Below are 56853 nucleotides of genomic sequence, written 5' to 3' on the forward strand. Positions count from 1 at the left end.
CTTAAATGGCTTAATTGGTAGACCTCGAAAAACTGCACAAGTATAAATACTTATCGCAAAAGTGACATGCTCCCAGTTCCCCGTACTACTGCCTGTTGCAGATCGTCTAGGTGTTTGCCCGTCTTAGTGAACACCAAGCCATCGGCCAACCTTAAGAGTTCTTGAACATCCATTTATTGGGTAAATGTAGGAGGTTTTATCTATTGTACCAGACTTTTTCTGACTTTTTCTGACTAAGGATGGCAAAATGTGACTTTGAACGGCTAGCTAATTTTATTAACTCCTGGCAAATTGTGACATTCTCCTACTTTCCAATACATAAAAATTAAATTAAAATTTAATCACGGGCTTTAAAACAATCTTAGGCAACCTAAAAGATTTTAACAATGTAAATCTGACTGGCGCAACTATGCCAGATAGCACCGTCCATCCCTAACGGTTAAAAAAGTTGCTCAAAATGTGGCTGCATCCGCTACTCCAGCGGTTAAAGAAGTTGCTCGCAATTTTGCTGGATCTGTGAGCAATGTCTAGGGGCTTTTCGCCTTGTGAAATGTTCGTAAATATTTTCTAATTTACCATAGGAAAGAAATCATGTCTAGTGCATTATCCCTACCGCAAGCTAATTTAAAAATGGCTCTCTGGCAAGTCGATGCTGATGCAATGAGTAGCAGCGACTTGTATGTCTGGTTAAATGATATGGGCTTGCCGCATGAAGTCTCGATGCGGCTGCATGAACTTGCCACATACACGAAAAAAGCTGCTAACAAAGTTTTACTCATCGGCAAAATTCTCCTGATTAAAATCATAGAGTTTGTCAAAGCGCATCCTAATTTAGTGATAGGCGTTGCTGTTGGTGTCGCTGTAGAAATTTTGGCAAATTCGATACCATTTGTCGGCCCGTTATTAGCACCTTTGGCAACAGCGCTGGGTATCCCAATTGGTGCAATAGCCGGCCACCGACTCGATCGAGACAAAGAGGAGTCTGATGGAATTATTGGAATTGTTCAAGAGATTATTGAGATTGCCAAAGATTTTTTTCAATTACTGATAGACGTTTTCAATACAATTTTCCGCAACGTCATCACTGCTTAACTGCCCAAATTAGCAAAAAGATTGAGGTCTAATATGTCTGCAAATAAAACGCCAACCAAAGAGCAAATTCTTAAGTCAATAGAGCAATTGGAAAAAAACCCACATGATAAATTAGGGATTTTAGCCGATATTGGCATTGGTGTGGTGGGGGCGGCCGGTGCTGGTGCGGCGGTGGCAGCTTTCGGTGGTACATCTGTATTATTTGGGTTAATAGCCGTTGCACCTCCCGTAGGATTAGTTGTTGGCGCAGCAGCTTTAGGTGCTGCTGGTCTTGTAGGGGTAAAACGAATGTTATCGGATGGCACTTTTGACCAGGGAAAACAAGCAGAAATGGTTGAAAATTTAAAAAAACAGGTAACAGATATTGAAGCCAAAGAAAGAGCCTCTAGGCTGGAAGACAGCGATAAAAATAAATTTATTGTTTCCTTGAAAGAACCCGTCAGGCTCGATCTAATTAGCCCGAAAGACGCTCAGGATTTAATTAGGGCCGTAGAAAGCGGTCAAATTGCAATCAAAGAGGCGATTAAAATGGTTGAGGATGTGGTAAAAGCTGCTAAACCATAACTGCCTTCTGACTGCGTAACCTGGGAATGCTAAGTTGTAAGTCTGCGATCGCCCTTACTTAAACCAAGTGCGATCGCTCTTGATAAATAACTACTGATACTCTACTACAGCCACAATCGCCCTCGCAATTTCCTCCATATCAGTAGTCGAAAGTTCTCCTATTTTACGAATGAATCTTTGTACATCCATACCCCGCAATTGCAACACATCTACTGCCGAAACTTTCGTTAAACCATTAGCAATATCTGGCTCAATCTTAACGTGCCAGATATTACCAGCATAATATTCTTTCCAATCTGTGATAGGTGCAGCCAGTTTCACTGGTAACTTACCAACATTATCAGAACTTACCACTACAGCCGGACGAATTTTTTTTATTTCGGCTCCCAGTGTTGGATCAAAATTAGCCAACCAAATATCACCCCGTTTAGGAGAAGGAGAGTTAGTAGTCAATTAAATCTCCTGCTTCTAATTCTTGCCATTCTCTATCTTCCTGGTAATGTTGCAACATTGCCTCAGCTTGTCTTTCTAAAATCCTTCCCCTCTCTTCCAGCGGTAATTTCATAAATTCTCGGCGACTGGGATAATTTGCTACTGTTGGTATTTCCAAAGCTATATCCGTCGGCTGCTTTTGAATCTTACGCTGAGAATTCAATGCTTCTATTCGATCGCCCTCTGCTGCTTCCGCTGCAATGTCAGCATCAATTTCCTCTCGGTTAGCATGGTAATAAGTCAAAGCTGCATAGACTTGAGTGAGAGTTAAATGCCCGATGCGATCGGCAATTTCTTCTGCACTCAAACTTTGCTTGTACCAAATAGCAATGCGCCGGACTGTAACACCCGTTCCGGCAATAATTGGACAGCCACCATGTATGTCAGGCTGACGGCTAATTAGAGTTCCTATATCGGTGATAGTTGACAAGATTTTTTCCTCCCTATTCCGATCGCTCTCTTATCTAGGATAGCACTGTCACAGCAAGAGCGATCGCCTCCTAATTTTCTGGAAAATAACGCTCCAAAAATTCCTTAGCCGTAACAATAGGAATCCCCTCATATTCCTGCAACACTAACAAATCCAGATCGCCCGTAACAATTGCATCAGCACCAGCAGCGATCGCATTTCCTAAAATCATATTGTCATTAGCATCTCGTAACTCAGGCACGTTGATAGTGGAAATCGCATAAATCTCCACTAACTCTCGTGTTCCGCTCATTAAAGCATTAACGGTAAAACTCAAAGACTGTAATCTCGCCTGGAGTTTTTGTTTGTTCAAAGTATTCTCTAATTCTGCTAGTATTGGTTCAGAAGTACAAATTATGAGTTGACGAGTTCGAGCTAATCTGAATAAACGAGCTGGGATACCTCCCCACAGCCAGCCGGATACAAAGATATTAGTATCCACTACAATTTTCATTGGTGCGACTCTATTTCCGAACGTTTCTCCCGACGCACTTCCCGCACAAGTTCGCAAATTTCTTCCATTGTTAACTCATCAGGATCTGGACTCGCTGCTTCTATTCGCCGCTCCCATTCCTCCCAGTCAAAACCTGTTACCTTTGTCATGGGATTAGGATCTAGTGGTAAAGACTCTCTACGCCGCCGCAGTTCCTCCCAGTCGAAACCTGCTACTTTCTGAAAAACAATACTATCCCCTGTCACTGTAACTGCATATCGATCCCCAGGCTTCAGTTGAGCTTCAATCTCAGCGGGAATTTCTAACTTACCGTCAGGGTTGACAGGAACAGTAATATTTGATTTCAGAATGTATTCTCGCAGGTGTTCAACAACTCTATCTTGCAGAGTTTCCGGCAAAGATTCCATAATCTCGACCAAAGTGGCGATCGCCCTTGATGACATAGCTTGATCCTCCATATTTAATTTACAGCAAATCCCGTGTACTGCCGAATATTGGGAGAACGAAATCCCAAAACAATCTGTTCTTTGGGGATTCCCCCCGCTACTAACTCATTGGCAATTCCCTGTTCAGTTCCATCTCTTTGAATCCAAATTTTACCCTCAATAATATCAACATGAACTAAACATCCGTGAACTCTGATATCGTTTTCACGTCCCAAGATTATTAGCAAATAACGGTCTGAATTGCTATCAAAAACCGTCTCGATCTGAATATCTCCATAAGCATAAGGTATTTGAGCATATTCAGTCAGAATTTTTTTGATAATGCGACGATAATTTTCTAAGGTTCCCATTGTACTATCTCCTCATTTTTTTCAGAAAAAACGATTAAACATACTTGATAATCTGCTCTAATAATTTGACCGATTGGTTCAGACAATAGTTCACTAAAAACTGATTGTGTAATAGCTAGATAGAGCTTTCGATCTGGTTCAGTTCTAGCGATAACAGAACGGTAAACTAAATATTGACCCAGCGCATTCTCCAGCTCATTCATGTCTGATGCGCCCACAAAACTTTTGACTTCTACAGCTATCTTTTGTCCAGCCTTCTCAGCACTTAAAATCCGCTCTGCGCCCAAATCGACGTACATATCTTTAATTCCCCATTTTAATCTCAAGGGATCGTGGGTAATTCTCCATCCGTCTTTGATGAGGGCATTTTTGACAACATTGTGATACAGGTCTTTGGATGGCATATTGGAATAAATTAATTTTTAATCATTGATGAGAGCTAATGCTAATTTTTAGCCCTAGATATCCCTGAAAAAATCAAGCAATTTCCTCTGCTAAAAGCCGACCATCGCAGCGCTCATATTCATCTTCCAAAAGCCATGAATGAGCCTCATCATAGGTTGAACTCAGAAACAGAGACTTATAGTTTGTTGATGGGTCATAAATACAAAAACCTCCATTTTTTCCACTTACTAACATCAAAATTCGAGGGGGGAAAACAATCGGATCTACCCACAATTCGATAAATTCCCAATCATTAATTTGTTCGGCGAGGTCTGGTGTGTGCGATAACATGATATTCAGTTTACCAAAACTCCACACAAAAACCGATCGCCCGCCCAACACCACCAATACCTCCAGACTTGCTACTGTAAAGAGAGTTAGATTTAATCAAAATCAGCGCAAGCAATTATGAGCGGTACTGTTACATCCCCCAACAACCTCAACCAGCAGCGGCCACTCTCCACGGCATCCGCTGACACTTCCAGTTCCCTGCTGGGCGACTTCATCCAAGAAACACTCGCCTTAACCAAGCGCCTGTTTATTCAATTGCAGCGCCGCCCCTCGACGCTAGTTGCAGGAATTATTCAGCCGCTGATGTGGTTGGTTTTGTTCGGAGCTCTGTTTGAAAATGCTCCGGCAGGCTTGTTTGGCGAAAGCCAGAATTACGGACAATTTCTCGGCGCTGGTGTAATCGTTTTTACAGCTTTTGCGGGGGCGCTGAATGCTGGTTTGCCGATTATGTTCGATCGCGAGTTCGGATTTCTCAACCGCTTGTTAGTCGCGCCGTTGGCTTCCAGATTTTCGATCGTCCTGGCTTCGGCCATTTTTATCGTCACCCTCAGCTTTATCCAAACCGGCACAATCGTTACAGCGGGGGCGTTTTTGGGCGCCGGATTACCCGGAATTGCCGGACTGGGGGCGATCGCCCTAATTGTGCTGCTGTTAGTTTTGGGCGTCACGGGCTTGAGTCTGGGTTTAGCCTTCGCTCTCCCCGGCCACGTAGAATTAATAGCGGTAATTTTTGTTACTAACTTGCCGCTGTTATTTGCGAGTACAGCCCTCGCGCCGCTGTCATTTATGCCAGAGTGGCTGCAAGTTGTGGTGACTCTCAATCCTCTGAGTTACGCGATCGAACCCATCCGCTACCTGTACCTGCACAGCGATTGGTCGCTAGCCAGTGTAGTGATGCAAGCTCCTTGGGGTACAGTCACCTTTGGAGGAGCGCTATTAGTGCTGCTGGCGTTTGATTTGGTGGCGCTGCTGAGCATTCAACCGCTGCTGAAACGCAGGTTTGCTTAGGGCAGGGCGAGGCGATCGTTTAACCTGCACCGTCAATTCTAGGACACGGCAATGCCCTGGCTCGTGTCAACTTAACTTCAAACCTACTCAGAGACTGCTGTTTGGGGATTAGGCCCAGATCCCCCCTAACCCCCCTTAAAAAGGGGGGGACAAGAAGCGGTCAAAGTCCCCCTTCTTAAGGGGGATTTAGGGGGATCTGGACTCAGGTAAAAACGAGATTTATCAAGGCTTTCAGGCTTAACTTGACACCAATGGGCCTTGCCCTGTCCTGAGCCCCAGCGAAGTAATATAATATTTACTCGCAAGTCAGAATATTGTTTAGATAGAATTGTTTTTTTGAAAGTTCACCTAATAAATTATGAACACCAAAACTTCCAAATCCGGCAAATTGATGATAGGGATTGCTGCAAGCGCGATCGCATCCTGTGCTCTGTTCTGCCCTCAAGCAAGCTTCGCTCAAGCCAGCGGTTTAAATAATGCCCAACCGCTGCAAGACTTTCAAACTCAAGACAATACCGACCCCTTTTCCGGCCGCAGCAGCGGCAGCGGAATATTTGATTTAATTCACAGATCCAAATTGGGAGGCGGCCGCAGCATGGAAGAATTTAATAGCGAACAGCAACAAAATTTGAACGATGCGGCCGCAGAATTTCGCAACAAACAGCGCCTACTACTGGAAAAGCAAGCTGTACCTACACCGGGGGCGATCGCACCAGCAGAAATTACCGCCCCCGTCCCTTAAATTGACAAATTTTGTTCGCAGCAAGGACTTGAGTTTTTATTGACTTAAAACCTCCGACATAGAAAACGGATTTCTTAGTCTAGCCTTGCGCGGGCGAAAGTTTGTCTAGCAGCGATTTCAAGATCCAAATCTTATCTATAGCAACCGCCAAGACGGTTAGGACATTCTTAACCGCTAAAACCATTGCTATTACTGCTTCTTCCTTCTTCCTTCTTCCTTCTGCTATAAAAACCATCGCTTAATCCCGTTCCAACCACGCCCGCATTTTACCCGGATTAAGCAAACCGTAAGGATCGACCAACTCTTTAAACTGCAACTGTTCCACATTAATACTTTTCATCCCTCCATCTTCCAATATATAAGTGTGAGGATTAGCAATCAGTGCGCCTTGCTCTTCGTGATAGCGAATAATTTCATTGAGCCGTGATTCCGTAGTGTAGCGAACTATTTGCAAAGCAGCGGCGATCGCCCTGCCATTCATCCGCAAAAACTCCAAGTGCATCATCACCTCATCCCCATAAAAATTATACAGTTCCTCAATCAATTTCAAACCTTTATCTGGGGGAAAAAGCGTCTGCAAATAAGTCAGAGACGGGTCAACGCTGCGAGCGTGCAGAGTTGTATGATTCCAAGTAAATTCAGCAATAGCCGCACCTTTGCTCGCTGCTTGCGCGTTTTTTTGATAGCAAATTGTGCCGCCATATTCGCGCACCAAATCTTGCAGCGGTTCCAGACAAGATTCAGCTACCATTAACAAAGCGCAGTGCTTACCTTCAGGAATTGCATCGCGGAAAGCAGCAAAATAAGCAGGAATCGGCCAAGCACAAACACAAATTAGTTTTTTGATAATTCCGTCAGCATCGCCCAAAGCTTGACCGAAGTTTGCCGATGTCATAAAATCGTCAAAAGCGACGATGATTTCCGCCCAAGCATAAGCAGGGGCGAGGGGAATTTCTAACTCAGTAATAATCCCATTTGTGCCGTAAGCGTGATTGACTTTTTGCACTTCATCGCCGCGCAATTCGATGACGCGGGGCTCGTCTTCCATTGTAACAACTCGAACGGCATGAAGATTTCCCCGATCGCGCAATTGGCCGTAAGTTATCGAACCAATTCCCCCGCTACCGCCGCCGATAAATCCCCCAATCGTAGCGGTGCGATAGGTTGAGGGAACCATCCGCAATTCCCAACCAGTTTCTCGCGCTTGTTTGTCGAAAACCGACATTTTCACCCCTGGTTCTACACAAGCTAAACCCGGTTTTATCCAGCGGATACTGTGCATTTTGCTGGTATCTAAAATGACGCCGCCCTTGAGGGGAATGCACTGCCCATAATTGCCCGTTCCTGCACCTCTAACAGTTAGCGGAATTTTAAATTTGACGCAGGCTGCAGCAATCCGCAAAACTTCGGCTTCGCTGGCGGGACGAACTACTAAATCTCCTGTTTTATCACTTAAGAGAGGTTGCAAAACTGGACTGAAGTGATAATAGTCTTGAGATAGCTTGACAACTTGCGCGCGATCGCTAATTATTTCAATTCCCGATAGTTCCGACGAGAAAGCATCCCAGTCAATACTTTGAATCGCAGTTGCAGTCATTTTTTTTCCTTTATGCTAGCAGTATTATATCAAATCCGCCCTTCATCGGAATTATTCATCTCTCTGTTCTCTTCCTCTGCGTTCTCTGCGTACTCTGCGGTTTAAGCATTCCAATGCAACCGGAATTCATATTATATATTTTCTCAATCACAACTTAGTAACATAAAATACTAACTGCAATCTTTCTTTAAGTAGTAAAGTGCTTATTCGCGCACCCTACATATAGAAGTTCTGCCTCCAAGAATGTTTTTTTCAATTAACAAATCCCCCAAAAACCGCCATCCCGTAGTATTTCCAAGGCACTGCCACAGTGTCAAATCCAGATGAGACCAGCATTTCCAACTGTGCCGAAAGTGTAGCTAGACGATCGGGATTAGAATACCCGTAAGAGACACTCGTTCCCACATTTGCGCGAATTTGTGCTAAAGTTTCCCCCTGATTTAGCGCCCAATCTTCTCGCGCTGCTTGATAAATATCTTTCATTGCTGCTGATTCTGCTAAAAGAGGATCGGCATTCCAAAAACATCCACCAGCACTTAAACTTCCGCGAATCCGTTGAAACAATTTCAACTTCATCTCGTCCTCAAGATGGTGAATTGCCAGAGATGAAATGCAAGCATTGAATTTATCCCCCAATCCCGAAAAATTTGGATTGTTCGCCCATTCTCCAAAATCCATTTCTATGCCAGTCCACCGGGCTGCGTATCCTGCAGACTCTATTTTGGTGCGGGCAAAATCAAGCATTCGCGGCGAGTAATCGACAGCAACTATTTCCGCAGACGGGTAGCGTTGGAGAACTTTTAAAGTGAGTTCCCCCGTACCGCAGCCGAGTTCCAAAATGCGGTGGTTTGCCTTAGCAATGCAGCCTGCTAATACATCCAACATTTCGTCATATTTAGGTAAAAGTTGCCGAATGCCCGTATCAAAATTGGCAGTATTAACGAAAACTTCTCCCGGAAAAATTTCGTTGCGCGCAGGTGAGACAGTAGAGTCAGAATTCACGATCGCCAACCATAGACTACAATTGCTATCCTAACCGAGATCGAGCAAAAATTCCGCGCGATTGCCGCTATCCCGTAGGGAATCGCCATTATAAACTTATGCGTAGTTTTACGGACAAACGAAACACTGGCGGTAAACAATAATTAACCCTCGGTTGCACTCAGAGAGTCTTGCTTTACCCCGGACGCCAGCAAAACACTCTGAAAAAGCAGTGTTATGTTAGTAGTGCATAAATTCCCATCAAGATTAAACCTCACACTTGAGGATACCATGCGCCAGTTGATTTCTCGAATTCGGGCTGCCATCAGCCAATTAATTTACAAGCGAATTCTGCTTGCGGTGACAATTTTATTTTGTGTAGGTGTAGGAGTAGCGATGGCAAATATGTCTCGTCTTTCCTCCACCCTAATCGAATCGCAAGCCCTCCAAAATGCCACCCTCTATGCCCAAGCTGTTAAAGAAGCCCGCACCCTTTACAGTTCCGATGTTGTCAATCCTCTCAACACCGCTAAAGCGATTAACTTTACCCACGACTACAACCCGACAAAAGTAACAGTTCCCGTACCGGCCACTTTCTTAATAGAACTGGGCAACCAGATCACTAACAAAAATCCCGAAGTATCACTTCGTCTCTACAGCGACTACCCGTTTCCCTGGCGGCGAAAAGAAGGCGGAGCCCGAGACGATTTTGAACGGCAAGCTATTACTTATTTGACAAAAAATCCGACCCAGAAATTTTTTCGCAGTGAGAATTATCGCGGCAAGCCAGCCTTTCGATATGCCGAGGCAGATACTCTAAGTTCTAGCTGCGTTAACTGTCACAATACTCACCGTGACAGTCCTAAAACTGATTGGAAAGTGGGAGATGTGCGGGGGATATTAGAAATTACTCAACCTCTCGATACTATCACTCAAAAAACTCGCGGGGGACTGAAAAATTTGTTTTTACTGTTAGTAGGACTTTCTATTTTAGGGGTGACAGGATTAACTTTATCTATCAGCAGGTTGCGCCAAAATGCTAAACAATTAGAACAGCGCGTCAGGGAACGCACGGCACAATTGCAAGAAACTAATGTAGAATTGGTAAATGAACAGGAAAAGTGCGATCGCCTGCTGCTCAATATTTTACCCGAATCCATTGCTGCCAAGCTAAAAAACGGTCAAAGCAGTATTGCTGACGGCTTCGCAGAAGTCACGATTCTGTTTGCGGATATCGTAGGCTTTACCGTGCTTTCAGCACAAATATCTCCCGAAGAATTGCTCAAGTTTCTCAACGAAATTTTTTCAGCCTTCGATGGTTTAACGGAAAAGTACGGCTTGGAAAAAATCAAAACAATTGGAGATGCTTATATGGTAGTGGGAGGTTTGCCAAATCCCAGCACCAACCACGCCGAAAGCATTGCGGAAATGGCCTTAGATATGCAGGAGGAATTAGCAAAATTTAATGCCAAACATCATGCAGGAATTAACATTCGCATCGGCATCAATACCGGGCCGGCAATTGCGGGGGTTATTGGCACTAAAAAATTCATTTACGACCTCTGGGGCGATGCCGTCAATACAGCAGCCCGCATGGAATCCCACGGGATTGCCGGCGCGATTCAAGTCACAAAAGCAACTTACGATATCTTGCAAAATAAGTATCGTTTTGAAGACAGAGGAATTATCCACATCAAAGGCAAGGGCGATATGAATACTTATCTGCTTGCAGGCAGGCTAGTCAGCGCAGTTTCGGTTTAATTTGTTTATTATATTATTAAGGGGTCTGCTAGTTAGTCGGGAGTCATCAGTCGTTAGTGCTTAGCCAAGAACTAACCGTTAATGGCTGCTGGGTGTTGACTGCTGACAATTTCAGGAATTACACAGGGGATGTGAGAAACGCGGTTTCTACACAGTTGCTTTGTGGACTCACCCAAAATTTATTACCAGAAACCCGGTTTTTTTTCCTATTCCCTAAAGTCGCCATTTGCCAAATAGTAAATTTTATGTTTTTGCGGATTTTATCATTCTTGAGTTTTTTCAAATCTCGGTTGTCTAGGCAAATAGCTTTGTGGGTATTTGCTAGCATTCTTGTCATAGAGGGAATTATTTTAGTTCCCTCTTATTTTCGGCGCGAAAATGAACTTTTAAGTCAACTGGAACAGGTATCTCGCGCGACTGTGGATTCCCTAGAGTTTTTGCTCCAACAAGATATTTCCGATCGCACTTTTTTGCAAGAAGAAGTAAAAAATATTACTAAGGACTCTCAAGTAGTCTTAGGACTATCTATTTACCAAGCTAACGGTGAGCTAATATATACACTTGGCGAACCCCCAGAAATCCGTTTCGATCAACTAAAAAGATCTCGTATAGTTCACAATCACAATTTCGATGGTAAGCGCTACGATATTGCTTGGACGGAGCGACATTTGGGAGGCGATTATATCTTAATTGTGCGCCACGATGCTTCCACAGTTCAGCCGGAACTCTACGCATTTATCGGACGGGTTGCTGTTCTAGTCATCATTATATCAGCCTTTGTCACTTCTGTGACGATGTTCTTTTTAGGCGTGACAGTAATTGCACCTATATTGAGGTTGCGCGATGACTTGATCGCTGCCGGAGACGCTTTGAGCAAAGATCGAGAACAACCTGATTTCTACTCTCTGTCTGTCAAGCGCGATGACGAGTTGGGAGAACTCATGGTCGCCTTCAATCAAATGTTTCACCGAGTATACCAGGAAATTGCACAGCGGAAACAAGCTGAGGCAGTATTGCGCGCCGAACAAGAAAAGTCGGAACGTTTATTACTAAATATATTACCGGTAATGATTGCCGATCGCCTCAAACAAGGTCAGATAAATATTGCGGACGGATTTGCCGAAGTTACGGTTTTGTTTGCTGATATTGTGGGCTTTACCGAAATATCTTCGCGCACATCTCCTGAAGAATTAGTCGAATTACTTAACAAAATTTTTTCATCTTTCGATCGCTTAAGCGAACAATATGGCTTAGAAAAAATTAAGACGATAGGTGACAATTATATGGTAGCAGGCGGTTTGCCGCTTCCCTGTACAAATCACGCCGAATCTATTGCCGAAATGGCCCTGGAAATGCAGCAAGAAATTATGAAATTCCGCGACGAATGCGGTAAACCTCTCAATATCCGCATTGGCATTAATACTGGGCCTGTTGTAGCAGGTGTCATCGGTACTAAAAAGTTTATTTACGATTTGTGGGGAGATGCTGTGAATACAGCAAGCCGCATGGAATCTCAAGGACTTCCGGGTAAAATTCAAGTTAGCAACTCAACTTATGAGTTGCTGTGCGATAAGTATTTGTTGGAAAAGCGCGGTAAAATTAATGTTAAAGGCAAAGGATCTATGACGACTTATTTGCTCAAAGGCAGAAAATTGTAACTGACCAATTTAACCATCGCCGGGGTATACGTGATATGGCGGCAGACGTTGCAGCGCAGCCGCCCTCAACACCAAACTAGATTTTTTTTGAACGAACCACGAAGACGCTAAGGAAACGTTCGGCGAAGGCGTTCCCGTTCCCCGCAGGGGTTCCCGAAGGGTAGGGTAGGAAGAGAACAATAAAGAAGAAAAAATAAAAATTTCATAAGTGAGTAAAACTTGCTATATTAAAAGGCGACTTAATATTAGTTTGATTGGTAAAAATGACTGTGGATCAGGAACATAATTCTTCAAATTCACCGATTTGGCAGCCCTTCACGCAAATGAAAACGGCTGCCCCGCCGCTGAAGGTAATTCGGGGCAAAGGATCGGTGCTGGAATTAGCAGACGGGCGGCAAATTCTCGACTGCATTTCTAGTTGGTGGGTGACTGTTCATGGGCACAGCCATCCGGTTCTGGCTGAGGCTCTTTATGAACAAGCTCAAAAGTTAGAACACGTAATCTTTGCGGGGTTTACTCACGAACCGGCCGAGAAACTTGCAAGTAAATTGCTAACTCATACGCCTGCTTCTTTAACGCGGATTTTCTTTTCGGATAACGGTTCTACTGCTGTTGAAGTTGCTCTGAAAATGGCATTTCAATATTGGCGTAATCTGGGAGAAACTAACCGCACTAGCTTTATTAGTTTTGAGGGAGGTTATCACGGCGATACTGTGGGCGCGATGTCTGCTGGCAGAAGTTCGCTGTGGTGGGAATCTTTTGCACCTTTAATGTTTGCGGGGGATGTTGTTCCTTTTCCGGCGACTTTTGACGGCGATGATGAGGTGGAAAGCAAGGAGGCGGCGAGTTTAGAGAAATTGGAGTTTTTTTTAAAGCAGGGCAGCTATGCGGGAATTTTTATCGAACCTTTGGTGCAAGGTTCTGGGGGGATGCGAATGTGCCGCCCTGAGTTTTTGCAGGCGATCGCACAACTTGCCCGTCAGTTTAATGTATTGTTGATTTACGATGAAGTAATGACGGGTTTTGGTCGCACGGGCGAACTGTTTGCGTCGCTTAAATCTGGAACTTCACCGGATATCCTGTGTTTGTCTAAAGGATTGTCTGGTGGCTGCTTGCCAATTGCTGTCACAATGGCATCGGAGGATATTTATCAAGCTTTCTGGCGAGATGAATGGGACAAAGCTTTTTTTCACGGTCATTCTTACACCGGAAATCCCTTAGCTTGTGCGGTGAGTGTAGCATCCTTGGAGCTTTTGGAGCAAAACCCAAATGTGTATCAAGGGATGGAAAAACTCCACCACAAATATCTGAATCAATGGCTGAGAAATCATCCTAAACTCGAACGGATTCGGACTTGCGGCACCATCGCAGCAATGGATGTGAAAACGGAAAGCGTTTCCGGTTATTTTAATGACATTGCTCCTGTATTGAAAGCCAGATTTCTCGAAGCGGGTTTTTTGCTCCGCCCCTTGGGAAATACGCTTTACTTGATGCCTCCCTACTGCATTTCTCCTGATGAACTAGAATCGATTTATCGGGTAATTCGTCAGGTTTTGGATACTCTGTAAACCCTTTAATTTTAGTAATGAATTTACCCAATTGGAACGATTTGGCTGACGACGCGCTGGCGGGCAAATGTCTCTCTCGCGAGCAATCTTTAGCCGTATTGCGCGCACCGGATGAGGTTTTGCTTGAACAACTAAATGCAGCTTATCGGGTGCGCCGCCACTACTGGGGAAACCGAGTCAGGCTGCACTATTTGTTAAATGCTCAAAGTGGCCTTTGTCCTGAAGATTGCCATTATTGTTCTCAGTCAAAAATTTCGACTGCGGAAATTGAGAAATATCCGCTTTTAGCTAAGGAGAAAATTCTGGATGCCGCCCAACGCGCAGCAGACTTAAAAGCTGGTACGTTTTGTTTGGTGATTTCTGGCCGCCAACCTAGCGCATCTACTTTCGATCGCGTTTTGGATGCTGTTGAGACTGTGAAGGCAAATTATAACCTGAAAATCTGTGCTTGTTTGGGATTGTTGAGCGAGGAACAAACTCATCGTTTAGCTAAAGCTGGAGTCGATCGCGTAAATCACAATCTCAATACTTCCGAATCATATCACTCGGACATTTGCACGACTCACACTTTTGGCGATCGGGTTGAAACAGTCGAACACGTAAAAGCAGCGGGAATCACAACTTGTTCCGGCGGAATTTTGGGGATGGGCGAATCGGATGATGATGCGATCGATTTAGCGCTTTCGCTTCGCAATTTGGGCGTTACTAGCGTGCCGGTTAACTTTTTCATTCCGATTCCCGGCACGCCCTTTGCAGATGTGAATCGGTTAACTCCCCGCCAATGTTTGCGAATTCTCTGTTTGTTCCGATTTTTGCTTCCTAGCCAAGAAATTCGGATTGCTGGGGGACGGGAGGTGCATTTGCGATCGCTGCAACCTCTCGGACTCTACCCTGCTAATTCTATCTTTGTTGGCGATTATCTGACAACTCCCGGACAAGCTGCCCATCAAGATTGGGACATGATTCGAGATGCGGGATTTGCGATCGAATCCCCCGAAGGTTCTCTCTTAGAAGTTGATTCAGCAGTTACCAAATCTGAACAAAAAACCATGGTTGTTTAACTCTTATACCAGTTTTCAATCGGATGAAATAGAGGAGGACACGGCAGTGCCGTGTCCATACCCAATATCTATATTTCACGTTTACGAATGGGGAAGAAAAACCTGGTTTCTGAGGTAGCGAATGCGTAAGCCGTAAGTTCTTAGATTGTAGCCCGAAAGCCTTATTCTACGGTTGACATTCTTCAATCTAAAATCTAAAATCTAAAATCTAAAATAATACAAGAGGGGGAAATTGTGGACAAACGCGAAGAAATTACGATCGCAGAATACCAGCTAACTGCCGAATCTTTTCGAGAAGGAACTTGGCATCACGACGTATCCCAAAATCGATCCGCACTGACCGCTGCTATGCCCCGCAATCCCGGTAAAATTCTCGATATAGGATGCGGCCCAGGACGAGATTTAGTAGCGTTCAAGAGCCAAGGACACACAGTTGTAGGCTTAGATGCAACTCCAGCTTTTGTAGAAATAGCCAAGAAGTTATCGGGATGCGAAGTTTGGCAACAATCTTTTCTGAATCTCGACTTGCCAAAAGCCGAATTTGACGGTATTTTTGCCAATGCTTCCCTGATTCACGTTCCCAGCGACGAAATGGTGAAAGTGCTGCAAGATTTGCACAAAGCCTTAGTTGTTAACGGTGCAATTGTCATGTCAATGTGTCGGGGAAATTGGGAAGGATACGACGAGAGACCAACGGGAAAACGCTATACTGCCGGATGGGAATATCATACTTTAGCACCTTGTTTAGAACAAACAGGATTTGCAATTGTCAATCACTACTATCGCCCCCCCGGCTTACCCCGCGAAGCTCAATCTTGGGTAGTAATGGTAGGCAAAAAAATCTAACGTAAATGGGAAATAGGCAATCGGTAATTGCCCATCATTCCCCTCTCTTCCTCTGCGCCCTCTGCGGTTAAATAAAAAAACTCATTCACCAATAGACAGAAGATTGTTGTATAATTATATCCAGTCAAATAAACCACTTTCTGCACCAATTAAATCCCAATTAATATGACAGACAAATTCCACATTTTTTTAGCGGGTGCTAGTCGAGGAGTCGGCTTAGAAATCGCGAAATGTCTGATAGCACAAAATATGCAAGTAACAGCACTTTTGCGATCGCCCGCAACCACTACCGAATTAGAAACCATGGGCATCGAAGTCGTGACTGGCGATGCTTTGGATGCTGCGGCTGTGGAAGCGGCGATGGCTGGCGGTGAGCCAATTCATGCCGTAATCAGCACAATTGGTGGCTTGCCAAAAGATGGAGAAAGAGCCGATTATTTGGGCAACAAAAACTTGATTGATGCGGCTGTCAAAGCAGGCGTGCAAAAATTTATTTTAGTTTCATCCATCGGCAGCGGTAATAGTGTCGGCGCTTTGCCACCCCAAGCTTTAGAAACTTTGCGCCCGGTTTTAATTGAAAAGGAAAAAGCCGAAAATCATTTGATAGCAAGCGGGATGATTTATACAGTGATTCGTCCCGGCGGACTCAAATCGGAACCTGCAACAGGCAACGGTATTTTAACAGAAGATTGTCGAGTTGCTGGAACCATTCACCGGGCGGATGTAGCGCAGCTAGTTTGTCAGTGTTTAGTTTCTGATGCTGCTAACAATAAAGTTTTGTCGGCGGTAGATAAACAGATGGTTTACGGCAATCCAGAATTTGAGGTATTAACTTTCTAGGGGCGGGTTTAGCGCAAAAATAAGCTGGATCGCATCTAAATTGTATTTTTTGGGCAGGCTAGAACCCCACCCCACAGGAAAATTCAATTCTTGTGGAACAGGCATCTTGCCTGTTCCTAAAAATGCGCCCACCCCACAAGAAAATTGAACTTTTGTGGAACAGGCATCTTGCCTGTTCCTAAAAATGCTGCAAGATTTTACACTCAAGAATCAAAGGGCTTAATCCACGATCGCCCGATCGCCCAATCCAAAACCAAACCCGCGATCGCAAACAACACCACACTCTCGACACCGCGAACCGCAAACGGCAATAAGTCTTGTAGTGCGGGCATCTTGCCCGCCTCAAAAGAAACTCTCGCCTCAAAAGACAATCCAGCATCCAACTGTCCAAAAGCCCGCACCAGTCCAAAAGCCAACACCGCACCAGATTTAAGCTGCGGGTTAACATCTCGGCGAATCGCATAGCGGTAAGTCACGCCGAACAAAAAACCGCCCAAAAGTGCGATCGTCCCTCTCAAGGCAAAATTTAGGTCAATTTCCCTTACCTGCAAACTCGCCAGAGAATCCAACCTATCCGCCAGAATTAAGCTATTACCAAGGGCGATCGCCCCAAAACCCAGCAAACAAGAAAAAGCAGCAACACTCCCTGCCTTCAAAGATTCTACCCGTTCAGCCGCACTAAAATTTGACGAATCCTTCACAGCGCCCTCATTTCAAAAATGGCTCAAATTGACTTATCATAAGGTTTGGAGTCACTTTGTACAGTTTGTTCAATAAATAGCTATGGATATTTTGTCACTCGGTTGGGTTTCGGTGCTAGTTCTGTTCTCCTTCTCAATTTCAATGGTCATTTGGGGACGCAACGGTTTCTAGATTCCAGAATAGCTTGCGGGGCAGGCTTTTTAACGGCCCCGCATTTTTTATAATCCTATTTAACCCAATCAAAATAACAGGAGTTGTCAACATGACAGCCAAAAAAATCTTAATGTTAGTCGGCGACTTTGTAGAAGACTACGAAGTAATGGTTCCCTTCCAAGCACTGCAAATGGTAGGTCATACCGTCCACGCAGTCTGCCCGGACAAAGCAGCAGGCCAAACAATTCGCACCGCAATTCACGACTTTGAAGGCGATCAAACCTACAGCGAAAAACCAGGTCACAACTTCACTTTAAACGCGACTTTTGACGAAATCAACCCGGCCGACTACGACGCTTTGATTATCCCCGGAGGACGCGCCCCAGAATACATCCGCCTCAATGAACAAGTGCTGCAAATTACCCGCTACTTTGCCAACAGCAAAAAGCCGATCGCATCTATTTGTCACGGCTTGCAAGTCCTAACCGCCGCCGGCGTACTCGAAGGCAAACGCTGCACCGCATACCCCGCTTGCAGCCCCGACGTACTCCGGGCCGGCGGCAAATATACAGAAGTTCCCGTTACCGAAGCCGTAGTCGATGGCAATTTAGTCACCGCCCCCGCGTGGCCAGCACACCCTAACTGGCTGGCTGAATTTCTGAAAGTTTTGGGAACGAAGATCGAACATTCAGAGAAAGTCGAAGTATGACTATTTTCACAGTCAAAGTTAAACCGAATTCCAAACAGCAAAGCATCGCAGAACAACCCGACGGCAGCCTCACAATACATCTCAAGTCCCCGCCCGTTGATGGTAAAGCAAACCAAGAATTAATCATGCTGTTAGCGAAAAAGTTTAAAGTGCCGAAATCTGCGATCGGCATTAAATCCGGTTTTTCTTCGAGAAATAAACTTGTGGAAATTCCAATCGAACCTTTAACATAGAAATAACGGTAATAACAAATCTATCTAAAGAGGGATATAGACTCAACTTTAAAAGTATATATTAATAGTTGTAGAGTTAGAATAAAAAATTATGAGCATTGAAAATAGAGTCGAAGCAACAGCGAAGAATATTGAAGGCAAAATCCAAGAAGCTGTTAGCGAAGTTACAGGCAATCAGAAAGATAAATTAGAAGGTCAAGCCAAGCAGGATCAAGCATCAGCAATTCACCTGAAAGAAGACCTCAAAGATAAAGCAAAAGAGATTGTAGACCGAGCTTAGTAACAGTATTCCCTACAAGTTTCCTGCCTACTAAATCCCGCAAACGATATGTTTGCGGGATTTTTTTGTTATGTATGGGCGGGTTTTACCAACCATAATTGCCAAAAACTAACCATCTCATAAACCCGCCCCCACCCAGCCCAAAATTCTGAATTAATTGAATTTAACGGTTGAGCGACGATGCTTAATCGGGGTTCTTTGTTGGGTGGGAATGGGTTTATCAACATTATTGGTGCGTGGCAAAATTCATCGGCGAACTGCCCCTATAGATTCTAGTAATTCATAATGCAAAAGCATTAATTTTGTGGCTGGAATTGTTTCCATTGCATAAGTTGTGCCATCTTGATGAGAAAATTCTACCTCAAAAGCACTGCCATCAAATTCCATCACGACTGTTCCTACTTGTCCTTTATATAATTTAATGATTTGTTTGGTTTCAAAATGGGTTGCTTCTAAATCTTCAGTTAAAGCAACAATATCAAGGTCTTTAATTGTTTTCATTGTTTTTACTTCACTTTTGGACGGGATAACAACTTGTTAATCGGGGGAAACTTTCACCTAAGCGGACGATCCAAGCTGCTATAATCAGAGATTCACCTACTTCGGTTTTCAGCAATAATTTCATGTTATAATGTGTTCCGTATTCATTGTTTTTTTGAATAACAACATCTTCGTTGATAGCAGCTTCTTTTAAAGCCTGTTTGAGCATTTCAGCATTTTCTAGGGTAATGCCTAACTTACTGGCAAACAAAATAGCTTTATTTTTTCCTTCTTGGTGATTCAGATTTAGAGAATATTCTTCTATTTTATTGCCTAAATCTGCTAGATGACCATTGGGCAGTTACACTATTAATAACTTTTTTTGAAGGACAAAATAGAATATTAGTCTGCTACGATAATCGACTTTTACTCAAATGTCAATTATATCGTCTTTGAGCTGGGTGGCTGGTTTATCAACATTATTGATGGGTGGCAAAATGGATCGGTGAATCTGCTCTTCCTTTCAATGCCCAATGCCCAATGCCCAATGCCCAATCCCCGATGCCCAATTCTCAATGCCAATAAAAAAGCCAGGGATGGATATCCCCAGCTCGAAACATAGCACAATTAGTTTTGAGAGTTGGTAGGGCGATGTTTCAGAATCGACCCCACCCACTTTTACCCAAATTAAATCAGGGTAATGTCAGCAGCCGTAATGCCCGGTCTGCCATTCAGAATTGCCAGCGTAACTACTCCGCCAGCAGTACCAACACCGTTAGAGTCATATCCTAGTCGTCCAGTTTCATTTTCATAAAAGACGAACGGCTCTGTCGCGCCCGCCCCGGCTGGACCAAAAGTGCCGTTGTAAGTCCCACTCTCAAGCGGCAAGAACGCCTTCGAAGAAATTCGATTCGTATTATCCAGTACCCTCAAGTTGGGGAAGCCGTTGGAGCCATTGATTTGGAAGATAAACTTGTCTTGGCCACTCGTAAAATCGCCGATTTGGTCTGTGTCAGTACCCACGGCGCCCTCGCCGAAGTTGTTGTAGTAGAAGCTGTCATTACCCGATCCGCCAATCAGCGTGTCAGCACCAGGCCCCCCGCCGAGAGAGTCGTTACCGTCGCCGCCGATCAAATAGTCTTTTCCAAAACCGCCCAGCAAGGTGTCGTTTCCAGCACCGGCATTTAAGGTATCGTCCCCGGCTCCTCCAGCGGCGTCGGTAGCATTGGATGAGTCGCCGAACAGGATGTCATCCCCGTTACCAGTAGTGATCACATCAGTGCCGTTGCCACCAATAATGAAGTTGCTGCCTAAGGTATCGCTAATCAAGTTTGGCGCTGTAAGACCGGTAAAGCTGACGCCGCTAGCGTAGGAGATGAAGTCGTTACCCGCAACGTTGCCAATCACGCGATCGCGATTGCTGCCAAAGATGATGGTGTCACTTCCCTCGCCACCGTTCATGAGGTTGGTGACGGTGAAGCTGCTGCCAGTAGTAGGATTGGTGTAGCCAATTAACAGATCGCCGCCCAGACCGCCTTCGAGAGTAATCAAAGCAGTACCAGTACCAGCAAAAATGGCCTTGGTAGCATCGATAGTATCGTTGCCATCTCCACCGGCTGCGTTAGTAAAGGTACCGCTCAGGCTGTCGTTGCCTTCACCGCCGACCATTGTATCCGTCGCAAAAGCTGCAACGATCGTGTCATTGCCTACTCCGCCGTCGAGCAAGTTGCGACCCGCGAAGCCGGGAAATGAACTCTGGGCGCCTCCGCTCAAAGTTAGATTCGATACCCTGGATGACTCGATGAAGTCGTCGCCTGCACCTCCCAAAGCGGTATCCTGCGTGGCAAAAACCCTGATCGTGTCGTTGCCCTCGCCGCCCTCAAAGAAGTTTCTGCCGGCTTCAAACTCGCCGATCGCCCCGGTGAGAGAATCGTTGCCGCCACCACCAATCAAGGTGGTTCTCTCAATGCCGATCGTAATGACGCTGCCCTGAGCAAACGGGCTTGTCTGGGTACGGTTGGTAATGAATAAGATGTCGTCGTCCAGATCGCCCGACAGGTAGCTGTTGCTGGCCACACCTCTTAGGGTGTCGTTGCCTTTACCGCCAAAGAGACTGTCTCTTACATTGATACCTACAACCAAGTCGTCGCCCAAATCACCCCGCAAGTAGTTGCTGCCTTCATTGCCAGCGAAGCCTCCGGTTAGGGGAAGACCGAGGTTGTTGCCACCCCCTGCGATGAAGAAGCCGATCGAGTCATTGTCCTTACCGCCGTAGAGGGAATCTGCTCTCTGGGCCCCTCCCAGCATCGTATCTGCGCCCTCATTACCAAACATGAGGTTAGCTTCGACAGTACCTTGGATCAAGTCTTCTCCCAAACCGCCGTACAGGCTAGCGCGGGCTTCAGCGATCATGGTGTCATTGCCGGAGTCGCCAAATAGCAAAGCCGGAGTCCGCTGAGATCTGATTGAATCTTCGTCGTCGCCGCCGTATATGGTATCGTTCGGGCCAACTGAAATCAGAGTATCGTTATCGCCTTGGCCAAATATTAAGCTGCCGCCCAGGGTGGAAGTTCTAATGAAATCCGCCCCCTCTCCGGCGAATACTGTATCCGGGCCTAGCCCCGGAAGGTTTAAATCTAGTTGATTAGAATTGTCATCTAACGTTGTCATAAAGCTTCACTCCTCTACTTGTTGGTCATCGCTGGTGCGACTACAGACACTGCCTAGAACACCGAATGTTTGGATTCCGCTGTAGTTTAACCTGTTTGCCAGCCGCAAGTCTAGCCTACTGGCGTTAACCCTGTCTAGACTTTCTCCCTCGCGGATTTTTTGCTTGTAAGCTTTTATTTTCAAAGTCTTCACCCTTTAATAATCCTGGTGCACTGTCTCAGGTGCTCACGCTCAAGAAGACGCGGCTCATATTCTTAATGTTCCATTCTGGATTGGCGGTCGGGGATCGCGTCCGGATGAGGAAATTAAAGATTAAAAAAGGCGGATCTGGGTGATCGGGAAGACAAGGAAAATTGGGAGATTTTTACTTGGTAACAAGGCTTTGTGGCAATTTCCGGTTTTCCAGGCAGGGCCGTCATTTAATAATTCTGGCCCGGATTGAACTCGGTACCGCTCCGGGCTTTAAAAGTCTACGCCCCGCTTTAGTTCTACGCCCCGATCGCCGTAGTGTTTGTGACAGTATACCTCGGAGTGTACGCTTGCCAAGTCAAAGTAAGCGTGGGGTTTGTGGCAGCGCCCGGTGATAATGATTTCTGTATCCCGCGGCTTGCGTAGCAGGGCTTCGACGATCGGCTCTACCGGCAGCAGTTCTAAGTCTACTGTGGGATTGAGTTCGTCGAGAATAATCGTTTTGTACCAGCCGCTGGCGATCGCACATTTGGCGATTTCCCAGCCGCGTTCTGCTTCGATGCAGTCTAGCTCTTGCTGTTGCCCCCGCCAAACTATAGCATCTCGGCCGCACCGCTGGTGGTCTACTAGCTGCGGGTAGCTTTGTCGCAAAGCTGCGATCGCCGCATCTTCTGTATAACCTGTGCCACCTTTCAGCCACTGCACGATTAACACCCGGTGAGATTGGTCTTGACTGATACCCCTACCTATTGCCTGCAAAGCTTTGCCCAAAGCGCTCGTAGACTTGCCTTTCCCCGCTCCAGTGTATATTTCGATACCGGAAATATGATGCTCTGCCGCTGCGGGGTGATAGTGGGGCTTCATTTCTGAGTGTAAGTCGGCAATCTCCAGCAAAGCTTCCGGGGCCGCTCGGCCTGTGGCGATGACTTCTAAATATTCTGGTTTGTTTTTGAGGGTTTGGACTACTTCGTCAACTGGCAGCAAACCCAAGTCCAATACAGGGTTTAGTTCGTCTAGTACCACGACGGAATAGAGCTCGCTGGCGATCGCTCCTTTGGCGATATCCCAGCCTCGCTGAGCTTCGGCGCGATCGAAGCGGGTGATTGCTTCGGCCCCAAAATATTCGGCTCTGCCGGTACGCACTTGGTCGATCAAATGGGGAAATGCCCGTTGCAAGGCTTCTATTGCCCCGTCTTCGTCGTAGGAGCGGCCGGGGCCTTTGAGAAAGCGCAGCAACAAAACTCGCGTGGGCGAGTCAGAATTGATACCCAGCCCGATCGACCGCAACACTACTCCCAAAGCTGCCTGAGACTTGCCTTTACCAGCGCCGTCGTAGACGTGAATCTGACCCGCGGCGCGTTCCGACCGGGATGAGGCTGTCCGAATACCAATGCCATTCCTTACCATAATCAGCAGTTGTTTGAGTCTGTTGCGGGGTGGGTATTCGATCGCGCGCCTTGAATGTTTAATTTTTCCATTCTTTTGGCGGATCTCAACAGATTATACGATAACTTCTAACCCCCAATCTTTTAAGCAGCGATCAAACGCAATCAGGTGCTCAAACCTCCGGTTAAGATTATTCCGTTTGTGCTGTACAATTAAAATTTAACACGGACTGATATACCTAAAGGCTTATGATTGCGAGTGTTTTCCCATTTCGGACTGTTTTGGTGCAAATTTTAATTATGTTTTTGGCGATCGCGATCGAATCGTGGTTTTTGCAAAAACTACTTAAACTCGGCCCCAAAACCAGCATTGAATATACAGCCATCCTCAATCTATCTTGTACTTGCGTAGGCTGGTTAGTTTTCTTCGGCATTGAAAGCGTTCTTAGCAAAGAATTGCGGGAACAGCTTATCGGTTATATTTTATTAGGACGTGGGGATAATGTTTACGCTCCAATAACTATGATAGCACTCTCAGTATTAGCAGTAACGTTTGTAGCTAAATGGCAGGGATTAGAATTCATAGACAACATGGTTTCCGGCAATAAAAAAGCTGCCAAACCTCAGTTTTTAGGGCCACCCACCCTCACCCGCCGTCCTCCCAAAAAAACTTTTCAAGTAACTACCCAGTTTGGGGGAATTTTAATCGCCCACACTGTTAGCAATCTCGTTATTTTAACCGTGTTGTTTTTGCAAAGCGTCTATTGAAATTTATGATGAAGCAATTTTTAGATGTCACTCAGCAACTCACTAAGCTGACGAACAACCTTTGGGAAACCAATAAAAAAATCCAAAAGGCGATGATTCCGCCTAAAGTTGTTCACTGGAAGACTCCTTTACTACTCAGCATCTTTTTAGCTTTGCTGACAGTGGCGGCAGTCACTGACTGGCGGACGAGAACTCTGCTTTTTGATATGAGTTGGTTATTTTTTACACTTTCAATGGGTTTGCTGACCAGCCAGCAACCTTTTGTGATTAAAGGAGTAAGTCTGAGTCCGTGGGTGACAAGCATCTTAATTGGCTTGTGGTTACTGATAAGATTGCCGTCGGATAGGAAGGAAATAGCATGGATAGCTGGCCCACTTATAGCAGTAGTAGTTCTGGCGACAATAGAGATTTGGAATAGCGAGTCAAAACGGGAAGGTATCAGGTCGTTGGTGCGCCCTCAGTTTTTGATGATTACTCTAGTTCACCTGCTGTTTTCCTGTTGGTTTGCTTTTCACTTTTTAATTCAAGGTTGGATACAACAGTATCCGAGCGTTTTATCTCAGGATTTGAGGCAAAGCGATTATGTGGTGACATTTCAACAGCCAACTATTAATCGCTCCCGAGGAGTTGTCATCCTCAATGAAATGGAGCGATACCTGCGAAATGAAGCCCGCACAAAACCGTGGGCGCAAGTAGAGCAAATGTTAATAGATATTGACAACGAGCGATTTTTTCTGCGGAATCAAGCCTTAAAAACAACTGGGGTAGTCGCAGAAGATGCGAGGTGGGATGTCAAAACTTCGATCGTCCAAGGAGATTCCCGCTATCAGTTAGAGATGCAGGCAACTTGGCTGGGGCTGGTTTTTAGACCGGAAATATATTCGTTTACCAAATCTTGCGAGGTGTTCAATATAGGCAATAGGGCGACTGTAACCTGCGATGCGATCAAACGCTCTCAACCCGGACAGAAAAAAGATGGAACGGCGGGGGACAGCCAAGTTTGATTCTGTCTCTGTTAACTAATTGCGATCGGTATAGCGGGAGAGTAGGAGGGTCTAAGAGTGGGAGCTTCTGAGAGGCGGAGATGGAAAAAATCCTCTTTCTTCCCTCTTCCCTCTTCCCTCTTCCCTCTTCCTTAAACTAAAGTATGGCGAAAGTTTCCAGTGGGTTAATAACTAGATGAATTTGAGAAGAATCTTGACAGTCGCGACCAATGTATTTTGGGAAGTAATTCGCGATCGCATCCTTTACTTAATTATTATTTTTGCTCTGTTGATGGGCGCCTCGGTACGGTTGATACCGGAATTGGCGGCGACAACCGAAAAGAAAATTATCTTAGATATCGGTTTAGCTGCTATGAGCATTCTCGGTCTAATTGCCACAGTTTTTGTGGCTACCGGATTGGTCAACAAAGAAATTGAAAAGCGCACTGTTTATCTGTTAGTTGCTAAGCCGATAAGTCGGGCTGAGTTAATTGTGGGCAAGCACTTAGGGCTGTCGGCCGTGCTGGCGGTGCTTGTAGGGGCAATGACGGTTATCTATCTGGCTATTCTGAGTTTGAGCCGCATTCCTTTCCCTTTGGAAAGCATTTTAATCGCTTCGTTGTTTGTCTGGTTTGAGCTGTGTCTGATGGCTGGTGTCGGGATTTTATTTGGAGTTTTTAGCAGTTCGCTGTTGGCAACTTTACTGACATTTGGCGTTTATTTGATGGGACATTCGACGCGGGATTTAGTGGCTTTGGGCAAGTTAACTAAAAATCCTGGCATTGAACAATTGATGATGGGACTTTATCTGGTTTTGCCGGATTTAGCCAGATTCAATTTGAGAAACGATGCTGTTTACGGACAAGTTCCTTACTTGGCAGGTTTGATTACAGATGCTGGCTACGGTTTGCTGTATGTGGTGCTGCTGCTGTCAATTGCGATCGCCATATTTTCCCGCCGGGAATTTTAAAGCGCGCATTCCGCACCTTTAGGGTAATGGTTTGTAGTGAAGACTAAAATCCTCACTACAAACAATTTTATTATCGACTTAAAGCGCTAAGATATAGAGAAGGTTATCGATCGCCAATTTCGACTAAAACTCAAACTTTTATTGGTAAAATGAGGTGACTTATGACTACTATAATTCACAAACCGATATCCCCGCTCAAGATTACTTGGCCACTGCTACCCGATGATTTCATCCTACCAGACGACCCTGTAGACGATATAGACCATCCCTTGCTAGCTAACGGTTTGCGCCAGTCTGTAGTGGATTCCCCGGAACTAATGCAAGACGCACTAATAGTTTCTAATTTTGCTTTGTGTGCTGCTGTGGACGATCGCACTATTTGCAAAGCCCCAGACTGGATGTACGTGCAGCCGGTTCAAAAGAGGCCTCACAACTATCCCCGCCGCAGTTACACGCCTCATACCGAAGGAACAGTTCCTTTTGTAGTGATGGAATTTCTATCAGCTACTTACGGCGACGAATACTCTGTCGAACACACAGAAGAAATCGGCAAGTGGTTTTTTTACGAACAAGTAATCAAAGTTCCTCGCTATGTCATTTTTCGGCCGCATACAGGCCGAATAGAAGTTTATGCGCTGGAATCCGAGCGTTATGAAAATCAAAATCCTGATGAAAACGGCCGTTATTTAATACCTGGATTAAATCTATTTTTGGGAGTGTGGCAGGGAACTCGCGAAGGTAGAACGGGATATTGGCTGCGCTGGTGGACGGAGGGCGGAGAACTGCTTTTGTGGCCGGAAGAAAGGGCAGAAAATGAACGCCAGCGAGCCGATCGCCAACAGCAAGACAAAGAGTTAGTCGAAACGCTGCTGGAACAGGAAAGACAGCGAAATCAAGAGCTTTTGGCTCGATTGGCAGCCCTCGGTCTCGATCCCGAATAGCATTAGAAGTCTGAGGGAAGTCGGAAGAATGAACAGGTTCGAGGGAAGAAGGGAAACCGATCGAAATATGCTGTCTTCATCCTTCTTTCTTGAGTTTACTGTCTTACTTATATGTTGGTAAAACAAGGTGAAATTATGTTAACAGAAAAACTTGAAGAATTAAAAAATATTTTCGCAGAGATGGAACGGGCTTTGATTGCCTACTCCGGCGGAATTGACAGCACTTTGGTAGCAAAAATCGCTTTTGATGTATTGGGCGATCGCGCTTTGGCAGTGACGGCTGTTTCGCCGTCTTTACTGCCCGAGGATTTAGAAGATGCGCGCATTCAAGCAGCAGAAATTGGCATTGCCCATCAGGAAGTAGAAACTCAGGAAATGGCAAATCCCAATTACACTTCTAACCCAGTTAACCGCTGCTATTTCTGCAAAAGCGAACTGCATGATACTTTGAAACCTCTAGCACTAGCAAAGGGTTATCCTTATGTGGTTGATGGGGTTAATGGTGACGATTTAAAGGATTACCGTCCCGGAATTCAGGCTGCGAAGGAACGCGGCGCGCGATCGCCTTTAGCAGAAGTAGGCATGAGTAAATTGGAAGTGCGGCAGTTGGCAAAAGAATTGGGTTTGCCTTGGTGGGACAAACCGGCTCAACCGTGTTTGAGTTCGCGCTTTCCTTACGGCGAAGAAATCACCGTTGGAAAGTTGCAAAGAGTGGGGCGCGCCGAACGGTATTTGCGCCAGTTGGGACTGAAAAATTTGCGAGTGCGATCGGACGGAGATACGGCCCGCATTGAGTTACCAGCAGAGGAGATTAAGCAGTTTGTGTTAAATGCGGATTTGCCTGCATTAGTCGCGGTGTTTCAAGAGTTTGGTTTTGTTTACGCGACTTTGGATTTGGAGGGGTTTCGCAGTGGCAAATTAAATCAGGTTTTGCAGCCGCAGTTGTTGCAGGCAAAAGGTTGATTAATTTTCCCGAATACAAAAAATTTCTCATGATTGATGTAGTTTGGGAAATGGACAAAGGGGAACCATGGCAATCGAACCTTTATAGTGGCGTTGCTTAATCAGGGTATGAAAAAAATAACTTTAAAATCCCAAAGCTTTGTGGATACTCGTTTCTATGACGGTCATATTTAGCGTTTCATACCGTAAATCAGCAACGCCTAGGATGTTTGCCGTAGATTTGGGATGTGCCATGTAATAGCAAATCCGGTTTTAATACCCCCTTTATTTCTTAATCCCCCTTGATATCCTTTCCGGTTACACTCATACATGATGTTGACGGTTGACTGTTGACTGTTGACGCCGTGAACAGTCAACAGTCAACCGTCAACAGTCAACAGTCAACTCGAATTTACTATTCCGATGCTAACGGATTTGATATGACTCGGACTTCGTTTGACAAGCGAATTTCTTGATAGTACAATCCCCCGAATTTATCCGTGGCGTCAATCCAAAATCTAAACTCTAAAATCTAAAATCGAATGACTCTATGCAGCGGTTTCAACCGCCGATTCATAAAGAGGGTGGCTAACTTTCAACGCCCGAGTCTGATCAAGGAGTAGTTGGCTGAATTTGCTGTGGCTGCATTTGCTGCTGCTGATTTTGGAGCAGAAGTTGCTGCTCCTGGATCTCGATTTGCCGATTCTCAAGATCTATTTGCCGCTGTCTGTCTTCGAGTTGCAGTCTTCTGTCTTCAAGTTGCAGTCTTCTATCTTCTTCTTGCCGCAGTCTGTCTTCACGTTGTAGCTCTCTGTCTAGCAGTCTGTCTTGACGTTGCTCTTGTCTGTCTTGACGTTGTTCGCGAAGCTGTCTGAGCTGATTTCGCCGCTCGAAATCTCCTCCCAAAAATAAGTTTTGAAAAGCGTTGATAGTTGCTTGAAACCCAGTAAAAACGCCGCTAACAGCGCTGATCCCATTTGCAACTCCTGTTATTGGCTGCAAAAAACTGTTGATATTGTCTCCTACCCTAGCATAGCCCGATCGCGCTACCAGAATCACATCGTCGTTGCGGAGAGTGGGGTTATTATTAGGATTCAACCCTTGAGCAAAATCCACCTCAATCGTGCGACGAGAAACAGTACCGTTGGGGTTCAAACGCAATAGTTCTACTCTGTCTTTTTTAGCCCGCAATTGATTGAAACTGCCTGCAGTCAGCAAAGCTTGGTGCAGGGATGTACTAGGCCGCACCTGCAAAGCCCCAGGCCTAATTACTTCTCCTACAATATTGATGCTAATCGCGTTCGGCGAAAAACTGCTATTTGCGACTTGAGAAACTTCAGCTAAGTCTACGGTAGCTGCTGTCGGGATAATTACGCTATCTCCTTCTTGCAGCAAAATATCTTGAGTTGCGTCGCCTTTTTGCAGCAAATCCCACAGATTTACCATGATAGTTTGTTCATTGCCACCTCTGACTCGGCGGCGGATTTGCACGCGGCGAATGTCAGCTTCTGTAGTGATACCACCAGCAATTTTCAATGCTCTAGTTATTGTTGGTAAGCCTACAACTGCTCCTTGCTGTTGGTCGATAGCTACAAAACTCAACTCTGTTTGTTGGTTGCTCGATCGCACATCCGAAGCAAATACAGTATAAGGCCCCGGCCGGTTTACTTCCCCGACAATTACCACACCAATTGGTTTAGTAATATCAGCGGAAAAATTAGCACTGGCTCTTTGACGAACTTCTTGAGTATTCAGGGCCCTTGCTGTCGGTACAAAAATTGTATCTCCATCTCGAATCGTGACATCTTGACGCAAATTTCCCGTGTCTAAAAAATCCTGCAAATCAACATTAGTAACTTGCTCCGGCCCGCCTCTGTTGGAACGACGAATTTGGACATTTCGCATATCTCCTGCTGATGTCACCCCTTGTGCAAGTTGCAGCATTTCCATCAAAGTCGGGAATTTTACTCCTCCTCCTTCTCTAGTGGGATTAATCTTGTAGGAACCCGGGCGAGTAACTTCACCCGCAAGGCCTATATTTAGGGGGCGAGCGACGATCACAGTTACGGTAACAACGGGAACATTGATGAAGGGTTCGTATCGCTGGGTAATCACATTAGCGGCTTGTTGCAGCGTCAACCCTTGAATTGAGACGCTGCGAATAATTGGCAAATTGAGCGTCCCATCAACTAACACTTGATATTCTCTGCTGAATTCAGGGACGCCGAAGATATCTAAAGCAATGCGATCGCCCGGGCCTAAAGTATAAGCTGCTTCTGGTGTCAGCGAACCAGAATTGCCGATCGGCGGCAAACTCGAACCCGGAGGTGGCGGCGGTACTCTCGGTTGGTTTGGGTTCCTAGCGGGCGCAGGATTTCTGACGGCAGGTAACTGAGCTCTACTGGGCAGCGAACTCAATAGCACCAGGAGTGCTGACAAACTCAGACTTGTAGCGGTTTGAATGGTATGTTTCATCTTTCTTCCCTGGTTGCAGCCTGCCAATGAACAAGAGCAATTTAGCTAGTGGATTTTAGTTTATTTTCCCTGCTGTCCAGTGTAGCCTCGCTGTGCTGCAAAATCCACAGGTGCAAGCATAAAAATTGTGCGATCGTACTTAACTATTTTGTGCCTTGTTTGTAAAGAAAGTGTAAAGCCCGCCAACTGTTGTCAGGATTAATATCTCGTTTGAGCAAAATTATTCATACATAAGTCCGCATACAAATCAACCCGCCACAGAAAGGAGATAGGAAAAAACCACCCTGATTTGAGGTAAAATATTAGATAATTCTATCTGCAGGACAAAGACAAGTGTCACTAAAATTGGATAAAGTAATTCCCTGGGGGCGCTGCTTGGATGAATACATAGGAATGTTTAGCTTGACCTCAAGTGACCTCAAGCTAGCAATTCTTGATTGTGCGGGCGGCCCGGCGAGTTTCAATGCCGAAATGACTCGCCAAGGTAAAAAGGTAATTTCTTGCGATCCAGTTTATCAGTTTAGTGCGGTGGAAATTGGCGATCGCATCCAAGAAACATATCAAACTGTAATTGACGGTGTTAAAGCCAATTTAGACGGCTACCTGTGGAACAATTTTGAATCGCCGTACCAGCTAGGCGAAGTGCGAATGAAGGCGATGCAGGAATTTTTAGAAGATTTTCCATCAGGCTTACAGCAAGGCCGCTACATAAATGCTGAGCTGCCAGTTTTGCCTTTCGAGAACGGTCAATTCGATTTAGCTTTGTGCAGCCATTTCTTATTTGCTTATTCTCACCTGCTTTCCGAAGAATTTCATCGGTCAGCAATTTCAGAAATGTGTCGGGTTGCGAAAGAAGTCCGAGTCTTCCCTCTATTGCAGAGTTTTAGCGGGGAGGAATCAGATCACTTAAACCCGACGATGGCAGAATTGAAAAAGAGAAGTTTTAGTGTAGAAATTCAAGAGGCTCCTTATGAGTTTCAAAAAGGCGGGAATAAGATGCTGCGAATTAGCAAAAAAAGCTCAGTCTAAAAGTCAGCCTAACTTATTATGCTGTTATCGAAACCAAATAACAGCCATTGATTCGCCAACTATTATCAAACTGTTTTTCCATGAGATAAATGGCTCGGATTGGGATGCCTTCCGAGTCCAGCAACAGCACTGGCTGAGCGGGAATTCCTTCTACGGTGGCGAGGTTTTCAAATAATACCGAGCGCGGACGGTATACAGCTTCATAGGCAATTTTTACCATGTGCATAAAGTTTTCGGCTGTGCGAAACTGCTGCTGAATTCCGGGACTGGCGAAGGCAAAAGCCCCAGCAGCATCGTCTTTTTGAAAGGCTTGTAGTTGCTGTTCTACGACTGAGCGAATGGTAGCGGGATCACTTTCACTGATGAGCATATTTTTAATAATTTGTCAAGAGATGGGAGTGTCGAATAGTTACTATTATAGCGCTCCCACTTAAAGGCGATTTTGTTGCGGGATGGCTGGGAAGCTGTCAGGGCGATCGGGGTTTATTTAAACCCTCAGCGCACTACAGACATTAGTGGTAAAATTGGTTAAAGACTGTAAGAATTGTCAAAATGCTAAGCAGCGCCACATTGAGGAAAACAGGGTCAGGGTGGGAATTTGCAAATGAAGAAGCGTTAGAGGATTTTGTCGAAGTTCACTTGCAAAGTTTGCTTGGTTTGACAGTCATCAAGCGGCAATTCACTGTCAACGAGCAAAGATGCGATATTATAGCGGTGGACGAGAATCAACGGTTAGTTGTGCTGGAGTTGAAAAACGGCGAAGATAGATATGTCGTTCAGCAGTTAACCCGTTATTACGATGCTTTGTTGGAACACAAACCTTTTGGCGATCGCGTGGATTACGCTCAACCCGTTCGCTTAATAGCAATTACGCCAAAATTTCACAGGGATAATTTTACAGACAGGAAGTATCACGGGCTATTTTTTCAGTTTTTGCAATTTGCGATCGTTCCTGACGGAGAAAAATTATATTTACACTTTAAAGATGTAGATACCGAACATATTGCACGAGTAGAGATTACATATCAAGAAAGAGAAAGTACAGAGGACATACCCAGTCCACCCAAAGCACTTTTGAAACTTTTAAGTAATTGCGAGCTTAGTCAACAGCAAGAAATATTAAAAACTAGGCAGAAAGTTCTCTGTTTTGATAAGCGGATGGAAGAAGTTGTGTCTGCTGGCAGTATCAAGTATGGAAATGGAAATAGTAAAAATAGTAAATTCTGCGCTGAGTTGTGTTCGGATAGTAAAGGAAGTATAATCTTATTTCTGTGGTTGCCCTTAAAAGGTCTGACAGGTAAAACTATTGGCCGAGCAAGAATCTGGACAGATTGGGATGGCAATGCTTTGATAGAGGGCTACGTGTCAAGCGGAATTGGTGCTAAAGTTAGCTCTAACAAGAAGGTAATAGCTACTCAAACAGAAAAAGTAAAGCTAAACATAACAAATATCCAACAGTGGCAACAAAATTATAGATATACTTATTTTAATGAAAAAAACTTGATAGAGTATATTAACAGCGCCATTAAAATCATTAAAAACTCTGCAATTTCTAAAATTTTTACTTATGAAGAGATGAAGTATATAGATTTAGCTAAGGATGTAAAAAATGTTTTTATAAAAATGAACATTGCCCAGCGATATCCGAACATCTTAGAAACTATAGACGAGTTAGACAAGCGCGCCTGTAAATTTAGTTCAGCTCAATTAATTGATTTAGCCCTGCAAAAATGGCTGGAAAGACTTTAAGGGGAAAAATCCGATCGCGCCCCATCACCCCTTACCCAATCCATCATCCATCTGCGTCTATCTGCGTGCATCTGCGGTTAAAAAAATCTCATCAATAGCTTCGCAACAAATCAAATCAACAAACTTTGATATAATATTACATCAAGAAGCCAAACTCAAACCAACTCATGCCACAAACAGTCTGGATCGCACGACACGGAAACCGCATCGACTTCGTTAACCCCGACTGGTTTCTTACCGCCGAACGCCGCTACGATCCTCACCTTTCCGAAGACGGTCACGTTCAAGCTAAACAACTAGCCAATCGCCTCAAAGGTGAAGGAATTTCTCATATTTTTGCTTCCCCTTTTCTGCGAACTGTCCAAACAGCAAATCACGCGGCAGAAGCTCTCGATTTGTCAATTAAACTAGAGTGGGGACTGTGTGAATGGCTGAATCCGGAATGGATGACAGAAATGCCGGAAACTGAGTCTGTTGAAGCTTTGTGCAGGCGTTTTCCCCGGATTGATGCTTCCTATAAAGGCGGTATTGCTAATTATCCCGAAACCGTGGAAGCTTGTTTCAAAAGGGCGGGGGAAACTGCTAAACGCCTCGTGGCTGAGTTTCCCGAAGATATGTTATTAGTAGGTCACGGTGCGTCGGTTTTAGGAACTGCGATCGGGCTGGCGGGCGGTGCGGAAACGGAAATTAATGCTTCTCTGTGCTGTTTGGTAAAAGTGGTGCGGGGTGAGGGACAATGGTCGATCGCACTTAATGGCGATACTTCTCACCTGACTGACTCTGAAACCGTGATCCGGTTTAATTAAAGTTGAGATTCGTGCCAAAAATCGCATTTTATGCTATGTGTGTAAGGTGCGCGGCAGAAGAGCACCCTACGTTAATCTGATTAGTCCGAATCTGGGTGTTATTGTTTAATCTCGATCGCACATTTTAAATCGAAAATCTTAAATCGGTATGGCAGGACACAGTAAGTGGGCGAATATTAAACGCCAAAAAGCTAGAGTTGATGCCGTTAAAGGCAAGGTTTTTGCTAGAATATCTCGCGAAATTATTGTCGCGGCCCGCAGCGGAGTTCCCGATCCCGCTGGCAATTTTCAACTGCGGACGGCTATTGAAAAAGCCAAGGCGGCGGATATTCCTAATGAAAACATAGAAAGGGCGATCGCCAAAGGTGCCGGCTTGGCCGGGGGAAGTTCGGAATTAGAAGCTATTCGCTACGAAGGTTACGGCGTTGGCGGGGTTGCTATTCTAATTGAAGCGCTGACAGACAACCGCAACCGCACAGCGGCTGACTTGCGAGAAGCTTTTACTAAAAATGGTGGCAACTTGGGCGAAACTGGTTGTGTGGGCTGGATGTTTGACAACAAAGGAGTTTGTACGGTACGCGGCCCGATTGATGAGGAACAATTGTTTGAAGCGTCGCTAGAGGCGGCTGCGGAATCTTATGATTTGATATTAATTGATGAGGATACTGAAGGTGCAGAGGTATTTACCAGCGTGGCTAATTTGGAACAACTGGCGGATGTTTTGAAACAAAAAAGTTTTGCAGTTTTGCAGTCGGAAAATCGCTGGATTCCGAGCAATACAGTGGAAATAGACAGTCCGGAAAAAGCTCGATCGCTCCTTAAGTTAATGGATGCACTGGAAGATTTGGACGACGTGCAAAGCGTCACGGCGAATTTTGAAATGACAGATGAATTGATGTCTTTGAGTATGGTGTAACGCTCTAAATCACCAGATTTTGGCCATCCGCAAGACAAATCCCGGTAACTCTGGATCGCCGCTGACTGTTTCAGGATTATCTAAGATTTCAGGTTCGCGATCCGGACGGTAGATGTAGACTTTTCTATTTTTGCGATCGAGCAAAAAGCCGAGCGATACACCGTTCTCAATATATTCTTGCATCTTGTTTTGCAATCCCTTGAGAGTGTCACTAGCAGACCGCAATTCAATCACAAAGTCTGGACAAATCGGTGCGAATGAGGCTTTTTCTTCTTCAGTTAAGGTATTCCAGCGCTCTAGTTTAATCCATGAGGCATCGGGAGATCGGGTTGCTCCATTCGGCAAGGTAAAGCCTGCACTCGAGTCAAACGCTTCACCTGTGCCATCTTGTTCTGCCCAGTTCCCCAATTGTAGGGCAATCTTACCGTTTCGATTCCCTGTATCTGAAAAGGCTGGTGACATAATGATAACTTCCCCACTGGCTGTACGCTCAATTCTCAAATCGCGATTAACTATACAGAATTCATAGAACTGTTCAACAGTCATCGATTGGATCGCAGGGAAATTGACCGTCAGTGGGACGCTTTCGGTTTGAATTAGCAGCGTCGTCATGGTTTTTCCTTTTTTTGGTGCAGGGGTGATAAAATGCCTTGAGCTTATCATATCTTAGCTTGGCGATCGCAAGTCTTAGTCGATCGGGGAATCGGAGGCTTGTATCCGTTTTGGGGCGGTGTCAATAATCTTTTTTCCCAGTTAGCAAATAAGTAACCATGTATCCCTTGCCCTTGATTTGGATGGCGCCGCGCTTCTGAAAAGTATATTTATCTTTTAATATCTCGTAGGTTTCGGCGGTGACTTGAATGCAGCCGGTAATCCCGTGGGATTCCATGCGCGAAGCAATATTTACTGTGTCGCCCCAGAGGTCGTAAATAAACTTTTTTAAGCCGATGACGCCGGCAACGACAGGGCCACTGCTAATCCCGATCCGAATGCTGAAAGGTTCCGAATGTTCTAAACTGAGGAGCCGAATTTCGTGCAACATATCGATCGCCATGTTCGCAACCGCCTCGGCGTGATCCTCTCGGGCCGTAGGCAAACCGCCGACAACCATGTAAGCGTCACCAATAGTCTTAATTTTCTCCAAACCGTGGCGATCGGCCAAGTGGTCAAAAGCCGAAAAAATATCGTTGAGCACTTCCACCACCGCCGTCGCTGAAATTCTCGACGAAAGCTCTGTAAACCCCACAATGTCGGCAAACATCACAGTTACTTCCGCAAAACTTTCGGCGATATTGTGTTCATTGTCCTTCAAACGCAGGGCGATCGCTGCGGGCAAAACGTTCAGCAGCAATTGCTCGGATTTAGCTTGTTCGAGTTCCAACTGTAGGTAAGCAGCCTGCAACTGTTCGGCTTGGCGAATTCTTTCTCCGGCTAGCTTTTCGATTTGGGCGGTGCGACTCAAAGATGTCAGCATATATGTCACCGGAATCAGAGTCCACAGCATCCCCATCGTCAGAGTTCCCCAAGAGCGCCAGTGCTTGCGAAGCCTGCGAATTTCCGGCGTTGCCGACACGTACATAGACCACTGGCGGCCGCTAATTTTCAGCCGCCTTCTGCAAGCTGTATAGTTCGGGCCTGGATTGTCAAGAATCGGGCAGTTTTGCATCAGGGATCGGTCAGCAGTGGCTGATGCTGGAAGCACTTGTTGGCTCGCGGATTGGAACTGCACCGCAAATTGCTGAATTTGCCTCTCAGCAGGGAGATTTTTGAGAACCGGGTTGGCCGTTTGGGGTAATAGCGAGGGTGCTTGTTGCTTGTCTGGAGCCTCGCTAACGAGATAAATATTGAGGTAGTCGGTATTGCGTCCTTTTAAAGAGGTTTGGAAAATATCTTTGCCTCGAAATACGCCCAGAACAAATCCTTGTAGCAGTTGGCGACGGGATTCCAGGGTAGTCGGTTTACTGCTGTTTTCGTAAATCGGAACTATTGCCAAAAGACCTAGTTCCGGGGAAGTGCCCTGAGTTAAGCCGATGTAGTTGGTGACAATCATTTCTCCTGTATCGCGTCCTCGATCGAGCGCGGCGCGGATTTCTGGGTGGGAGGCGAGGTCAAAGCCTAATGCTGTCTCGTTTCCGGCTGGTGGTTCGACGTAGAAAGCCGGGAAGTATTCGGAACGCTGGAGGGCCTTGCGGAGTTCTCCTCGCGGGCCACGCTCTGTAATCTCGAAGCTGGGGTCGGTTTCGGTTCTAGCTTTGGTTTCGTAGTTGCGCCGCTCGGAATTGGGGACGCGGGGGGCCCAAGCCAAAAGTTGCAGGCTAGGGTGGACGGATAGGGGACGGGCGACAAACCGGGCAAAAGAGGAACGCTCGACGGTGCTGAAGGCTTTCATGTAGTCGCTGAGGGCGAGAACAGTATCTAAGTCGGAGTTGAGCTGGCGTTCGATGCCGATCGAAATATCGTCAATGCGGCGGTGCATTTCGTAGTCGCGGCGCTTGTCTTCCCAGTCCCAAACCAAGGCGAATGTCAAAACCGACAGCCCGACACCCAAAGCCAGCGTCAACCCGGCTGGAATGTAGCGAGACCAGGATAAAGGTAGTTTTTTCAGCATAATTGCCTAGCGAATAAGGGCAGCAGATTAGCACACCGCTGAGTGCGATTTGTTCCGGCCTCTGAGTGCGGTTAATTCAAAACCCTGATAACTCAAGCACCGACGGCAATTGGGAATTAAAAGTTAGATATTTAAACTTTTAGATTAATGGACGATCGCTCAGCAGGGGATTTCAATCCAGAATTCCGCTCCCTGTCCGGGCGCTGAGATGCACCGCAGGCTTCCCTTATGTTTTTCTACCACAATTTGATGGCTGATGGATAATCCTAAACCAGTTCCAGAGCCTACGGGCTTGGTTGTGAAGAACGGGTCAAATAGCCGCTTGCGAACCTCTTCGCTCATTCCCGGGCCACTGTCGGCGATGCAAATTACCATGCGATCGCAATCACTGAGCTGGGTTTTACTGTGGCTTTTCAACCCAGCTTTTTTCATGAGGGTGCGAATCACGATCGTCCGAGGTTCCGGTTGGTTTTCTAGAGCATCGATCGCATTGCTGATAATATTGAGAAATACCTGGTTTAACTGCCCCGCACAACAGTAAATTTTTGAGATTTTTCCGTATTCTTTAATAATTTCAATCCCGCTTTTTTTACTTGCCTGATGCAATCTGTGCTGCAAAATTAACAGTGTACTGTCAATTCCTTCATGAACGTCTACTAACTTCATTTCTGATTCATCCAGCCGCGAAAAGTTCCGCAGCGACAACACAATATTACTGATTCTTTCTACTCCTACTCTCATAGAATTTAGCATTTTTGGCAAATCTTCCTTCAGAAAATCTAACTCTAAGTCCTTAACTTTTTTAGCAATCTGAGGCCCTGGGGACGGATAGCATTCCTGGTAGAGACTTAACAGTTCAATTAAATCGTGAAAATAGTTGTAAGTATGAGAAATATTGCCGTTAATAAAAGTGGCAGGATTGTTGATTTCGTGGGCAATCCCAGCCACCATCTGACCGAGGCTCGACATTTTTTCGGATTGAACTAATTGGATTTGAGCGTTTTGTAGCTGTTCGTATGCTTCTTGCAATTGGGCGGCTTGTTTTCTTAATTGAGATTCGGAAGCTTGGAGTGCGGCGGCGGAAATTTTGCGATTGGTTATATTTTCAATCATCCCTAAGTTGTAAATAGGTTGTCCTTCACCGTCTCGAATCAAAGTAGCTGTCACGTTTACCCAAACAATTTTACCTGTAGCGGTAATCTGGCGGAGTTCGATTTGATAGTGAGTAATTTCTCCCCGCTCAAGAGAATCAGCAACTTGGAGATTTTTTGGAGAATCTTCGGGATGTCCAAGTTCAATAAATGTTTGGGCAAGCAATTCTGCTGCGGTATATCCCAGCATTTCGCAGTAAGTTTTATTGACTCTCACTAACTTGTTATCATCTAAATTAGCTAAGTAGATAGCGATCGGTGCATCTTCAAAAATTGTGCGAAATAGTTCCTCGCTGGCCCGGACTTGAGCTGCTAGGGAAAGCCTATCGGTGATGTCTTCAAAAGTAGACAAAATGCCGACAACATTGCCGGAATTGTCGTGTAAAGGTATTTTATTTGTATCCAGACAGCACTGGGTGCCGTCGGCTTGCATTTTGGATTCTATGATGTGATATTCTGGGGTGTTGGTTGCCATGATGCGGCGGTCGCAGGCTCGAAAAAATTCTGTTTCTTCCGGCTTCCAAGGCATATCGAAGTCGGTGAGACCGGCGATTTCACTGGGGTGATTGAAACCTGCGACTTTGGCAAAGTTTTTGTTGCCTCCCAAGTAAACTAAATCTCGATCTTTCCAGGCGATTAACTGAGGGATGTTATTGATTACCAACCACAGCATTTTTTGGGATGTTTCCAAGGCTTCCGTGCGTTCTAGGACGCGCTTTTCAAGTTCTTGATTGGCTTGTTGCAGGGCGATTTTTGACTCGCTGAGGGCGATTTCTGCTAGCTTGCGATCGCTGATGTCGATTGTCACCCCCTCCCACAGTATATCGCCGCCCGGTTGCATTTCGGGGCGGGCAATGCCGCGAATCCATTTCACTTTTCCCGATCCGGTTACGATCCGCCCTTCATATATCCAAGGTTTGAGAGTTTTGCCGGAAATTGCGATTGATTCTAATAGATTTTTTAGGTCTTCTGGATGCACCGTTGCCCAAATTAAATCCGAGTTTTGTTCAACTTTTTCTGGCTCTAATTCGTAGAGTTCCCAACAGCCGGAACTCACATAAATGAATTCATTTGAACCGTCGGGATGCAGCAAGTATTGATAAATCATTCCCGGCACGTTGGCGGCCATTTTTTGGAATCTGGCTTCGCTTTGGATCAGTGCTGATTCTGCAAGTTTGCGATCGCTAATGTCAATCAACACGCCATCCCAAATAATGTTATCTTTTTCGCCCTGTTCTGGTCGGGAAGCCCCGCTAATCCACTTAATCCGATCGCCCGGAAAAACAAATCTGCCTTCCCACCGCCAAGGCTCTAAAGTTTTAGCTGAGATAGCAACAGATTCCTGGAAGCTGGGCGCATCGTCTGGATGAATCATTTCGATCGCGGGAATAGCTGAATTTTGCAGTACATCTGGTTCTAATTCCCAGAGCTCCCGGCAGCCGGAACTGACGTAGGGGAATGACATAGTGCCGTCTGCTGCTAACTGAAATTGATAAATCATGCCGGGAACGTTGGCGGCTAGTTTTTGAAACCTCGCTTCGCTTTGCCGTAGTGCTGTTTCTGCTTCTACGCGATCGGTAATATCGTAAAATGCCGATAAAATGGCGGCTTCGCCATTAAAATTAATTGCTCGCATCGACATTTTTACCCAAAACAAACTGCCATTTGCTTTCTTGAGGCAGATTTCTTCGCCGTCGCTAAAGCCGTTTTGTTTGACTAATTCTAGCAATTGAATGTTGTCGTTGATATTGGCATAAAATTCAATTTGTTTTCCACCAACAATTTTTTCGTAACTCAAACCTAAACTTTCACCAAGAGCAGGATTTGCATACAAAATAACGCTGTCTTCTAGGCGCGTAATTAACATGGGAACGGGAGTCGTACTGGCGATAACGCGCAATCTTTCTTCGCTTTCTTCCCTGGCTGTTTCGGCTGCTACTCTTTTGCTAATATCGTTCTGAACTCCGATAAAATGAGTTAATTTTCCCTCATTGTCTAGGATGGGGGAAACCATTAATTCGTTCCAAAAAGGAGTTTTGTCTTTGCGATAATTTTTGAGAACTACCTGAATTTCCGTTCCCGCTTCCAAGCTGCGGCGGAGTTTATTTAATTCGGCATGATCGGTATCGGGGCCCTGCAAAAACCTGCAGTTGCGTCCAATAACTTCTTCGGCACTGTAACCTGTCAGTTTCTCAAAAGCAGGATTGCAGTAGATAATAGGTGTGTCAGGCTTAGTAGCATCCGCTATGAGGATGCTGTTGCTCGACGCTGCGATCGCCCGTTCTAGGAGAGACAGGTTGAAAGAGTCTGTTGTCATCTGTAGCAATATCCAAACTCCTTGGGAGCGGACAGAACAATAGAAAATTATAAATAGCTTGAGCCATTCTTATTCTATAATTTTATTTTTAATTTAGCTTTTTTAACAAAGTCAGCAGCCCAAAAAAGCCGATGGGGGAGACGACTAATACCATTTTAGATTTTAGATTTTAGATTGGCAATGACTGATTCCATTATGGTTTGGGGCACGGGCATACAATTGCCTTTTTGCTTGAAAGTAAGTAGTATAACAGAAGGCATTCGGTACTTATCCAGAAAACAGAAGGTGACAATACCGAAGGCAGCAAGAAAACAGAAGGTGAAAACACTGATATGTTGAACTTTTTTTATTCTCCTCCTTCCATCCGGTTCATCAACCCTTTTAAATTGACAAGCTAATGCAAGAACCCTGAGCAGTTTTGCTTACTTCAATTCTGGCTTGAAAAGCTTCTTTGAGGTGCGGCATATGGGTAACGGTGAGGATGCAGGCGAAGTCGGAGGCGATCGCATTAATTGCAGCAATCAGTCGATCGCACCCTTCCGCATCCTGAGTCCCGAATCCCTCATCAATAATCAACATTTGCAAAGCCGTACCCGCCCGCTGAGACAGCAGTCTCGCCAGCGCCAGCCGAATCGCAAAATTAATCCGAAAAGCTTCACCGCCAGAGTAAGTTTCGTAGGCGCGAGTACCGCGAGCATCAGCAATTAAAATGTCCAAAGTGTCAATCAATTTAGTTGCTTTTTTAGAAGCAGCAGCCCGCTGAGTAATAAATTGAACGTGCAATTGATTCGCGCTCAATCTCGACAATATCTGATTGGTTTCAGCTTCAAGTTGAGGCAAAACATTTTCAATCATTAAAGCTTGAATGCCGTTTTTACCAAATGCTTGACCCAACTCTTGATAAACTCGCTGCTGGCGTTTGGCAACTTGCATTTGCTCTTTTTGAGCTACTAGCTGAACTTGGAGATTTTCCAGATTTTGCTGCTGCTGCTGGAGGCGTCCGAGACTTCCCAAATGTTGGTCTAGCTGCTGGCGACGGCGACCCATTTGCTGTTCGATCGCACTTATGCGCGCTGTGGGATCGGGATGTTCTTGCAATTGCTGGTTCATCGCGGCAGTTTGAGCGCTGACAGCTTGCAAATCTCGATCGCGCACAGCAATGGAATTTGCTATTTCATTAACGCGCTGCTGCACTTGCGGGTACTGCACAGTTGCCGATCGCAATTTTTCGGCGCGGGCGATCCAAAACTGCGATTGGCGCATTTCGCTGCGGACGTGTTCGTGCTGTTCCAAATTATAGCCAATTTCCGCAATGTATCTATCTAAAGACAGAATTTGCTGCTGTATTTCCGAGCTATTTTTTTGCTGTTCTAACTGTTGCTGTACTGTAGCTAATTGAGTTTGCAAATCCGGGCGGCGGGCATTAATTTTATTCAGTTTCTGCTGAGCGTCTTTGATTTGAGCTTGCTTAATTTCCGCCCACCGCAAGCGCTTTTCATCGCTGCGGGCGAGAGAGTGGCTGCGATCGCTATAATTGAGCTGTTGCAGTTGCTGTTCGATTTGCTGGAGTTCGCCCAAATCCTCGGCTGCATACTCGCCGCTGCGTAGCAACCGCTCTATTTCTGCAGCGTCTTGACGCATACTTTGCAGCCGGTTTTCATCTTGGCTCAGGCTATCTAATTGTGCTTGTAAATGACTGCGGCGTTCCCGCAATTCTTGGTAGGGCGCTAATTCCTCTTCTAGTTCGCGGTATTCATGTCTGAGAACTTGAATTTCGCGCTCGGAGACGGCCAACTGTTCGCGGACAACCCACAGTTGGTTCCAGATTTCCTGCTGTTGGGTGTGGTGTTTTGTGACTACCAAATTCCAGTAGTGTTCGTCTAAAGGTCGATCGCACAAAGGACAATTGCCAAAATTTGTATCTCGCACCATTAAAGGCGAATTCGATGGCTCGTTTTCCGCAAAATTAGAGGCTTTACCTTCGCCTGCGGTTTTTTCTCCTTCATGTTTCCGCAGCAGTTGCAGTTTTTGGTCGATCTCGGCAAGTCGGGTTTGATAGTCGCGGCTTTTGGCTTGCAGGTTTCCTAGAAAGTCGTGCCTTTCTTGACCTTTTTCGCGGACTCGCTGCTGATAAACTCGCTTGTTTTCCAACTGCAAAATTTGATTGGCGATGGCCGAGATTTCCTGCTGTAATTGCGGTTGTCGCTGCTGCTGCTGAACTTGCACCTGTCGGTTGATTTCCTCTAAGCGGGCGGTTAAACCGGCGCGGGCGCGATCGAGCTTTTGTTGCTTTTGCTGCTGCTGTTGTAGGAGCGGCGAAACTTGCAGTTGCAGTTGCTCTAGTTCGTTGAGGCGCGATCGAACTGCTTGCAACTGTGCGAGTCCTTTATCAACCTCCGGCTGCTGTTTGAGAATCTCCAGAACATCTTTTTCATCCTGTTCTAAAACCTCTAATTGAGCTTGCAACTGCTGAATTTTGCTTTGCAAAAAGCTCAGTTCTTGCCGTTGCTGTTCTTGCAATTGCTGACGCTGATTTTGGGCTTGTTGGTTGGCTTTGAATTTGCCAGCCAGACTTTCTTCTGTCGCTTGCAAGCTGTGGAAATACGCGATGCCTGCTGTTATTTCATTTTCTTGTCCTAGGAGGGCTTGTAGCTCATTTTGCTGCTGTTTGGCTGCGCTGAGTTCTTGCTGCAACCGGCGGCATTCTTGAGTGATATTGTAGTGCTGTTGCTGGTGGCCGGCGAGGAGTTTTTGCCAAGTTTGGCGGTTGTGGTGCTGGAGTTGCAGTTGCTGTAACTCGGTTGTGTCGGCTTGCTGCTGCTGCTGAAGCAAATCGGTTGCTTGCTGCAATTGAGTTTGTTCTGAGGCGAGAGCTTCTTTTTGTTGCAGTTGCTCTTGTACGGTTAGCAAACTCTGTTTGAGCACTTCGACTTGAGCTTTAAATTGTTTGGAGGTATCTTTGGCTTGTTCGGATAAAGTATCGTATTGATCGAGTTTGAGCAGGTTGGCTAAAACTTGTTTGCGTTCGATCGGCTTTTTGAGCATAAATTCATCAGCTCGCCCCTGCCGCAAATATGCCGAATTGATGAAAGTATCGTAATCTAGTTTGATGTGTTCGAGGATTTTTTGCTGAGTTGTTCTCAGCCCCTTGTCTGTGAGCGTGCGAAAATTAAGTTTTTCCTCACTCTCTGCCGAATTCAAGCTGACTTGAAATTCCAAACTTCCCGATTGTCCGCGTCGGCGGTTGCGAATCACCCGGTATATTTGGCCGCCGGTGGAGAAAGTGAAATCAACGCGCACATCTGTTTCGCCGATATGGATGATATCGTCTTCCGTATCGCTGCGGCAACAGCCCCAAAGTGCCCAGGATATGGCTTCTAAGAGGGAGGATTTGCCAGCACCGTTAGGCCCGCAAATGCAAGCGGTGTGCAAGCCGCGAAAGTCTAAAGCAGCTTCGCGATAGCTGAGAAAATTTTTAAGTGTAAGTTGTATGGGAATCATTTAGGCCGCCGCGCCGTACAATCTATTTATAAATAACACTATTTGTACGCTGTTGCCTAGTTATTCAATCTAGATCCAGAACAATTGTCAGTGCTTCTGCAATTTCTTCCATAATTGTCTCGGACAAGGTTCCGAGTTGTCGGACAAATCTTTGTTGGGAAACGGAACGGACTTGAAAAGTATCGGCGGCGGAGAGTTTCGCCAAGCCATTTTCGCCACTCGGTTCTAGTCGAACCATCCAATTTCTCTCGGTGTATCGCTCTTTCCAGTCAGTGATGGGAACAATAACTTCAAGCAGCAAAATTCCCACCGTTTCATCGCTGACAATTACTACCGGACGGGTTTTGCCGATTTCGGCGCCCACAGTAGGTTCAAGCGCAACCAGCCAGATTTCACCTCTACGCATTAGTTTTTATCCCTGCGTTCAGGTATTCTTCCTCGGATTCAAAATAGGGTTCGCTGTCAGCCGACCACAAATCATATAAAGCACCTCCCGGCATATAATCTTGGACTGCTGCTTCTGCGGCGGCTCGGAGTCTCCGCTTTCTCTCAGCTTTGCGCTGGGCTTTTTCTTCTATTTCTTCGCGCATCATCCGCGAAGCTGTTTCGATGATTTCTAGGCGTTCTTCTGGTGTCAGATTTTTGAGTGCTGCTAAGATTTCTGTTTTGGTCACGGTTTTTTCGGGTGGTTGGTGAGAAACTACGATCGATCCGGGAGCATCCCGATACTCGGTTACAAACGAGATTTGTGCGGTTTTTACTGTACGGGCTTGCGACCTTACGGGTAGTTGTTGGGATTTTCAACTATCAAACCCTCACTTGTTGCTGCTGCATTCAGCTCCCCGTCACCAGATACAAAAGTCATCGCAGGCAAACTGTTAGCTGTGCAAAGGTTATTTATGCCACAGCCTGTTGCTAGCTGCACAGCATCATAGCCTCGCAATCCGTAGGTTTCAGCTAATGCCATTGCAGAGTTAATAATGCTTTCGGTGAATTCTACAACCTGATACTCAGATTGTAGGTCACTCCTGAACTGATTGCACGCTGCTGTAGCATCTGTCGCGTTGATACTTCTGCCGCGCGACCTTCTGGTAATTGCAGCAACAATTTCAACACTTGTAATAGCAGCAATCAATATATCGTTGTTAAGTGCAGGATCGCACAAACTCAAAACCCATGCCGAACCTATTTCATTAATGTAGCGTTTGACCAGCGCACTGCTATCTACAAAATAAATTGTCATCTAGCGGCGTTCGTCAATAATTGTCTCAGAAACAGGCTTGCCCTGTACCTGAATTAGTCGCCGTTCTGTTTGCTGACTCCCAGAAGAATGCTTGATTTTTTTTACTAAACCAGAAGTTAACAGCGCTTGGTGCAATTTTGTCCGTTGAGCAGTTTGTTCTTTCTGGGCCAGATATATCCCAATAGCCCGCTCTAGTTGCTGTAGTTCTAGCAGTTCCAGAGTGTCAAGCTGATTGAGGATTTTGTTGAAGATTCCCCGGGGCATAGGACTCTACTTTTTACGCTTGGCTAGTTTGTCTATTATACAACTATCAGACTTTCGCTTGCGTCACGGGTATTCCGGGTTTCTGGACTTATATCGATCGCTGAAACGACCTATTATCCTTCATCAATCGGGCTGGTGCGTCCTAGACGAGTAAAGAAGCCCGGTTTCTACGAAGATTTCAAACCCTACATTACCGCTCTGTGCTTGTGGCGCACCCTACATTGATCGCATAGGCAGATTTTCCATCATCAAAAAGGGTTGACTGTAGGAATACAGTCAACCCCGCGCCTATTTATTTGTCCTGTGTTTGCTCAAACAGCAACACTACCTGACAAGATTCGGGAACGTATAGCCGACACCGACTAACAATCCCACGTCAGCTCCGTCAACAAAACCAATATTCAATCCCGCTGTTGCTGTTAAATTTGTCGTCAGCGGCACATCTACACCCCCAGAAATCAGGAAGCCAAAATTACCGTCATCCCCGGTAGTAACTATCACGCCAGCACCTGCATAGGGAGCAGCACTAATCACAAAATCCTCGCTAACTTCGACGGTCTCTTGAGATACAAAATCGAAGGTAACGGGAACTAGAAGAGTTAAGTTGTCGCGCAACAAAACAGTCGGTCTCACCGACAAATTGTTCGTCAAACCGATTTTGCTAATAATCGCAAATGAACCGTCGCCTAAGGCTGAATCTCCGCCAAAACCTACATTGCCACCAATGCCGATGTAGCTGGGCCCAGAACGGGTAGCTCGGCCTGGTCGGATTTGAGTTCCCTGAGCCACTTTTTCAGTTGCTTCCGAGACAGTTGCAGGTTTTTCAGCAACTTTCGGTTGGTTTGTCAAAGCTGATGCGGAAGTGCTGACAGGATTGCTCAACAATTCTTGTGCTGTTTGGACTTCTTTTTCTTCCTTCGTTGCTGTTACTTCCAGATTATTGCTCTGGGCAACAATTGAGGTAGGTCGATCGCTCTTTTTGGCAGTCTCGAGTGTTGACTGCACTTTGACACCATTATCAGCAATTTTAGCGGTTTCTTCCGACTTTTGGGTCTCAGCAGCAATGGATGTATTTTGCGCTGTTTCTGTCTCAGCAATTTCAGATGTTGCTGCTTCCGCTTTTTCGGGTGCAGCAATAGATACTTGCAAGTTGGCGGCCGATTCAGAGGCTGCTGACTCTGCCGCTTCTGTTAGTTCGCTCCAACTGATCGAATCAATTTTTTTATTACTAGCCGTTGTTTCTGCGTCGGGTTTAACTGATGAAGTTGCCGTCGGCTCAGAAATTTGGTCAATATTTTGAGCTGCGATTGTTGCAGTTGTAGCGACATCGGGCAAGTTGCCAGTTTCAGCTTTCGCTGACATGGTACTGCAACAAACAGCTAAAGCTGCAAGATTTATTAACGCAAAAGTAGACTTGGAAAATAGACTATTCATAGAAACTCCTCAATGAAGGGTGTGTTAAAAGTGTAAGTGTTTGAGGGCGACCGTCGAGAGCTTTGCTAAAAAAAGACACAAATATGAGTTGTGTTGTTCCTAGATTGCCATTTTACCGTTGAATAGTCAACTCTCAAGCTGATTAGATTTAAGAACCGACGCCGGGTTTAGAGGCTAATTTTAATTTACAGATCGATCGGCAAAAAATCAATCCTAGGGATGATTTCATCCTTAATCCTGTTTAATTGAGGGGTCGATCGTGCGTTTCGGTTGCATTCTACAATACTGTAGTTGGGGGCGCTGCACTCGCAGCCACGCCGGAAAAATCCGGTTTTTGAGGGCGCACCAGCTCGAAACCAAGAGACAACAAGCTTTCAAAACAGTTTTGGCAGCCCCGCCGTCCACAGCAAGTGCAGTTAATACAACGCGATCGGCTGCTGCACAGTCCATGACAATTAATGTAGAATAATACCACCGCTCCGAGAAATATTTGTGGGTCGATCGTGTCAAAATTACTGAATTTTATGAAAATTGTGTAAAATTTAGTGTTCTATTTGTAAAGTTTAGCCTTCGCTTTCGCTCAGGGTCTGACCATCTCACAACAGCACGCAACTAAACAAGTCAAAAAATACAAATTATCTCATCTCAATCTGACTTTATGAGCAAAGTTCTAGTTATATTAGGCGAATTGAGCGATCGCGACATCGATTGGATGCTCGCCAACGGCACCCGCACCCAAGTCCTCCCCGGCACAACTCTGATCACTGAAGGTAAGCCCTTAGACGCCCTGTACATAGTTCTGGAGGGAACTTTGAGCGTTGCTGTATCATCTTTGGGCGACAAAGAAATTGGAAAAATTATTTCCGGGGAAGTGTTAGGCGAAATGTCTTTTGTAGACGGGAGGCTTCCTTCTGCTAGCGTCACGGCAATTGAAGAGTGCCTCATCCTGTCAATTCCCCGGCGCCTACTAACTGAAAAACTTGAGCAAGACGTGCTTTTTTCCCTGCGGTTTTATCGGGCGATTACCAAATTTCTGTCGTCGAGACTACGGGGTACAGTCAAACGCTTCGGCGATGAGAGTGATTGTTTAATATATCAAGATCCCGACGACGAGGACGCCATCCCGCAAAATGTCGAAAATCCAGATTTGGCGGAATCGAGATTTCAATGGCTGTTGGAGCGTTTGAAGAGGAGTTGAAGGAAGAGGGAAGTTCGGCAACGGATTCTGTAACGGATGTAAGGGATTTCAGGAAGAAGGAAGAGGGAAGAGGGAAGAAGGAAGAAGAGAAAGTAACACCTATTTCCAATTACCAATTCCCAATTAGAAAACATATTTTTCAGCGACGCGCCAATAGCGGGAAAAGCGCTTCAAATCAATGTAACCATCGTAGCGAACAAAGGCTTCCGGTGGCAAAACTTCTACTGGGTGCGATCGCTTAATTTCCCGGCAAATATCCTGAAACCGAGGACTAGGACTTTCGGTAGTTACCACTTGATTGGCGCCGGATTCGATCGCAAAAGCGATAACTTCTGCAGCCACATCACCCCGCCGAATAACTACCGGCAACTCCAGCAAACATTCGTAAATAAACACCATTCGTTTGAGACTCAACTGCCATTCATCAATGAGCGCATCATCCCAAACCCAGATTGCCGGTGCCTCTGGGTGCGCTTGAAAAGCCGGGCCTTCAGGACTCAAACAGTCGCCGTGCAGCCAAATAATCGGATTGTTCATAAATTAGTAATTGTTAATTGTTGACTGTTGACTGTTAATTGTTAATTGTTGACTGTTGACTGTTAATTGTTAATTGTTGACTGTTGACTGTTAATTGTTAACTTATGACTACTGACTACTGACTACTGACTACTGACTACTGACTACTGACTACTGACTATTGACTACTGACTACTGACTACTGACTACTGACTACTGACTACTGACTAATAACTTTTTAATTTCTGCGACCTTTGTTAGGGCCTTGCCAACTTTTAGAACCGCCGGTGCGATCGACCTTTTCTCCATGAGGAAACAACTGCCCTTCCAAATATTCGTAAGTTCCCTCAAAATCGCATTGCCCATACAGAGGACAATCGCGACAATAAACCGCCTTCGTGTAACGCTCCAAATTTTCGCGATTAAAAAAATAAGGTTTGTGACTAAAAGTGCTTGCTACCCACTGCCAAGAAAGATTATTGCTCGTCGGATCTCCATCTAGCAAATGTTGCAAAAACCAGCGAGCTCCGGCTTGCCAACGCACGCGGCGCCAGTGTACGAGATAAGCGGCAGTCCACATCCGCTGGTGATTGTGCAAATAACCAGTTTCTCGCAACTCCCGGCTGAAACTGTCGATGCAAACCAAACCAGTCGAGCCCTCGACGACATCCTGTGGCAGAGTTTCGCTGTAATCTTTAGCAGTGTAACCAGTTTTGTAGGGTTCCCGGTCTTGCCAAATCCCGTTGCCCAATTCGGCGTACAGTCGCTGCCAATAATCCCGCCAACCCAACTCGTTGACGAGTTTTACGGCATCTTCTGGATGCCGCACCTTCTCCAGTACGGCATCCCGGACTTCCGCAAGACTCAAAACTCCGTAGCGCAAATAGGGCGACAAGCGCGTTACCGCACCGTTGAGGAAATTGCGGGTTGAGGCGTATTTGCCGGGGTCAATTTGTTGCAGGGCTGTCTCGGCTGCTTTCCGCCCGCCTGGGGTTGGGGGTACGCTGCTGTCCCGGCCGGCGGCTTCGGGGAACTGTTCACGCACGTAGGCAATTAATTCGTCGCGGCTGGCAAATTCCCGCTTCATGTCCTGACTCATTGTTTTCTCAAGCGCCTGCTATTCTTTACTCATGTTAAAGCTATTCGATCGGGCGTGCCGGATCGATGCCCTAAATTGCCCTTCACTCCTGGTAACGTACAGTTTGCCCCAGCCGCAATCGATCGTCGGATCGCAGCCAAAATTAGCATCAAAGTTCAGTACACTCAGGGATAGATATCATACCAAAATCTCATGGAAACTTTTCCGGCGCACGCTAAAGCGATCGCCAGCTTAACTAACGGACAGCAGCAAGGTACAAAACAACTGGAAAACAGCGAAGTTCAAGAGTTCGATCGAGCCATGATGCGCCGCTGCATAGAATTGGCTCGCCGTGCTCTCGGCAAAACCGCACCCAACCCCCTTGTGGGTTCTGTAATTGTCCGAGACGGCAAGATTGTCGGCGAAGGGTTTCATCCCGGTGCCGGTCAACCTCACGCCGAAGTTTTTGCCCTCCGGGAAGCGGGGGAACTCGCCGCAGGAGCGACCGTCTACGTGAACCTGGAACCCTGCAACCACTACGGCAGGACTCCCCCCTGTTCCGAAGCTTTAGTTAAGGCCAAGGTGGCAAAAGTAGTGGCTGGCATGGTCGATCCGAATCCTTTGGTAGCTGGAACTGGGCTAGCCCGGTTGCGAGAGGCTGGCATTGAAGTGGTGGCGGGAGTGGAAGGGGAAGCTTGCCAGAAACTCAACGAGGCTTTTGTGCACCGGATTTTGTACCGCCGGCCTTTTGGAATTTTGAAATATGCAATGACTTTGGACGGTAAAATTGCTACCAGTAGCGGCCACAGCGCTTGGGTGACAGGCGAGGAGGCTCGGAGTGAGGTACACCGGGTGCGCGTCGGCTGCGATGCTGTGATTGTTGGGGGAAATACGGTGCGTCTGGACAATCCCCTACTGACGAGTCACAAGCCTGATAGGAATAATCCTTTGCGGGTGGTGATGAGCCGCACTTTGGATTTGCCGAAGTCGGCTTGGTTGTGGGAAACCTCTGTGGCGGCTACTTTGGTGCTGACTGAGCCTGGGGTTAACCCGGAATTTCAGGAATTTTTGATCGCCAAAGGGGTGGAAGTTGTGGAACTCTCGCCTCTGACACCGACTAATGTTATGGCTTATTTGTACGATCGATCTTTTCTTTCTGTACTCTGGGAGTGCGGTGGCACTTTAGCCGCTCAGGCAATTGCTGAGGGTGCAGTTCAAAAAATTATGGCTTTTATTGCTCCTAAAATTGTCGGTGGCAAAGGTGCTCCAACTCCTGTAGGAGATTTGGGCTTTTCCGTAATGACTGATGCTTTGACTTTAGAGGGGGTTTCTTGGCGCACAGTTGGTGCAGATTGTGTGGTAGAAGGCTATTTAAAAGTTAAAGATTGAAAGTTAAAAGCGAGTCTTTTGAGTTTTTGATTTTTAACTTTTAACTCCTTTTATGGTTGAAATTCTGATTTGGAGTTTGATGATTGGCAGTCTCGGCTTGGAGGCTGCGCTTGTGGGTCTTTTGGTGAACCACGAACAATTGGATGCGGGGCAAAAATGCGATGAGGAGGAGGAAGTTTTGACTCGGTACGAATCTCAAGAAGATAATTTTAATGCGCCTGAAAATGCGCGATCCAATGGCAATCCCAAGTCTGAACCCAATTCTGTTGATTTGACGGTTTGGGAGTACAAGATTGTGCGGGCTAGCAACGATTTGTTCCGCAATCCTGCGATTTTTCACAAGCTATGCCAGGAAGAGGCGGAAGTTGGCTGGATTTTGCTCGAAAAGCTAGACGACAGGCGGGTGCGGTTCAAACGTCCGATCGCGCTGCGGGATGCCCCGATGCCTAATTTACCCATGTTTGACCCTTACCGCACTCATTACGGCCCGATCTCGAATGCGATGACTTGGGCTGCGACGATCGTGTTTATGAGTGCGATCGTGCTTCCTGCTATTTTGGGCTATGCTTTGGTGTCTACTACTCTAAGCAGAAGTCGCTCTAATTGGCCTCCGGCACCTGTTCAATCTTTGCCTTCTCCCAGCGGGCCGGCAACTAATAAGTGAAACCTGGGCAAATTGTCGCTCGCCCTTTTTGCAGCCTGTTTTATAGCAAGTCTAAATCATTTGTGAACCAGATGTTTTTTTACGAACCGCGAAGGCGCAAAGACCGCGAAGGAAGACAGGATAAGTGAGGAGAAGTCTGGGTTTGTTTGACTGATTTAGGCTTGCTATATACGTTATTTTGATTTTATAATTGGGGCGGTATTACTGAGGGAGTGGCTAGCAATCTCAAGTCATAATTTGTATCGCCTTGAAATTGAGAAACGCGGACAAAATAAGTCCCCGCAGGTAAAGGCCCATTGCTGACAATTGTTTCTGAAGCTGTGCCTAAATTGTTAGACGAAGCAATAAGATCGTCTAATCCAACTGCGCCGTTGCCGTTGAGATCTTGAATTAACTCAACATCAACATCTGCACTCAAGCCGTCAACAGTTACACTGAAAAGGCTGGGAGTATTGAGGATGAAACTGTAAATGTCGGCTGTTTCTGCATCTCCCACAAAATCGCTCGCAGTTTGAATTTCTGTGAGAATGCCCAGGCTTTTTGCTGCGTTCAAATTGTCTGCGGGATCGGGGAGAGTGCTCAACAATCCTTCTTGTTGACCGAATTGAATGTAATGGTCGATCGCACTTTTAACTGCGCCGCTTTGGACTGCGGCTGCTACCAGGGGATATTTTTCTAGATAAAAGCTGGGATCGAAGAAAACGCTGGCTTTGCGGTTTTCTAATTGACCGGCTTTGAAATAGTGTTCAAAAGGGGTAAATTGATTTGTTTGGACTGCTGTCTGAACATCTGGGTTGCTTGCTAAATAGAAACCAACATCGAAGAAAGGGTTGGGGTTGCGTCGTTCAAATTGACCGAATCTAATAAAGTGATCGGCCCCTGAAAAGCCATTGAGTTTGGCTGATACCGCTACATCTGTATTGGTGTCTAAATAATAGCTGGCGTCGAACAGGGCATTCGGGTCGCGATTTTCAAATTTGCCAATTTTTCGGTAGTGATCGAAGGGACTCGATACTGTGCCTCTGGCAACTGCTACGGCGACATCTGGGTTGTTTTCGAGATAAAATTTGCTGTCGAACAGTGTTCTAAGGGTTAGCATTATTAAAAAAATCTCTCTGGACTTTAGTCTGGAAAGTGCACGATCGAGAATCCAGTTTACATCAAAGTTTTGTTTTGTGAGGATGTCTTAATTATGGCTAAATCTGGACTGATGGCAATGCTGCGCCGCGCTGCGAGTATTGCTCAGAAATCAAGGGAAACTGGCATTCCGGCTGATGAACTGCTGGGGATGCTGAGCGCTGGCATTCCCAATTCTGCCATATCTCGGCGCCGCTTGCTGCACGGGGGCTTAGCTGCTGCGGGGGCTGTGGCTGCTGCGACTTTTACCAGGGAGGGAGGGGGAGCTTTTGCTCAACAGGGCGGACGATCGCCCATTTTGGTTGTGGGTGCGGGGATTGCGGGTTTGACGGCGGCTTATCGCTTGCGCCAAGCGGGCGTGCGCGCCGATATAATCGAGGCAACGAACCGCGTGGGGGGGCGGATTCGCACTATTCCCAAGGTGGCTGGAACGCTGATTCCGGCGGATCTGGGGGGAGAATTTATTGACACCGGCCACACTAATTTAATCTCGCTGGCGACGGAATTGGGTTTGCGGGCGATCGACTTAGCCCAAGTGCAGAGTGGACTGGTGAAGGATACTTTTTTCTTCCAAGGGCGCCGCTTTTCTCTTGAGCAAATAATCGCAGATTTTGCACCACTAGCGAGTAAAATTACTGCTGATTTGGAGGCGGTTGGCGATGAAATTAGCTATCAAGATTTTACAGAAGCAGCGGAAAAATTGGACAATCTTTCGATCGCTGAATATGTAGACCAAGCTGAGACTAGCACGATTGTCCGGCAGCTACTCCGCATTGCTTACACGACTGAATACGGTCGAGATCCTGAAGAACAGTCGGCGTTAAATCTGCTGTTTTTAATCGGTTCTGAACCTGGCAGTTTTGAATTGTACGGCAACAGCGATGAGCGTTATCAAATTGACGGCGGTAATAGTCAAATTATCAACCGTTTGGCGGGTCAATTGTCTGGTTCGATCGAGGCGGGGACTGTTTTGGAAGCGATTACTCTTTTGCCGGATGGCCGCTATCGGGTAAATTTGCGATCGGGACAAAGCGCCTTCGAGCGCACTTACGAGCGAGTTTTGTTAACTTTGCCGTTCAGCACTCTGCGAGACGTTAAAATTAACGTACCTTTGCCCCAACCGAAGCGTAGGGCGATCGAGCAGTTGGGTTACGGTACTAATTCTAAGTTAATTACTGGCTACCGCAGCCGAATTTGGCGGGAACCTTATCGATCGACTGCTTCTGTTTATAGCGATTTAGGATTCCAGAGTACCTGGGAAGCTACGCCTTTCGCCCCTACTCCTAACGGTTTAGTTACTAATTTTACAGGAGGAAAGCAGGGTTTGTCGATCGGTGCCGGAACTCCCGAAGACCAAGCACAAAGATTTTTGAACCAATTTGAAAGAGTTTTTCCCGGAGTGAGAAATTTGCGATCGGGCAAAGCTGTGCGAGCTTATTGGCCGGGAGAACGCTTTTCTAAAGGTTCTTATTCCTGCTATTTAGTCGGACAGTGGACGCAAATGTACGGCGTTGAAGGCGAACGAGTTGGCAATTTATATTTTGCCGGAGAACACACTTCGCTGGAAAATCAAGGTTACATGGAAGGCGGTTGCGAAACTGGACAAAGGGCGGCTGTTGAAATTTTGCAAGACTTGGGTTTGATACCTTCTGCTGATGCTTTGAATGCTCGAACTGCGAGTAATTTGAACACTCGCCGTCCCAGCCGGAAAATTCCCGGAGCGCGGAATCTTGGCAATAGAAAGCCGAGTATTAGATAATCTCGTAAGGTGTACATCTAATTCTTGTTGGCCGTTGCTCCTAGCCCGTGCATCTAATTCTTGTGGGCTGGCTTCTAGCCCGCCCAAAAATACAATTTAGATGCCCAACAGCTTAAAGCCATTTTACTGATTGTGAACTACCCACACTAAATCGAAACGATTATAGTGTCGGCTTCTAACATCACGGAGGAATGCCTCAGAACAGACTTGCGTCCAATCTTTGGTCTTACTTCCCCTCCGTTAGCAAAAACGGCTGTTCCATCCGTCTGTAGTATCCTGATGCCTTCCGCTCTAATGTTTATTGCAGCATTACCATCACGGTCATGACGAGTACCGCAATTAGGACAAGTCCACTTCCTAATATCAAGCGGTAGCTTATCAATCTGGTAATAGCAATTAGAGCAGAGCTTGGAGCTGGGGAACCAACGGTCAATTTCAACCAACTTACCACCTTTTTTCTCTAGCTTGTAAGCTAGGAAATTGACAAATATTCCCCATCCCGCATCAGATATGGCTTTAGCTAAATTGTGATTGCATACCATGCCTTTGACATTAAGATTCTCTACTACGACAACTTGGTTTTCATTGACGAGCTTTCTCGAAAGCTTATGTAGAAAATCCTGACGGGATTTAGTTACCCGTTCGTACACTTTAGCTACAGTCTTTTTGGCTTTGTTCCTTGAATTACTTCCTTTCTGTTTTTTAGCTAGCTTTTGTTGCTTGCGTTTGAGGTTTTTCTCGTGTTTGGCTAGATGCTTGGGGCGATCATACTTGGAGACTTTGCAGCCATTGCTCGTAATAGCAAAGTGAGTCAATCCCAAGTCAATTCCAATTACTTTGCCTGCCGTTGAAACAGTCGGATTGTCGCCTTCACTCTCCGTCAATATTGAGGCAAAGTATTTCCCAGAAGGATCTAAGCTAACCGTTACGGTTTTGATTGTTCCTTCTATGTTCCTGTGCAACTTGGCTTTAACTTTGCCGACTTTGCCCGGAAACTGAACAAACCCATCAAGTACCTTGACATTTTGAGGATACTGAATCGATTGCTTATCATGCTTTGACTTGTAGCGCGGGAACCTAGCACGACCTGCAAAAAAGTTTTTATAGGCAGTTGTGAGGTTGAGCGTTGTTGCTTGCAAAACTTGGCTATAGCATTCAGACAACCAAAGTGTTTCTTCGGCTTTCTTGAGTTTGGGTAAAAAGGCATTGAGTGCTGACTGACCAAGGCTTTTACCCGTTTCTTTGTAAGTCTCAATTGACTTGTTTAGAGCATAGTTCCACCACCATCTGGCACAGCCAAAGTGCTGAGACAGTAGGGCTTGTTGCTCTAATGTTGGATCAAGTCGAACCTTGATGGCAGTATGCAGCATCTCATTACCTCCTTACTGTATTATACACATTCCAGTAAAACAGCGACATCGATAAAGATTTGGAGATTTCCGTACCTACAATCTCCCTGCCTTTCATCCCACCGCTAAACTGGGTACAGTTATAGCGGGGGACAACAGGAGCGAGGAGTTAAATCGGAACTTACCCCCTGCGGGGGTAGT

58 protein-coding genes are annotated in these 56853 nt (G+C 45.9%); 27 read left to right on the forward strand and 31 right to left on the reverse strand.

Features of this window, described 5'->3' with window-relative positions; translation table 11 throughout:
• The first annotated feature begins 591 nt into the window (after positions 1–591).
• Both QUA90_RS18705 and QUA90_RS18710 read left to right on the forward strand, forming a co-directional pair.
• On the forward strand, positions 592–1092 hold the full coding sequence (locus QUA90_RS18705) for a hypothetical protein (RefSeq protein ID WP_333447045.1): 501 nt from the start codon (positions 592–594) through the stop codon (positions 1090–1092).
• Between the two features lie 33 nt (positions 1093–1125).
• Complete coding sequence (locus QUA90_RS18710; RefSeq protein ID WP_333447047.1) at positions 1126–1656, forward strand: hypothetical protein; 531 nt, start codon at positions 1126–1128, stop codon at positions 1654–1656.
• A gap of 90 nt (positions 1657–1746) precedes the next feature.
• Here the strand turns inward: QUA90_RS18710 and QUA90_RS18715 are convergent, their stop codons facing one another.
• The 7 genes from QUA90_RS18715 to QUA90_RS18745 form a co-directional block, all read right to left on the reverse strand.
• Complete coding sequence (locus tag QUA90_RS18715) at positions 1747–2109, reverse strand: type II toxin-antitoxin system PemK/MazF family toxin (RefSeq protein ID WP_333435322.1); 363 nt, start codon at positions 2107–2109, stop codon at positions 1747–1749.
• Positions 2099–2578, reverse strand: a complete 480-nt coding sequence (locus tag QUA90_RS18720) for a DUF433 domain-containing protein (RefSeq protein WP_333447048.1) — start codon at positions 2576–2578, stop codon at positions 2099–2101. The genes QUA90_RS18715 and QUA90_RS18720 overlap by 11 nt, the downstream gene beginning before the upstream one ends.
• Before the next feature lie 70 nt (positions 2579–2648).
• Positions 2649–3071 carry a putative toxin-antitoxin system toxin component, PIN family gene (locus tag QUA90_RS18725; RefSeq protein WP_333447050.1) on the reverse strand — a complete coding sequence of 141 codons (423 nt, stop codon included), beginning with the start codon at positions 3069–3071 and terminating at the stop codon, positions 2649–2651.
• Positions 3068–3529: a hypothetical protein gene (locus QUA90_RS18730; RefSeq protein WP_333447052.1), complete on the reverse strand. Its 462-nt coding sequence runs from the start codon at positions 3527–3529 to the stop codon at positions 3068–3070. Before QUA90_RS18730 ends, QUA90_RS18725 begins: the two co-directional genes overlap by 4 nt.
• 2 nt (positions 3530–3531) lie before the next feature.
• Entirely contained in the window at positions 3532–3867 is a 336-nt protein-coding gene (locus QUA90_RS18735) for a XisI protein (RefSeq protein ID WP_333447054.1), read from the reverse strand.
• Positions 3855–4271, reverse strand: a complete 417-nt coding sequence (locus QUA90_RS18740; RefSeq protein WP_333447056.1) for an element excision factor XisH family protein — start codon at positions 4269–4271, stop codon at positions 3855–3857. The genes QUA90_RS18735 and QUA90_RS18740 overlap by 13 nt, the downstream gene beginning before the upstream one ends.
• Positions 4272–4344: 73 nt before the next feature.
• On the reverse strand, positions 4345–4602 hold the full coding sequence (locus QUA90_RS18745; RefSeq protein ID WP_333447058.1) for a hypothetical protein: 258 nt from the start codon (positions 4600–4602) through the stop codon (positions 4345–4347).
• Positions 4603–4719: 117 nt separating this feature from the next.
• Here QUA90_RS18745 and QUA90_RS18750 point away from each other — a divergent pair, with 117 nt between their 5' ends.
• Entirely contained in the window at positions 4720–5610 is an 891-nt protein-coding gene (locus tag QUA90_RS18750) for an ABC transporter permease (protein ID WP_333331718.1), read from the forward strand.
• A gap of 358 nt (positions 5611–5968) precedes the next feature.
• On the forward strand, positions 5969–6352 hold the full coding sequence (locus QUA90_RS18755) for a hypothetical protein (RefSeq protein ID WP_333331721.1): 384 nt from the start codon (positions 5969–5971) through the stop codon (positions 6350–6352).
• 79 nt (positions 6353–6431) lie between these two features.
• Here the strand turns inward: QUA90_RS18755 and QUA90_RS18760 are convergent, their stop codons facing one another.
• The 3 genes from QUA90_RS18760 to QUA90_RS18770 form a co-directional block, all read right to left on the reverse strand.
• Entirely contained in the window at positions 6432–6587 is a 156-nt protein-coding gene (locus QUA90_RS18760; RefSeq protein WP_333331724.1) for a hypothetical protein, read from the reverse strand.
• Positions 6588–6590: 3 nt separating this feature from the next.
• Positions 6591–7949 carry an FAD-binding oxidoreductase gene (locus QUA90_RS18765; RefSeq protein ID WP_333390080.1) on the reverse strand — a complete coding sequence of 453 codons (1359 nt, stop codon included), beginning with the start codon at positions 7947–7949 and terminating at the stop codon, positions 6591–6593.
• Positions 7950–8201: 252 nt separating this feature from the next.
• Entirely contained in the window at positions 8202–8951 is a 750-nt protein-coding gene (locus QUA90_RS18770) for a methyltransferase domain-containing protein (protein WP_333447060.1), read from the reverse strand.
• 270 nt (positions 8952–9221) lie between these two features.
• On the opposite strand from QUA90_RS18770, the gene QUA90_RS18775 reads away from it, so the two are divergent.
• The 6 genes from QUA90_RS18775 to QUA90_RS18800 all read left to right on the forward strand — a co-directional run bounded on the left by QUA90_RS18775 (position 9222) and on the right by QUA90_RS18800 (position 16664).
• Complete coding sequence (locus tag QUA90_RS18775) at positions 9222–10691, forward strand: adenylate/guanylate cyclase domain-containing protein (protein ID WP_333331733.1); 1470 nt, start codon at positions 9222–9224, stop codon at positions 10689–10691.
• A gap of 245 nt (positions 10692–10936) precedes the next feature.
• Complete coding sequence (locus tag QUA90_RS18780; RefSeq protein WP_333331736.1) at positions 10937–12349, forward strand: adenylate/guanylate cyclase domain-containing protein; 1413 nt, start codon at positions 10937–10939, stop codon at positions 12347–12349.
• Between the two features lie 263 nt (positions 12350–12612).
• The gene (gene bioA, locus QUA90_RS18785) at positions 12613–13917 is read left to right on the forward strand and encodes an adenosylmethionine--8-amino-7-oxononanoate transaminase (RefSeq protein WP_333331739.1); all 1305 of its coding nucleotides are present in this window, start codon (positions 12613–12615) and stop codon (positions 13915–13917) included.
• 17 nt (positions 13918–13934) lie between these two features.
• Positions 13935–14978 carry a biotin synthase BioB gene (gene bioB, locus QUA90_RS18790; RefSeq protein ID WP_333447062.1) on the forward strand — a complete coding sequence of 348 codons (1044 nt, stop codon included), beginning with the start codon at positions 13935–13937 and terminating at the stop codon, positions 14976–14978.
• A 234-nt stretch (positions 14979–15212) separates the two neighbouring features.
• Positions 15213–15824 carry a methyltransferase domain-containing protein gene (locus QUA90_RS18795; protein WP_333378090.1) on the forward strand — a complete coding sequence of 204 codons (612 nt, stop codon included), beginning with the start codon at positions 15213–15215 and terminating at the stop codon, positions 15822–15824.
• 165 nt (positions 15825–15989) lie between these two features.
• The gene (locus tag QUA90_RS18800; protein ID WP_333447064.1) at positions 15990–16664 is read left to right on the forward strand and encodes an SDR family oxidoreductase; all 675 of its coding nucleotides are present in this window, start codon (positions 15990–15992) and stop codon (positions 16662–16664) included.
• Between the two features lie 203 nt (positions 16665–16867).
• On the opposite strand, the gene QUA90_RS18805 is transcribed toward QUA90_RS18800, so the two are convergent.
• Positions 16868–17365, reverse strand: a complete 498-nt coding sequence (locus QUA90_RS18805; protein ID WP_333390085.1) for a hypothetical protein — start codon at positions 17363–17365, stop codon at positions 16868–16870.
• Positions 17366–17447: 82 nt separating this feature from the next.
• Here QUA90_RS18805 and petN point away from each other — a divergent pair, with 82 nt between their 5' ends.
• The 4 genes from petN (at position 17448) to QUA90_RS18825 (ending at position 18741) form a co-directional block, all read left to right on the forward strand.
• Complete coding sequence (gene petN, locus QUA90_RS18810) at positions 17448–17537, forward strand: cytochrome b6-f complex subunit PetN (RefSeq protein WP_071883976.1); 90 nt, start codon at positions 17448–17450, stop codon at positions 17535–17537.
• A 91-nt stretch (positions 17538–17628) separates the two neighbouring features.
• Positions 17629–18228, forward strand: a complete 600-nt coding sequence (locus tag QUA90_RS18815; protein ID WP_006631014.1) for a DJ-1/PfpI family protein — start codon at positions 17629–17631, stop codon at positions 18226–18228.
• On the forward strand, positions 18225–18461 hold the full coding sequence (locus QUA90_RS18820) for a DUF167 domain-containing protein (protein WP_333331753.1): 237 nt from the start codon (positions 18225–18227) through the stop codon (positions 18459–18461). The genes QUA90_RS18815 and QUA90_RS18820 overlap by 4 nt, the downstream gene beginning before the upstream one ends.
• Before the next feature lie 91 nt (positions 18462–18552).
• The gene (locus tag QUA90_RS18825) at positions 18553–18741 is read left to right on the forward strand and encodes a CsbD family protein (RefSeq protein WP_333048102.1); all 189 of its coding nucleotides are present in this window, start codon (positions 18553–18555) and stop codon (positions 18739–18741) included.
• A gap of 246 nt (positions 18742–18987) precedes the next feature.
• Here QUA90_RS18825 and QUA90_RS18830 read toward each other — a convergent pair whose 3' ends face one another.
• From QUA90_RS18830 to QUA90_RS18845, 4 genes are all read right to left on the reverse strand, one after another.
• A complete protein-coding gene (locus QUA90_RS18830) occupies positions 18988–19242 on the reverse strand; it encodes a DUF4926 domain-containing protein (protein ID WP_333331756.1) in 255 nt (84 codons plus the stop codon).
• A 10-nt stretch (positions 19243–19252) separates the two neighbouring features.
• On the reverse strand, positions 19253–19582 hold the full coding sequence (locus tag QUA90_RS18835) for a DUF6883 domain-containing protein (RefSeq protein ID WP_333331775.1): 330 nt from the start codon (positions 19580–19582) through the stop codon (positions 19253–19255).
• A 326-nt stretch (positions 19583–19908) separates the two neighbouring features.
• On the reverse strand, positions 19909–21891 hold the full coding sequence (locus QUA90_RS18840; RefSeq protein WP_333447066.1) for a calcium-binding protein: 1983 nt from the start codon (positions 21889–21891) through the stop codon (positions 19909–19911).
• 462 nt (positions 21892–22353) lie between these two features.
• Positions 22354–23487 carry a cob(I)yrinic acid a,c-diamide adenosyltransferase gene (locus QUA90_RS18845; RefSeq protein ID WP_333039380.1) on the reverse strand — a complete coding sequence of 378 codons (1134 nt, stop codon included), beginning with the start codon at positions 23485–23487 and terminating at the stop codon, positions 22354–22356.
• 227 nt (positions 23488–23714) lie between these two features.
• Here QUA90_RS18845 and fraC point away from each other — a divergent pair, with 227 nt between their 5' ends.
• The 5 genes from fraC to larE all read left to right on the forward strand — a co-directional run bounded on the left by fraC (position 23715) and on the right by larE (position 28090).
• Positions 23715–24233 carry a filament integrity protein FraC gene (gene fraC / locus QUA90_RS18850; RefSeq protein WP_333227340.1) on the forward strand — a complete coding sequence of 173 codons (519 nt, stop codon included), beginning with the start codon at positions 23715–23717 and terminating at the stop codon, positions 24231–24233.
• A 5-nt stretch (positions 24234–24238) separates the two neighbouring features.
• Positions 24239–25237: a DUF5357 family protein gene (locus tag QUA90_RS18855; protein WP_333331764.1), complete on the forward strand. Its 999-nt coding sequence runs from the start codon at positions 24239–24241 to the stop codon at positions 25235–25237.
• Between the two features lie 175 nt (positions 25238–25412).
• The gene (locus QUA90_RS18860; RefSeq protein ID WP_333331766.1) at positions 25413–26186 is read left to right on the forward strand and encodes an ABC transporter permease; all 774 of its coding nucleotides are present in this window, start codon (positions 25413–25415) and stop codon (positions 26184–26186) included.
• A gap of 161 nt (positions 26187–26347) precedes the next feature.
• On the forward strand, positions 26348–27127 hold the full coding sequence (locus tag QUA90_RS18865; protein WP_333447068.1) for a Uma2 family endonuclease: 780 nt from the start codon (positions 26348–26350) through the stop codon (positions 27125–27127).
• A 135-nt stretch (positions 27128–27262) separates the two neighbouring features.
• The gene (larE, locus tag QUA90_RS18870; protein ID WP_333331772.1) at positions 27263–28090 is read left to right on the forward strand and encodes an ATP-dependent sacrificial sulfur transferase LarE; all 828 of its coding nucleotides are present in this window, start codon (positions 27263–27265) and stop codon (positions 28088–28090) included.
• A 591-nt stretch (positions 28091–28681) separates the two neighbouring features.
• On the opposite strand, the gene QUA90_RS18875 is transcribed toward larE, so the two are convergent.
• Complete coding sequence (locus QUA90_RS18875) at positions 28682–30544, reverse strand: polysaccharide biosynthesis/export family protein (protein WP_333327287.1); 1863 nt, start codon at positions 30542–30544, stop codon at positions 28682–28684.
• A gap of 333 nt (positions 30545–30877) precedes the next feature.
• Here QUA90_RS18875 and QUA90_RS18880 point away from each other — a divergent pair, with 333 nt between their 5' ends.
• Positions 30878–31573, forward strand: a complete 696-nt coding sequence (locus QUA90_RS18880; protein WP_333447070.1) for a class I SAM-dependent methyltransferase — start codon at positions 30878–30880, stop codon at positions 31571–31573.
• Positions 31574–31589: 16 nt separating this feature from the next.
• On the opposite strand, the gene QUA90_RS18885 is transcribed toward QUA90_RS18880, so the two are convergent.
• Complete coding sequence (locus QUA90_RS18885; protein ID WP_333447072.1) at positions 31590–31943, reverse strand: DUF4864 domain-containing protein; 354 nt, start codon at positions 31941–31943, stop codon at positions 31590–31592.
• A gap of 182 nt (positions 31944–32125) precedes the next feature.
• On the opposite strand from QUA90_RS18885, the gene QUA90_RS18890 reads away from it, so the two are divergent.
• The 3 genes from QUA90_RS18890 to QUA90_RS18900 all read left to right on the forward strand — a co-directional run bounded on the left by QUA90_RS18890 (position 32126) and on the right by QUA90_RS18900 (position 35044).
• A complete protein-coding gene (locus QUA90_RS18890; protein WP_333447075.1) occupies positions 32126–33322 on the forward strand; it encodes an endonuclease NucS domain-containing protein in 1197 nt (398 codons plus the stop codon).
• Between the two features lie 167 nt (positions 33323–33489).
• The gene (locus tag QUA90_RS18895) at positions 33490–34128 is read left to right on the forward strand and encodes a histidine phosphatase family protein (protein ID WP_333447077.1); all 639 of its coding nucleotides are present in this window, start codon (positions 33490–33492) and stop codon (positions 34126–34128) included.
• A 148-nt stretch (positions 34129–34276) separates the two neighbouring features.
• The gene (locus tag QUA90_RS18900) at positions 34277–35044 is read left to right on the forward strand and encodes a YebC/PmpR family DNA-binding transcriptional regulator (RefSeq protein ID WP_333447079.1); all 768 of its coding nucleotides are present in this window, start codon (positions 34277–34279) and stop codon (positions 35042–35044) included.
• 9 nt (positions 35045–35053) lie between these two features.
• On the opposite strand, the gene QUA90_RS18905 is transcribed toward QUA90_RS18900, so the two are convergent.
• From QUA90_RS18905 to QUA90_RS18950, 10 genes are all read right to left on the reverse strand, one after another.
• Positions 35054–35656, reverse strand: a complete 603-nt coding sequence (locus tag QUA90_RS18905; RefSeq protein ID WP_333447081.1) for a Uma2 family endonuclease — start codon at positions 35654–35656, stop codon at positions 35054–35056.
• Between the two features lie 121 nt (positions 35657–35777).
• Positions 35778–37652, reverse strand: a complete 1875-nt coding sequence (locus tag QUA90_RS18910; protein ID WP_333383762.1) for an adenylate/guanylate cyclase domain-containing protein — start codon at positions 37650–37652, stop codon at positions 35778–35780.
• A 159-nt stretch (positions 37653–37811) separates the two neighbouring features.
• Positions 37812–41120: a PAS domain S-box protein gene (locus QUA90_RS18915; RefSeq protein WP_333447083.1), complete on the reverse strand. Its 3309-nt coding sequence runs from the start codon at positions 41118–41120 to the stop codon at positions 37812–37814.
• A 381-nt stretch (positions 41121–41501) separates the two neighbouring features.
• The gene (locus QUA90_RS18920) at positions 41502–44621 is read right to left on the reverse strand and encodes an AAA family ATPase (RefSeq protein ID WP_333447085.1); all 3120 of its coding nucleotides are present in this window, start codon (positions 44619–44621) and stop codon (positions 41502–41504) included.
• 64 nt (positions 44622–44685) lie between these two features.
• Positions 44686–45027: a type II toxin-antitoxin system PemK/MazF family toxin gene (locus QUA90_RS18925; protein WP_190657517.1), complete on the reverse strand. Its 342-nt coding sequence runs from the start codon at positions 45025–45027 to the stop codon at positions 44686–44688.
• The gene (locus QUA90_RS18930) at positions 45020–45295 is read right to left on the reverse strand and encodes a hypothetical protein (protein ID WP_333447087.1); all 276 of its coding nucleotides are present in this window, start codon (positions 45293–45295) and stop codon (positions 45020–45022) included. The genes QUA90_RS18925 and QUA90_RS18930 overlap by 8 nt, the downstream gene beginning before the upstream one ends.
• A 104-nt stretch (positions 45296–45399) precedes the next feature.
• Positions 45400–45864 (reverse strand): type II toxin-antitoxin system VapC family toxin, encoded by a 465-nt coding sequence (locus QUA90_RS18935; RefSeq protein ID WP_333447089.1) that lies wholly within the window; start codon positions 45862–45864, stop codon positions 45400–45402.
• Positions 45865–46128, reverse strand: coding sequence for a hypothetical protein (locus QUA90_RS18940; protein ID WP_333447091.1), 264 nt, complete (start codon positions 46126–46128; stop codon positions 45865–45867).
• Positions 46129–46452: 324 nt separating this feature from the next.
• Entirely contained in the window at positions 46453–47562 is a 1110-nt protein-coding gene (locus QUA90_RS18945; protein ID WP_333447093.1) for a hypothetical protein, read from the reverse strand.
• A 231-nt stretch (positions 47563–47793) separates the two neighbouring features.
• The gene (locus QUA90_RS18950; RefSeq protein ID WP_333383746.1) at positions 47794–48072 is read right to left on the reverse strand and encodes a hypothetical protein; all 279 of its coding nucleotides are present in this window, start codon (positions 48070–48072) and stop codon (positions 47794–47796) included.
• A gap of 148 nt (positions 48073–48220) precedes the next feature.
• Here QUA90_RS18950 and QUA90_RS18955 point away from each other — a divergent pair, with 148 nt between their 5' ends.
• Positions 48221–48760, forward strand: a complete 540-nt coding sequence (locus QUA90_RS18955) for a cyclic nucleotide-binding domain-containing protein (RefSeq protein WP_333383743.1) — start codon at positions 48221–48223, stop codon at positions 48758–48760.
• 123 nt (positions 48761–48883) lie between these two features.
• Here the strand turns inward: QUA90_RS18955 and QUA90_RS18960 are convergent, their stop codons facing one another.
• Together QUA90_RS18960 and QUA90_RS18965 are read right to left on the reverse strand one after the other, a co-directional pair.
• Positions 48884–49297 carry a hypothetical protein gene (locus QUA90_RS18960; protein ID WP_333447095.1) on the reverse strand — a complete coding sequence of 138 codons (414 nt, stop codon included), beginning with the start codon at positions 49295–49297 and terminating at the stop codon, positions 48884–48886.
• A gap of 217 nt (positions 49298–49514) precedes the next feature.
• Positions 49515–50375 carry an FAD-binding domain-containing protein gene (locus tag QUA90_RS18965; RefSeq protein WP_333447096.1) on the reverse strand — a complete coding sequence of 287 codons (861 nt, stop codon included), beginning with the start codon at positions 50373–50375 and terminating at the stop codon, positions 49515–49517.
• Between the two features lie 192 nt (positions 50376–50567).
• Between QUA90_RS18965 and ribD the strand changes: the two genes are divergently transcribed.
• Positions 50568–51743 carry a bifunctional diaminohydroxyphosphoribosylaminopyrimidine deaminase/5-amino-6-(5-phosphoribosylamino)uracil reductase RibD gene (ribD, locus tag QUA90_RS18970; protein WP_333383734.1) on the forward strand — a complete coding sequence of 392 codons (1176 nt, stop codon included), beginning with the start codon at positions 50568–50570 and terminating at the stop codon, positions 51741–51743.
• Between the two features lie 52 nt (positions 51744–51795).
• Positions 51796–52407, forward strand: a complete 612-nt coding sequence (locus tag QUA90_RS18975; RefSeq protein ID WP_333383731.1) for a hypothetical protein — start codon at positions 51796–51798, stop codon at positions 52405–52407.
• A 184-nt stretch (positions 52408–52591) separates the two neighbouring features.
• On the opposite strand, the gene QUA90_RS18980 is transcribed toward QUA90_RS18975, so the two are convergent.
• Positions 52592–53506 carry a PPC domain-containing protein gene (locus tag QUA90_RS18980; protein ID WP_333447098.1) on the reverse strand — a complete coding sequence of 305 codons (915 nt, stop codon included), beginning with the start codon at positions 53504–53506 and terminating at the stop codon, positions 52592–52594.
• 93 nt (positions 53507–53599) lie between these two features.
• Between QUA90_RS18980 and QUA90_RS18985 the strand changes: the two genes are divergently transcribed.
• A complete protein-coding gene (locus QUA90_RS18985; RefSeq protein ID WP_333447100.1) occupies positions 53600–55303 on the forward strand; it encodes an NAD(P)/FAD-dependent oxidoreductase in 1704 nt (567 codons plus the stop codon).
• A gap of 146 nt (positions 55304–55449) precedes the next feature.
• On the opposite strand, the gene QUA90_RS18990 is transcribed toward QUA90_RS18985, so the two are convergent.
• Positions 55450–56673 (reverse strand): RNA-guided endonuclease TnpB family protein, encoded by a 1224-nt coding sequence (locus QUA90_RS18990; RefSeq protein ID WP_333327238.1) that lies wholly within the window; start codon positions 56671–56673, stop codon positions 55450–55452.
• Positions 56674–56853 lie beyond the last annotated feature (180 nt).

This window comes from Microcoleus sp. D3_18_C4 (assembly GCF_036702355.1).
Lineage (GTDB): Bacteria > Cyanobacteriota > Cyanobacteriia > Cyanobacteriales > Microcoleaceae > Microcoleus.

What these genes read in the sequence shown, in the direction of transcription:
- QUA90_RS18925 (WP_190657517.1), bottom strand. Translation starts at nt 45,027, where the DNA reads ATGCGTAGAGGTGAAATCTGGCTGGTTGCGCTTGAACCTACTGTGGGC.
- QUA90_RS18710 (WP_333447047.1), top strand. Translation starts at nt 1,126, where the DNA reads ATGTCTGCAAATAAAACGCCAACCAAAGAGCAAATTCTTAAGTCAATA.
- QUA90_RS18750 (WP_333331718.1), top strand. Translation starts at nt 4,720, where the DNA reads ATGAGCGGTACTGTTACATCCCCCAACAACCTCAACCAGCAGCGGCCA.
- QUA90_RS18955 (WP_333383743.1), top strand. Translation starts at nt 48,221, where the DNA reads ATGAGCAAAGTTCTAGTTATATTAGGCGAATTGAGCGATCGCGACATC.
- QUA90_RS18730 (WP_333447052.1), bottom strand. Translation starts at nt 3,529, where the DNA reads ATGGAGGATCAAGCTATGTCATCAAGGGCGATCGCCACTTTGGTCGAG.
- QUA90_RS18945 (WP_333447093.1), bottom strand. Translation starts at nt 47,562, where the DNA reads ATGAATAGTCTATTTTCCAAGTCTACTTTTGCGTTAATAAATCTTGCA.
- QUA90_RS18960 (WP_333447095.1), bottom strand. Translation starts at nt 49,297, where the DNA reads ATGAACAATCCGATTATTTGGCTGCACGGCGACTGTTTGAGTCCTGAA.
- QUA90_RS18860 (WP_333331766.1), top strand. Translation starts at nt 25,413, where the DNA reads ATGAATTTGAGAAGAATCTTGACAGTCGCGACCAATGTATTTTGGGAA.
- QUA90_RS18760 (WP_333331724.1), bottom strand. Translation starts at nt 6,587, where the DNA reads ATGGTTTTTATAGCAGAAGGAAGAAGGAAGAAGGAAGAAGCAGTAATA.
- QUA90_RS18920 (WP_333447085.1), bottom strand. Translation starts at nt 44,621, where the DNA reads ATGATTCCCATACAACTTACACTTAAAAATTTTCTCAGCTATCGCGAA.
- petN (WP_071883976.1), top strand. Translation starts at nt 17,448, where the DNA reads ATGGATATTTTGTCACTCGGTTGGGTTTCGGTGCTAGTTCTGTTCTCC.
- QUA90_RS18990 (WP_333327238.1), bottom strand. Translation starts at nt 56,673, where the DNA reads ATGCTGCATACTGCCATCAAGGTTCGACTTGATCCAACATTAGAGCAA.
- QUA90_RS18775 (WP_333331733.1), top strand. Translation starts at nt 9,222, where the DNA reads ATGCGCCAGTTGATTTCTCGAATTCGGGCTGCCATCAGCCAATTAATT.
- fraC (WP_333227340.1), top strand. Translation starts at nt 23,715, where the DNA reads ATGATTGCGAGTGTTTTCCCATTTCGGACTGTTTTGGTGCAAATTTTA.
- QUA90_RS18725 (WP_333447050.1), bottom strand. Translation starts at nt 3,071, where the DNA reads ATGAAAATTGTAGTGGATACTAATATCTTTGTATCCGGCTGGCTGTGG.
- QUA90_RS18865 (WP_333447068.1), top strand. Translation starts at nt 26,348, where the DNA reads ATGACTACTATAATTCACAAACCGATATCCCCGCTCAAGATTACTTGG.
- bioA (WP_333331739.1), top strand. Translation starts at nt 12,613, where the DNA reads ATGACTGTGGATCAGGAACATAATTCTTCAAATTCACCGATTTGGCAG.
- QUA90_RS18840 (WP_333447066.1), bottom strand. Translation starts at nt 21,891, where the DNA reads ATGACAACGTTAGATGACAATTCTAATCAACTAGATTTAAACCTTCCG.
- QUA90_RS18820 (WP_333331753.1), top strand. Translation starts at nt 18,225, where the DNA reads ATGACTATTTTCACAGTCAAAGTTAAACCGAATTCCAAACAGCAAAGC.
- larE (WP_333331772.1), top strand. Translation starts at nt 27,263, where the DNA reads ATGTTAACAGAAAAACTTGAAGAATTAAAAAATATTTTCGCAGAGATG.
- QUA90_RS18910 (WP_333383762.1), bottom strand. Translation starts at nt 37,652, where the DNA reads ATGCTGAAAAAACTACCTTTATCCTGGTCTCGCTACATTCCAGCCGGG.
- QUA90_RS18935 (WP_333447089.1), bottom strand. Translation starts at nt 45,864, where the DNA reads ATGACAATTTATTTTGTAGATAGCAGTGCGCTGGTCAAACGCTACATT.
- QUA90_RS18755 (WP_333331721.1), top strand. Translation starts at nt 5,969, where the DNA reads ATGAACACCAAAACTTCCAAATCCGGCAAATTGATGATAGGGATTGCT.
- QUA90_RS18815 (WP_006631014.1), top strand. Translation starts at nt 17,629, where the DNA reads ATGACAGCCAAAAAAATCTTAATGTTAGTCGGCGACTTTGTAGAAGAC.
- QUA90_RS18800 (WP_333447064.1), top strand. Translation starts at nt 15,990, where the DNA reads ATGACAGACAAATTCCACATTTTTTTAGCGGGTGCTAGTCGAGGAGTC.
- QUA90_RS18885 (WP_333447072.1), bottom strand. Translation starts at nt 31,943, where the DNA reads ATGCTCATCAGTGAAAGTGATCCCGCTACCATTCGCTCAGTCGTAGAA.
- QUA90_RS18900 (WP_333447079.1), top strand. Translation starts at nt 34,277, where the DNA reads ATGGCAGGACACAGTAAGTGGGCGAATATTAAACGCCAAAAAGCTAGA.
- QUA90_RS18845 (WP_333039380.1), bottom strand. Translation starts at nt 23,487, where the DNA reads ATGGTAAGGAATGGCATTGGTATTCGGACAGCCTCATCCCGGTCGGAA.
- QUA90_RS18765 (WP_333390080.1), bottom strand. Translation starts at nt 7,949, where the DNA reads ATGACTGCAACTGCGATTCAAAGTATTGACTGGGATGCTTTCTCGTCG.
- QUA90_RS18890 (WP_333447075.1), top strand. Translation starts at nt 32,126, where the DNA reads ATGCTAAGCAGCGCCACATTGAGGAAAACAGGGTCAGGGTGGGAATTT.
- QUA90_RS18780 (WP_333331736.1), top strand. Translation starts at nt 10,937, where the DNA reads ATGTTTTTGCGGATTTTATCATTCTTGAGTTTTTTCAAATCTCGGTTG.
- QUA90_RS18895 (WP_333447077.1), top strand. Translation starts at nt 33,490, where the DNA reads ATGCCACAAACAGTCTGGATCGCACGACACGGAAACCGCATCGACTTC.
- QUA90_RS18705 (WP_333447045.1), top strand. Translation starts at nt 592, where the DNA reads ATGTCTAGTGCATTATCCCTACCGCAAGCTAATTTAAAAATGGCTCTC.
- QUA90_RS18825 (WP_333048102.1), top strand. Translation starts at nt 18,553, where the DNA reads ATGAGCATTGAAAATAGAGTCGAAGCAACAGCGAAGAATATTGAAGGC.
- QUA90_RS18965 (WP_333447096.1), bottom strand. Translation starts at nt 50,375, where the DNA reads ATGAGTCAGGACATGAAGCGGGAATTTGCCAGCCGCGACGAATTAATT.
- QUA90_RS18735 (WP_333447054.1), bottom strand. Translation starts at nt 3,867, where the DNA reads ATGGGAACCTTAGAAAATTATCGTCGCATTATCAAAAAAATTCTGACT.
- QUA90_RS18980 (WP_333447098.1), bottom strand. Translation starts at nt 53,506, where the DNA reads ATGCTAACCCTTAGAACACTGTTCGACAGCAAATTTTATCTCGAAAAC.
- QUA90_RS18985 (WP_333447100.1), top strand. Translation starts at nt 53,600, where the DNA reads ATGGCTAAATCTGGACTGATGGCAATGCTGCGCCGCGCTGCGAGTATT.
- QUA90_RS18915 (WP_333447083.1), bottom strand. Translation starts at nt 41,120, where the DNA reads ATGACAACAGACTCTTTCAACCTGTCTCTCCTAGAACGGGCGATCGCA.
- QUA90_RS18745 (WP_333447058.1), bottom strand. Translation starts at nt 4,602, where the DNA reads ATGTTATCGCACACACCAGACCTCGCCGAACAAATTAATGATTGGGAA.
- bioB (WP_333447062.1), top strand. Translation starts at nt 13,935, where the DNA reads ATGAATTTACCCAATTGGAACGATTTGGCTGACGACGCGCTGGCGGGC.
- QUA90_RS18905 (WP_333447081.1), bottom strand. Translation starts at nt 35,656, where the DNA reads ATGACGACGCTGCTAATTCAAACCGAAAGCGTCCCACTGACGGTCAAT.
- QUA90_RS18740 (WP_333447056.1), bottom strand. Translation starts at nt 4,271, where the DNA reads ATGCCATCCAAAGACCTGTATCACAATGTTGTCAAAAATGCCCTCATC.
- ribD (WP_333383734.1), top strand. Translation starts at nt 50,568, where the DNA reads ATGGAAACTTTTCCGGCGCACGCTAAAGCGATCGCCAGCTTAACTAAC.
- QUA90_RS18855 (WP_333331764.1), top strand. Translation starts at nt 24,239, where the DNA reads ATGATGAAGCAATTTTTAGATGTCACTCAGCAACTCACTAAGCTGACG.
- QUA90_RS18830 (WP_333331756.1), bottom strand. Translation starts at nt 19,242, where the DNA reads ATGAAAACAATTAAAGACCTTGATATTGTTGCTTTAACTGAAGATTTA.
- QUA90_RS18940 (WP_333447091.1), bottom strand. Translation starts at nt 46,128, where the DNA reads ATGCCCCGGGGAATCTTCAACAAAATCCTCAATCAGCTTGACACTCTG.
- QUA90_RS18875 (WP_333327287.1), bottom strand. Translation starts at nt 30,544, where the DNA reads ATGAAACATACCATTCAAACCGCTACAAGTCTGAGTTTGTCAGCACTC.
- QUA90_RS18975 (WP_333383731.1), top strand. Translation starts at nt 51,796, where the DNA reads ATGGTTGAAATTCTGATTTGGAGTTTGATGATTGGCAGTCTCGGCTTG.